The organism is Paenibacillus sp. MAHUQ-63 (assembly GCF_028765165.1).
GTDB lineage: Bacteria > Bacillota > Bacilli > Paenibacillales > NBRC-103111 > Paenibacillus_E.
In genome coordinates this window covers 922,747-980,417 of sequence record NZ_JARADB010000001.1, presented here as the reverse complement: position 1 = coordinate 980,417, position 57,671 = coordinate 922,747, and the positions used below count along the sequence as shown (strand labels likewise).

The window sequence follows — 57,671 nt, the reverse complement described above, 5'->3', positions numbered from 1 at the left end:
CACCTGAACCGAAGGATAGTGGAGATAGAGTGGCTGAGCCCGTAACCCGTCACCTGAACCGACGGGATATTGGAGATAGCATGGCTGGGCACGAAACCCGTCACCTGAACCGAAGGGATAGTGGAGATAGAGTGGCTGAGCCCGTAACCTCGTTGCCTGAACCGACGGGATAGTGGACGTAGAGGAGCTGAGCCCGTAACCCGTCACCTGAACCGAAGGGATAGTGGAGATAGAGTGGCTGAGCCCGTAACCTCGTCACCTGAACCAACGGGATAGTGGTCATAGAGTAGTTGAGCCCGTGAGCCGTCACCTGAACCAACGGGATAGTGGTCATAGAGTAGTTGAGCCCGTGAGCCGTCACCTGAACCTACGGGATCGTGGAGATAGAGCGGCTGCCCAACCGATTGAGCAGATGGAATGGGTATGAACTAGCTGTTGCCCGTCCATGCTAGGACGTGCTTTCCCTAACGGACACAGCGGTCCTTATTTCACACAATAGGGCCGCTTTGAATATGTAACGGACACCCGTGCCGTTAATGACTCCTCTATGGCCGATTTGAGCCCCGAAATCGGTAAATAAGGTATCTGGTTTCCGTTAGCGCCGAAACGCCAAGCTTTTTGCAAGATTAACGGTCGCTGTGTCCGTTAGATTCGCGTGGCGAGCGGTATTCATGGTAACCTTAAAGAAAAGTCATTCACGATGTCAGGAGGGTTGACCGAGTGGGGATAGAGCCGATTTCGGATCATCTGCAGCATCATTTAAAGATATTGTTCGTGGGCTACAATCCCAGCCTCCGATCCGGCGAAACCGGCCATCACTATGCGAACCCGAACAACCGGTTTTACCGCATTCTGCACCAGGCCGGCATTACGCCCCGGCTCTACAAGCCGGAGGAGGACGGCGATCTGCTTCAGCTCGGCTACGGGTTCACGAATATCGTGGCGCGACCTTCCTTAACGGCAGCAGAAATTACGCCGGAAGAGTACCGGGAGGGCCGTGTCCTGCTGAAGGAGAAAATCGAACGCTATCGCCCGAAGGTCGTATGCTTCGTCGGCAAAGGCGTCTACGAGCAGTACAGCGGGCGCAAAGGGATGCCATGGGGGAAGCAGTCCGACCCCGTCGTTCCGGGTGTCATTGAATATGTATGCCCGTCTTCGAGCGGCCTTGTTCGCATGAAGCTGGACGAAATGGTCGCAATCTTCCGTGGTATCACAACATTAATCGGGATGGAGATGGATGAGGAATGAACATACCATGGCTGCATTGGGCGCAAGAAATTCAAGCGATCAGTCAAGCGGGGCTCACCTATGGAGAGAATGGCTACGATTTGGAGCGCTATGAGGCGCTGCGCAAAATCAGCGTTGAAATGATGAGCTATTTCACCGATACGCCGATCGACAAGGTGACGGAGCTGTTCGCTGGAGAGACGGGGTACCAGACGCCGAAGGTCGATATCCGGGCCGTCGTGCTGCAGGAGAACAAGATCTTGCTCGTTCAGGAAAGAACCGACGGCGCCTGGGCTTTGCCCGGGGGCTGGGCGGATATCGGCTACACCCCATCCGAGATCGCTGTCAAGGAGACCCGCGAGGAAGCCGGCTACGACGTAAAGCCGGTGCGCTTGCTGGCGGTTCTGGATAAGAAACGCCACGCCCATCCGCCATCGCCCAACTACACGTACAAGATCTTCATCTTGTGCGAGCTGGTCGGCGGAGAGGCGCTTGAGGTCAGCCTGGAAACGACCAAAGTTGGCTTTTTTGGCGAAAATGAGCTGCCGCCTCTGTCTATAGAGCGGAACACGGTAGAGCAGGTCAAACGGATGTTTGAGCTTGCTAGTGGCCCAGCGTCGCAGGTGCTGCTGGATTGAAACAAACAAGAATGCTCCCAGTCGTATAACCACGGCGGGGAGCAATTTGATTTATCGCATCAATATAGGCTTAAGTTGGTCGAGAATATCCTCCATTTGCTTGGAGCATTCCTCGTACATCGCTTTGGCTTGTTTATTGTTGGTTGTCAGCCCGTACAGCATAAGGTCGGCTTCGCACTGTTTCAAGGTCGCGAAGAGGGTGGCTTTCTCCTGCGGCACGGGAACATTGATTTTATCGTCAAATAAATCAAGATACAACTGGCCGTACGAATCGACTTGCCCTAGAAAAACATTTTCAACCGTTACTCCTACTTTATCCAACTCCGTTTTCAGCCATCCCCGATTAAATGAGAGGGTTGCTAACGCTTCATCCAATATCTCACCGTCCATGATGACCGCTTGAGGCTCTTTCTCCGGTGCAACCTTGATGCCGAGGTGCTTCGCAGTGAGCGGGAGATTTTCACGATGCAGCAATACATTAATCTCACCGCTAGGCTCCATGATCGCAAACTCAACATCCGCTACTTTGAAAACTGAACGCTTACGCAGTTGCTCCATAAGTTCATCCGTGGTGAGTCGTTCTTTTTTTAAATTATCTTCTAAAATCTTCCCGTCTCTAACAAGTACGGTTGCTTTGCTGTCAATAAAATCTCGCATTTTTTTGCTTTTTAGCTGTAAAAGTTCAATACCTAAAGAACACGCGATCCAAACGGCTAACGAGATCAGACCGAGGAACCATTTCGAGTCAATATCCAAGGATATCGCTCCAGCCAGATTTCCAATGGTAATGCCCGTGATGTACTCGAACAGAGATAACTGGGATACTTGTCTTTTTCCAAGAATTTTGGTCATGATGAACAATACGATTACGGCTAAAAGGGTGCGTACGATGACTTCATAAGCATCGGGCATGTGATCTCCTCCTTTCGTTTCAAAAAGCAATGAGAGCCAGCATAAAAAAACGGCGGCTCAAAGGTGCTTGGCGGCAGGCTGTAGTGCCGAGTTTGCTGGAACTACAGGGCGCTATTTGCCTCGATAAGCCTGGTTTTAGGCTGAAATTGGTTGAATAGAGGATCGTAGTTCCTATTGAGGGCCAAATCGTTAATTCCACGGTGAATAGAGGACCATAGATCCTCTATTTTAGGACGGCCCGTGTTCAATCAAGACGATGTCAGAAACAGTAGGCAAGTTTATACATTATTTGTGAAAATAATGGAAGTTATACGCCGGGATCCAAAGGAAAAACGCCCAGCGACTCGTACGAAGGCTGCCGGCCCAAGTGGCTGCGGTAGAGGACGATGTCCTCTACCCGCCACGCGGGCAGCGCCGGCGCGCCGGCGAGCGCGGCGCGCGAGAACGGACCCGCCGCCTGGCGGTAGCGGCGGGCCAGCGTGAGGTGCGGCCGGTAGGCGCGAGCCTCGGCCGGGAACCCGTGGCGGGCGCAGGCGCCCGCGACCTCGCGCTGCAGCGCAGCGAGCGCGTCCAGGTCGCCGGCGACGCCCGCCCACAGCACCGACGGCGCCGCCGGAGGTCCGAACACGCCGAGCCCCTCGGCGTGCAGCGTGAGCGGCGGCGCCGCCGCTGCGAGCCGGCGGAGCTCGTCCGCCAGCGCTTCAACCTTCTCGGCGGCGGTGTCGCCGAGGAAAGAGAGCGTCACGTGGACGTCCTGCGGGTGCGTCCACTTCTGAAAGGGCAGCCTCTCCCGCAGGGAGGCCGCCAGAAGAGCGAGCTCCCGCTGCGTGTCCGGCGGGAGCCCGATGCCGACAAACAGCCGGTAGTTGTCGGATGGTGTCCTATTCGTGCGTGTCGAATGCTCGGTGTGAATCATGTGAGATGTGGCTCCTTTGCCGAAGTATGGAGGGGAAGAGATGGTTTTGTTTCCTAACTTCTTCTAGCATTGCCAACGAAGGTTTTACTTGATGCATGAGGAGAATATTGCTATCATAGCCATAATACAAAAGCAAAGGTGTGGTCATTCATGGGAAATCGGGCCTATAACTTTAACGCAGGGCCTGCGGCATTACCGCTCGAAGTTTTGCAGAAAGCGCAAGAGGAACTTGTCGAATTCAAAGGCATCGGCATGTCGATCATGGAAATTTCGCATCGCAGCGCTGAATACGAGCAAGTACATAATGAAACACAGCAATTATTGAAGCAAATTTTTAACATCCCGGATGGGTACCAAATCATGTTCCTGCAAGGCGGAGCCAGCTCGCAATTCGCGATGATTCCGATGAATTTCTTGAAGCCGGGCAAAGTGGGCAGCTATGTGCTGACAGGCGCTTGGGCGGAGAAAGCGGTGCAGGAAGCTTCCTTGTTCGGCGAAGTGAATATCGCAGCCTCCTCCAAAGAAAATAAATTCATGAAAATTCCGGATCTTAGTGAAATCAACCTTCATCCGGACTCGGCTTATTTGCATATCACATCCAATGAAACGATCGAAGGCGCGCAGTTCCAAAGCTATCCGGACACGGGCAGCGTACCGCTCATCGGCGACATGTCCAGTGACATCTTAAGCCGTCCGGTCGACGTGTCGAAATTCGGCATGATCTATGCCGGCGCGCAAAAAAATCTCGGTCCTTCCGGTGTGACGGTCGTCATCGTCAAGGAAGACATGCTGCAGGATTTGCCGAAAAACATTGCCACGATGTTCCGTTACGAAATCCACAGCAAAAACAATTCCTTGTACAATACGCCGCCGGTGTATTCCATCTACATGGTCAACCTGGTGCTCAAATGGATTCAGGAGCAGGGCGGACTAGCCGTTATCGAGAAGAACAACCTGGAGAAATCCGGTCTGATCTACAATGCCATCGATCAAAGCGGCGGCTTCTACCGCGGTCCTGTCGACAAGGGCAGCCGTTCGGCCATGAACATTACGTTCCGTCTGCAGGATGAAGAATTGGAGAAGAAATTCATCAAGGAAACCGAGCAGAACGGCTTCATCGGCCTGAAAGGACATCGCAGCGTAGGCGGTCTGCGCGCATCGACGTACAATGCGGTTCCGTACGCTTCCTGCCAAGCGCTCGCGGAGTTCATGAAGGATTTCCACAAGCGCAATAGTTAAGATACGGTTCAAGAGCTACTCACAGCACCCTCGTGTGCGCGTGAGTAGCTTTTTTTGGTTGGGAGGCCAATATGCCCGATCTTCGCCGGCATGGCCCTTAGACGGCCGCTCAGGCGTCTCTGGCGAGCTGTGTGCCGGTATAACCCGAATCTATATCTAGTAGGACAGGGTCGGCGGATTCCTTTCGACAAATGTGAAAATTTCAAGGCAAAACTCCAAAAAAAATTTCAAATCCCCGCGAGCCACGTCCTGTCTGGGATTCGGTATTTTGAGACCGAAAATGTGAGATTTCACACGTTGACAAACACTATATATTGATATAAATTTGAATCTATCAACTAGATGTCGTGGAAAAATGGGAAATTAAGAGAAGCCGGACGGATCGCGGAATTCCGCGGAATAACCGGGGAAATCCCTTGATATCGCGCTTTTTCAGCCGCTTAGCCAATTGCGAAATTCCGCTTCTTTTGTCGAGCCGAAGGCCGCATGACTAGATATAGTTGATAGGTAAGCTACATACGACTTACTAGATATAGAGTTTCATACATAAGACTCACTAGATACGGTTTTGCTTGAGATTGAAGATACATGACAGGAGACGGAGCCCATGCTGATTGCTTACGATTCGAAAACAGGAAATGTTCGCCGGTTTATTAACAAGCTGAAAATGCCGGCCATCCAAATCGAGGAAGCGATGAAAGTGGACGAGCCCTTCGTGCTCGTTACCTATACGACCGGATTTGGTCAAGTTCCTGAGAAGGTGGCTTCGTTTCTGGAAACGAACGCTTCTCATTTGATCGGAGTCGCAGCAAGCGGGAACCGCAACTGGGGCGACGGGTTTGCGAAGAGCGCAGACACCATCTCCCAGCAATACGATGTGCCGGTGTTAACCAAGTTTGAGCTATCCGGCACCAAAAATGATGTAGAACGATTTGTTCAGGGGGTACATGCAATTGCGGCACATTGAGCTGAATAATTTATTGATGCAACGCGCAGCAGACGGATTTTTTCAACTGGAGAAGGACAAAGAAGCCGTTGAAGTTTTCATGAAGGACGTCCACAGCAAAAGCCTCACTTTCCCCGATACCTCTTCGAAAGTTCGTTACATGATCGACAATAATTACTACGAGAATGTGTATGAGCGTTATACGGAAGATGAAGTCAACGAAGTTTATCAAGTGGCCCACGACAATCAATTCGAGTTCGCTTCCTATATGGCTGCCTCGAAATTTTATACAGATTATGCTTTGCGCAGTGATGATAAAGAGTTGTACCTCGAGCATTTCCCGGATCGCGTAGCGATCGTAGCCTTGTACTTGGGCAGAGGAGACGTAGAAACCGCCCGTACGCTGGCCGTCTCGATGATGGAGCAGCGCCTGCAGCCGGCTACGCCGACCTTCCTCAACGCAGGCAAAAGCCGCCGGGGCGAGATGGTGTCCTGCTTCCTGCTGGAGATGGACGATTCCCTCAATTCCATTAACTATGTGCTGGCCACCTGCATGCAGCTGTCCAAAATCGGTGGCGGTGTCGCCGTCAATCTGTCCAAGCTGCGCGGGCGCGGGGAATCGATCAAAGGCGTGGAACGAGCCGCCAAAGGGATTATGCCTGTTCTGAAGCTGATGGAGGATGCGTTCTCCTATGCCGACCAAATGGGGCAGCGCAAGGGCTCCGGAGCGGCGTATTACAACATTTTCGGTTGGGATCTGATGGAGTTCCTCGATTCCAAAAAAATTAACGCAGACGAGAAGTCCCGTCTGAAAACATTATCGATCGGCCTGATCGTTCCGAACAAATTCTACAAGCTGGCGGAACAAAATCAGCCGCTTCATGTTTTTGCGCCATATACCGTATGGCAGGCTTACGGCAAGCACTTGGACGATCTCGATCTCGACGAGATGTACGATGAGCTGCTGGCGAATCCGAAAGTGAAGAAGAAGGTCGTCATGAGTGCGCGCGACATGCTCGTCAAAATTGCGACAACCCAGCTGGAATCCGGGTATCCGTATATCATGAACCGGACGAATGCGAACAAGGATCATGCGCTTAAAGGGATCGGGACAATTAAGATGTCCAACCTGTGCACGGAGATTTTCCAGCTGCAAGAGACTTCGGAAATTAACGATTACGGCGAAGACGACGTGATTCTGCGCGATATTTCCTGCAATTTGGCTTCGATGAACATCACCAACGTCATGGAGCGCAAGAAGCTGCGCGAGACGGTTCATGAGGGCATGACCGCCCTGACGGCAGTCAGTGACATGACGACGGTCAGCAACGCGCCAGGGGTAGCCAAAGCGAACCGCGAGCTGCACTCCGTTGGGCTTGGCGTCATGAATTTGCACGGGTATTTGTCCAAAAACAAAATCAGCTACGAAAGCGATGAAGCGAAGGATTTCGTTCGCACGTTCTTCATGGCGATGAACTATTACTCCATTGAGCGAAGCGTAGAGATTGCCAAAGCGAAGGGGCAGGTTTTCGAGGGCTTCGAGCAGTCGGAATATGCGAATGGCGCTTACTTCAACCGCTATCTGGAGACGGATTACCGTCCGCGCACGGATAAGGTGAAGGGGCTGTTCGAGGGGATGGCGATTCCGTCGCCTGACGACTGGAGCAAGCTGAAAGCGGACGTGCAGAAGCACGGCTTGTATCATGCCTACCGTATGGCGGTCGCGCCGACACAGAGCATTTCGTATATCCAAAATTCAACGTCAAGCGTGATGCCGATCGTCGAGCAGATCGAAACCCGGACGTATGCGAATTCGACGACTTATTATCCGATGCCGTATTTGGCACGCGACAATTATTTCTACTATAAATCCGCGTATCAGATGGACCAATTCAAAATTCTCGATCTGATCGCCGAAATTCAGGTGCACGTGGATCAAGGTATTTCCACCATTTTGCATGTGAATAGCGACGTGTCAACAAGACAATTGGCCCGCTTGTACCTGTATGCGGCACATAAAGGCCTAAAATCGCTCTACTACACGCGAACGAATCAGCTGTCCGTTGAGGAATGCGTAAGCTGTTCGGTGTAATACGGAAGGGGACCTAACATAGATGAGTACTGCGACTACGGTGAGTACGCCGATTGTCAGAAAGGCCGTGAACTGGAACAGGCCGGATGATGATTTCACGATAACGTTCTGGAATCAAAATATTATGCAGTTCTGGACGGATGAAGAAATTCCGTTGTCCGACGATAAAATGTCCTGGATTACGCTGAGTCCGGCGGAGCGGGAGCTATATATGAAAGTGCTGGGCGGTCTGACGCTGCTGGATACGATGCAAGGCGGCGTCGGCATGCCGAAGATTCTTGAGCACGTGGACGGGCTGCAACGCAAAGCGGTGCTCAGCTTCATGGGCATGATGGAGCAAATTCATGCGAAGTCGTACAGCTCGATCTTCACGACGCTTTCGACAACGGAAGAGATTAACGAGCTGTTCGCATGGGTGGAGCGCAATCCTTATCTGCAATTCAAGGCTAACAAGATTTCCACATTTTATGAAAATATTACAACGGCCAAAGAGCTGTACCTGGCGATGGCGGCTTCCGTTCTGCTGGAGAGCTACTTGTTCTACAGCGGCTTCTACTATCCGCTCTATCTAGCCGGACAAGGGAAAATGACGAGCAGCGGCGAGATCATCGATCTGATTTTGCGTGACGAGAGTATTCATGGTCTGTATGTCGGGGTGCTGGCTCAAGAGGTGTACGCGGAGCTAAGCCCGGCGGAGCAGGATGAAGCTTATGAGACTTTGACAGCGCTGCTGACCGAGCTTCATGCCAATGAGGAAGGCTACACGGAGAGCTTGTACGGTCCTCTAGGCTTGGCGGAAGATGTCAAGGCATTCCTCCGCTATAACGCGAATAAAGCGTTCATGAATCTGGGTGTTGATCCGATGTTCCCGGAAGAGGACATTAATCCGATCGTATTGAACGGCCTTAGCACGAAGACGAAACAGCATGACTTTTTCTCCAAAAAAGGGAACGGATACGTACGCACGATTCATGTTGAAGGCTTGACGGATGACGATTTCGTATTCTAAATGACAAAAGCAAGGGCTGCCTTGAAGTCAATGATGACTTGAGGGCAGCCCTTATTGTGTGCGTGGCGGCGGTCTGTTATGCCAGGGATTCCTTGACGACAGGCTCCGTCAACTTGTAGCCGACGTTACGGATCGTCATGATGTATTCCGGATTGCGTGCATTTTGCTCAATTTTGTCGCGCAAGTGGGAAATATGAACGTCGACAATTCGGGTATCACCAAGGAAGTGATAGTCCCACACGCCGTGAAGGAGCTGCTGGCGGCTCAGTACTTTGCCGCGGTGCTTACACAAGAACAGCAGCAGCTCGAATTCTTTGGGCGTGAGCTCGACCGGTGCGCCGTTCATGGTCACTTCGCGCTGATCGGCTTTGATAGAAATCTGACCGATCGTAATCGGTGTGTTCTCCGTCGTTGACGGCAGTGTCTGAATGCGCCGATGAATCGCGTGAATGCGGGAGATGAGCTCCTGCGGCGAGAACGGCTTCGTCATGTAATCATCGGCACCGTTATCCAGGCCGGCGATTTTGTCGGTAAGATCCTGCATAGCGGTGAGCATAATAATAGGGACAAGGTTGTTCTGGTTTCTAAGCTTGCGGCATACTTGAAAGCCGTCCATCTTCGGCAGCATCAGGTCAAGCACGATCAGGTCCGGGCGGAACGTTTGGATCGCATCGAATACGGCCTCGCCATCGAAAACGCAATGGACTTCGAAGCCGACTAACTTCAAATTGAATTCTATTAGCATGGAGATGGAAGGTTCGTCATCGACAACTAGGATCTTCTTTTTCATCATAGGTTGACTCCTTTTATCGAGAAGGATGACTCTATTATGACAAAGCTCTATCATCGACATATTAAGATAAAGTTAACCCAGTGTAAAAACTGTAAATGGTCATACTTAATTGCATTATGCAACCGCTTATAATAGGATAGAGGATGAGGTGAATTCGACAGACATGGCATTTCATATTGTATTAGTAGAACCCGAAATTCCGGCCAACACCGGCAACATTTCGCGAACTTGCGCGGCGACGGGTACTTATCTTCATCTGGTAAGACCGCTCGGCTTCCAAACGGATGACAAAACGCTGAAACGGGCCGGATTGGATTATTGGCATTCCGTGAAGCTCGAATATCACGATTCGTTTGATGAGGTACTTGAGATGTATAAAGGACACCGTTTCTTTTTTGCGACGACCAAAACGAAGAAGCGTTACACGGATTTTACATTTCAAGACGGTGATTTCCTCGTATTCGGTAAAGAGACCAAAGGTCTCCCGGAAGAGCTCCTGCGCCAGCACCCGGATACGCTGCTCAGACTCCCGATGTCCGATGCGGTAAGATCGCTCAATTTATCCAACTCCGTAGCGATCATGCTGTATGAAGGTTTGCGGCAGACAGGGTTTGCAGGTTTGGACTAAGCGCTATCGCATACGATTTAGGCCTAGGTCGGCAAAATTGACAATAAAAGAAATTTCCGCTTGGAATTAGAAGGAGTTTCTTCCTACACGGCGAATAGTATTCCGTATCAGTCCGTATAGATATGCTAAGCCACCGCTTAGCGTAGAAATTGAGAGCGGAAGAGAGGTGAAGTCCTATGATGAAGCCAGCCGGAGTCGTTCGTAAAGTCGATCAATTGGGACGTATTGTTCTGCCTAAATCGTTACGCAAACGATACCAGATGAATGAAGGGGATCCTGTCGAAATTTTGGTGCAGGGTGATCATATCATTTTGGAAAGATACCGCCCGAAATGTGTATTCTGCGGCAGCATGGATAACGTCAGCGAGTTCAAAGAACGTTACATATGCGGAAGTTGTGTAACAGAGATGAATGTCTTGAAAGTAAGAGCCTAATTAAGGACAATGAAAAGCATTGCCTTCTCGGAAGAGAATGCGGTGCTTTTTTAGTTGGTGTATAGGAACGGAAATCCCGGACATACTATTTGACGACGGTGATAGCAGAGAGGTGCTGTGTCAAAGACAAGTACATCAGGAAGGTTGTTATTGAATCCGTATAGAAGCGAGGAGATGTGCCGCAGAAATCATGAATTGTAGTTACGTACTGCAAGCGTGTGATGAGGTAGGGACCGAGCTGAAGTAAGGTTCAGGCATAACCAACTAATCTTCACCGTCAGAGGACTCCGCGAGGGGTCCTTTTTCTTGTAGGGTTATTAGTCATAGCTCAAATGAAAAAGCCCGCCAGAATGTATTCATTCTGACGAGCTTTTGGCAACTTACAGGCCTCTTGTTTTGTCCTCGTTATAGGAAGCCGTCATCATAGCGACGAGAAATAGCACAAAAACGGAATTAACGAGCCAAAATGTTGCGGATAAGCCAAACATTGCTGCACCCCCTATAGGTTGAAGAACATCAAAGCATATAGTTAAGCTTTATTATACCCCAATCAACGGCAAAAAAATTTGAATAAACTGTGAATAATTACGATTATTTAAAAAATAAGAAGTTCGTCGCCAGCGGCCGCAATTTGCCGTCGGACGGGCGATTCATGACGGTGCCTCCCATGACCAAGGTCGTGGAGCCGCCTCCGTCCAGGTTATAGGCATCGACGATGCCCAACTGCTGCATCTTGTCCTGCAGCTCGGCGAGCGTCGCCCCGGAGTTTCCGCTTTCGTCGTAGCCGTCCGTGACGATGAACAAGAGCTGGTCGTTCTTATAATTGGCCATCACGGTTCTGGCGGCTCGCGCCGGCGAACTCTGCCATTGATAAGGGATGGTCGTCTTGGCACCGTTCTTGAGCAGGACAGGAACGAAGGTCGATCCCATCAGCGGGTCGAGCTTGTCCAGATCCGCTTGCGAGATGAACTTGCCGCCGATGAGCTTGCGGTCTTTGTTCAACCCGATGAACGTCGTGTCGTTCGTCGTCGGGAAGAAGCCGTTCAAATATTTGCCGTTGATGACGGTGGTGTCAAGCGGATAGCGCCGGCCCTTGCTGTCATCGGCGAAGCCTCCGGCATTCACGCCGGCAATAGCGCCATACCGGTTAACGGCTTCCAGGGTCGTTTCGCTCGACCCCATCTTGTCCTTGCCGAGGACAAGCTTGATGGCTTTGTCGCTCTTCAGATTAACTTTGAGCGCATATCCTTTGTAGTTGCTCTCATTCAAGGCAAATAGCTTCAGGTCGATATTGCCGGAAGAGGCTTGCCTGACCGGGCTGCCAAGCTTCGCCGTGATGCGGGCATCGTAGATGATGCCGGGCTTCGCGGCTTGAGCGGCGGCAGTTTGCAGCGCGGCGGCCACTTCTGCCGTACTTTTCTCATATAAGGCGTAATATTGCTGAATGATCGTCTTCGTCTGTGCCGCATCGTTCGTTGCCTTAGTTAACAAGGTGTCGAGGGTCAGGGCTTCCTGATGGAAGGAGACCGGCGTTGAGGCGGCTGCAGTCCAAGTGCCGAGCGGTATATGCACGCTTGCGATAAGCAGCCATATGAGCATCCCGATAAACGGTGCACAAGCCAGCAGGAAGACACGGTTGATTCCTTGGATCGTCGTCATCACTTCAACACATCCAAATTTTTCTGCAGCTCATCCAGTTTCTTCTTCACTTCGGCGAGCTGTGTGTAGAGTTGGTTGCTGTTGTCGGTTTTGCTGTTGGCGCTGTCTTTGGTGAAGGCCAGCAGTTCATTGAGCGAGTCAACTTTGGTTTGCAAAGCTTTCATGTCGGTTGAAACGCTATCCTTCAGTTCGGTTACCTGCTTCTGGTAATCTTGCTGAACCAGCTGTAGTTGTTGCTGGGTCTGCTGTGCGATATCGGTTGCTATTTTCTGTCTCAAATGCTCTGTATACAGCATCGCTGCCGCCACTCCGATTGCGATCAGCATGACCCAACCAAGAAACAACAGGACGTACGTTTTCCTCTTCACCTTCGTAGCTTTGGCAGCCCGGGGAAAAGAATTCGCAGACGTTGCCTCGATTTGCATACTCATGATAATCACCTCTGTCTACTAGTATAACATATTTCATATTTTTAACAGAAATTCAGATAGAATTCGCTGTTTTTCGATACTCGTTAGGCGTGATGCCCTCCAGTTTTTTGAAAACTTTGCTGAAATATTTCTCATCCTGATAGCCGACCATCTCCGCGACCTGGGAAATCCGCAAATGCGGATTGCGCAGCAGCACCTTCGCTTTGCTCATGCGAATTTGGCCCAAATAATCCGAGAGGTTCACCGCGAATTCCTGCTTGAACTTGCGGGAGATATATTCCCGGCTCAGGAAGAACCGGGAGGCGATGTCCTGCAGCGTGACATCTTCGTGGTAATGCTTCTGAAGATATTCGGCGATTTCGAAAATCACATTCTTATCTTTCTGCTGATTCTCCAAGAGCAGCTTGGACATATGCACGATGCTGCGGGTAAGCTCCTGCTGCCATTGAGACAGGGATAGGAGGCCGTTCTCGTCCAGCGGAACAATGACCCCGGCAGACTCGGAGGCCAGCATCGTCTTCACTTCATCCTCGCTGATGCCGGAGAAGAATTGCTGTACCCAGCGGCGCTTCATCACGCTGTACTCCCGCCACCAATGGTCGAGCTGTTCCAATGTAATGATGTCCCGCTGCTTGACCGCGTCCATCCATTGCTGCACGGCCTCCTCGATCTGCTCGCTGCTGCCGCTGCGGATGGCCAGATTGATCTTCTCCTCGAACTGGGTGAAGGTGAGCGCCGTCTGCGGCGGTTTGGGCGAATTCTGCAGGCTGTGGATCCACGTTGTCTTAACTTTCAGGTTCCGTTTGCGCAGTGCGTCGCGCGCCTCTTGGTACGATAAGCCGATTTCGCCAGGAAACCGATGAGACCGGCCGATACCGAAATCAACGCGGGTGTGCAGCGCCGTTCGCATGCCTTCGTTAATTTTCTCCAGAAATGCTTCGGCGCCGTCCAGCTCTCTCCACAGCAGCAAGACGATTTCGTTATCGCTTTGCCAATGGCGGAATGCATACCCGCGTCTCTCGTGCGTCAGAAACTCATTGCAAATATTAATGAGAGAGAAAAAAAGCAAATCCATGTTTTGACTGAATTTATTTTTCACGCTGCGTTCCATGGTATCCATGGAAAGAATGGCAACGCGGCAAACGTTCACGCCCCGCGTCAAGCTCAGCTCCCGCTCGAGCTGCTCGGCGGCGCTCTCATAAGCGGACGGCTCGGCGATGAGCCCGGACAGCAGCTTATCCCAATACATCGGTTTAATTTGATTCATTTCGATATTCAGCTCACGGTTCGTCTGCCGCGTCTCTTCTTCCTTCCGCCACGCCTCAATCGCTTTCTCCAGCGCTTCGTTCAGCTGATCCGGGTCGATCGGCTTCAGGATGTAGTCGGTCCCCCCGTACTTCAGCGTGTGGCGCAGCAGCGAGAAATCGTCATGCCCGCTGATGACGATCGTCTTCGCGTCCGGCTCGTTGGCATGCAGCCATTCCAGCAGCTTCACACCGTTCATGACCGGCATCATCATGTCGGTCATAATAATTTCCGGGTGATGCTGGCGGACCATTGCGGCGGCGGATTCGCCGTCAGGCGCTTCCAGAATCGTATCGATGCCGTGCTGCTCCCAATTGACGAGCAGCCGGATGGCGTCGCGAACATGTTTCTCATCATCGACAAGTAATACTTTCATTAGATAGCTCCCTTTTACATCGGTATGTGGATGATGATCCTTAGACCTTGGGGCTTGGCGTGTTCAATATCAAGAGTCGCATCATCGGTGAAATATAGTTTGATTCTGGTTAATACGTTGCTTAGCCCGATACAGTTTTCTTCGCCGGTTGAAGGCGAGCTCAGCCTGTTGCGGATTTCACGCAGCCGCTCCTCCGTAACGCCCGAGCCGTTGTCTTCAACGACAAGCCGCAGATAGTCATAGCGCCCATCCGTTTGCTTGGAGGCTTCAATGTGCAGCAGCCCGATTTCGTCGGCGCCCGGTTTGAAGCCGTGTTTGAAATAGTTTTCGACGAGCGGCTGCAGGATCATTTTGGGTACGGCGATCGTTTTGGTGCCTTCTTCGACATCATAAGCGATCTGGAATTGGTGCTCGAAGCGCTGCTTCTGGAGCTCCAGGTACGCTTTAATATGGTCAAGCTCCTTGCCAAGCGGAACGACGGATTCGTTCGTATTCATGCTGTAATGCATCATTTTGGCGAGGGAAGCGATAAGTGCATACACCTTGGGGGCATCATGCTGCAAAGCGAGTGTGCCGATCGATTGCAGCGCATTATTCAGAAAATGCGGATTGATCTGAGCTTGCAGCGCCATCAATTGATTGGACTTGTTGGCGAGCTCCAGCCGGTATTCGCGCATGACCATTTGATTCAGATCCTGCATCAAGCCGTGGAAGCGATTGGCCAGTATGCCCATCTCGTCGGTACGGGTCAGCTCGATATCCTTATCCATAGCTCCCAGCTGCACCTGACCGGCTTGAATGCGGGAGATGTAGCGGATAAGCTGCTTGATCGGTTCCGTAAATTTAATGGAAATATAGACGGTTCCGCCGATGACGATCAGCATGAAGAACGTCAGTACCAGCGAGTTGATCAGCGCCAGCTGTTTGGCGTTTTGGGTCAGCTGCTCGTAAGGCAGACGTTTGACGATCGTCCAGTTCACATAGTCAGTTTTCATTTTTTCATAAACATTTATGCCGGCGTAAGGCCCTTTGTTCCATTCGTAGGAGCCTCTGTCCGACGTGCTGCGGATGGCTTCGTCGCCCCAGCTGCCATCCAGCAGCTGCCCCCATTTGGCCGGATCCGGACCGAACACGATGCATCCTTTTTCATCCAAAATGTAAAGCTCTTCCTCATCGTGCGTGTACAGGCTCTGCGAGATTTCGGATATCAAATCGAGATGAAGATCGATAATAAGCTCTCCGATGGAGGTGTTATTCGGCGAGTACATCAGCTTGCGATGCATAGACAGGACCGGTGTTGGTGCAGAATACACGTTAATTGGAATATTGTAATTGTGGCTGAGATGGGTCGTTTCGAAATAAACGGTTTTATCTTCCGGGAAAGGGGGCAGGGATTCATATTTGCCGATCTTGCTTCCTTGGAAATCATTGCTGGATACGAAAGACCGGTCGCTCACGGAAGCATATAAGTAAACCTGCTTGAACTCTTTCACGGCGTGGGACATGACTTGCAAACCGCTTTTGATCACTTTGTCGCTCATATAGTCAATTTCCCGGTCGCGTTCCAAAATATCGTATAATTGTCCGAGCTCAGACAAATGCTGTCCTGTATAGATGGTCGTAGAAGCTTGGACGACTCCGTTTAAATAGTTTAATATATTGAGTTTCGCTTGGGAGATGAGGGCTGAATTGTTCGTTATGGTGTCTTCGGTGACTTTTTCCTTCGTGAATATATAGGAGACGACGATTGAGGTAATGAATGGGACGAGAGTGGCGATCAGCAAAAAAAGGATAAGCTTGTTGCGCATACTATGACGGAACATGTCGAATCAACTCGGTTTCTTCGTGGACTTTTCACCCTATATTGTAGCAGTAGAGGTCAACAAATTCCACCTAATGCATCACGATAATCTGTGTTTCACGAGGTTAAAGGTATTTATACTAAAGGTTATAGTTACCTAATCGTAAGGGGGAAATTCCCATGAAACAGCGCAAGGGGTTATCAGGACTATTACAGCAATGGGTGTTCGTCGGACCTGCGGTCATCTTTTTCGCACTCATTGTGGTAGTACCTTTTCTCATGAGCATTTACTATTCATTCACGGAATGGAACGGTGTGACGACCAACGTTAAGTTCAACGGTTTGGACAATTTCAAGCACCTTCTGTTCGAGGACAAAGATTATCGCAACGCCTTCTGGTTCACGACACGGATTACCGTTACGGATGTGGTTCTGACGAACCTGATCGGATTCTTGCTGGCTCTGCTGCTGACGCAAGCGCTCAAAACGAGAAACGTGCTCCGTACCATCTTCTTCATGCCGAACGTTATCGGCGGCTTGCTGCTAGGTTTTATTTGGCAGTTTATCTTCGTCAAAGGCTTTGCGACGCTCGGCGAAATTACGAACATCGGCTTCTTCCAACTGCCTTGGCTGGGAGATGCTCCTACCGCCTTCTGGGCGATCGCGATCGTGAGCATTTGGCAAGGTGCCGGCTACTTGATGATCATCTATATTGCAGCGCTGTCCAACGTGCCGAAGGATATGGTGGAAGCGGCTTACATCGACGGTGCGACCCGGTTCCAAGTACTTAAGAACATCATTGTGCCGCTGATCATGCCGGCCGTTACCGTTTGTTTATTCCTGACGATCTCCTGGAACTTCAAAATGTTCGATTTGAACTTCTCCTTGACCAAAGGGGGACCCTTCAACTCGACGGAATCGGTATCCATCAATATTTATCAAGAAGCGTTCCGGAACAATAACTATGGCTTAGGAACAGCGAAAGCATTAGTCTTCTTCATCGTCGTGGCCATTATTTCGACCATCCAAGTCATGTATACGAAACGCAAGGAGGTTGAAGTGTAATGGATGCAGTTAAAAAATATTCAGGACGCCTATTCACCTTGGAGGTGCTCGGCATCCTGGTGGGACTTCTGTTCCTGGTGCCGTTCTATTTCGTCATTGTCAACTCGCTGAAGTCATTCCCGGAGCTTGCCGCCAGCACAGCGAAGCTTCCTGAGAGCCTCTATTTGGATAATTACAAAAAAGTATGGACGATCATGAAGTTCCCAAGTGCCTTCATGAACTCTTTGATCATTACGGTACTTAGTAATGTAGGTTTGGTCGTCATCTCCTCCATGGCGTCATACCGCATGCTGCGCAGACCGAGCAAATTCAACAATCTGGTGTTCCTGGCTTTCGTAGCCGCCATGGTCATTCCGTTTCAATCCATCATGATTCCGCTCGTGCGTGTTGCCGGTCAGGTGGGGCTCATGGACAGCAGATGGGGTCTTATCGTTTGTTATTTCGGCTTCGGCGTTTCGCTGAATGTGTTCTTGTACCACGGATTTATCAAATCCATTCCGCTGGAGATCGAGGAATCCGCAACCGTGGACGGCTGTTCGCCTTATGGCGTGTTCTGGCGCATCGTCTTTCCGCTGCTCAAGCCGATGTCCACGACGATCGTTATTCTGAACAGTTTATGGATCTGGAACGATTATTTGCTGCCGTCACTCGTGTTAAACAACCCGGAATTGCGAACAATACCCTTAGCGACATTTTCTTTCTTCGGTCAATATACGAAGCAGTGGGATTTGGCTCTGGCCGGTCTGACGCTGGGTGTGCTGCCGATCGTCATTTTCTTCTTGGCCATGCAGAAGCATATTGTGGAAGGAATCACAGCCGGTTCCGTAAAAGGGTGACAATTTTGCTAAGATGTTCAAAATCTTCCACCTTTGTGTTCAATATTCTCTGTGTTGTGGGTTTAAGAAAGTGTTTACAATAAACCATGTAAGCTGATGACGAGGGGATGAAATCCCGGACATCAGGGTAAGCTGAGTAAACAAAAAAAGGGAGGCTTTACCTCAATGAAAAAATTAACGATGATCAGTATGGCTGCCGTACTCTCACTATCCGTAGTGGCAGCTGGCTGCGCGAAAAAACAAGAGACACCTGCGCCAGCCGCTTCACCGGGAGCAGCTGCATCTGCAGCTCCGGCAGCAGGCAAACCGGTTACGATTAAAATGTTCCAATTTAAAGTAGAAATTGCTGACCAATTGGGTAAATTGATCGCTGAATATCAGAAGCTGAACCCTAACGTGAAAATTCAGGTTGACACGGTAGGCGGCGGCGCAGACTATGGCGCGGCATTGCTGGCGAAGTTCAACTCCGGCGACAAACCGGACATTTTCAACAACGGCGGTTTCTCCGACCTTGACAAGTGGATTGAGAACCTGGAGGATCTCTCCGATCAACCATGGGTGAATGACCTTGTGGATGTCGCGAAAGAGCCTATGACCAAAAATGGCAAGCTGTACGGCCAACCGCTGAACTTGGAAGGCTACGGTTTCATTTACAACAAAGATCTGTTCGCACAAGCCGGCATCACTGAGCTGCCAAAAACGATAACACAGCTCGAAGACGCGGCGAAAAAGCTGCAAGCTAAAGGCATTACGCCTTTCGAGAACGGCTATGGCGAGTGGTGGGTACTGGGTAACCACTTCGTAAACCTTCCGTTCGCTTATCAGAAAGATCCGAACGCGTTCATCGACGGCCTGAACAAAGGTACGGCCAAAATTCCTGGCAACGAGCAGTTCAACCAATGGTCCAAACTGTTTGATCTGACTTTGCAGTACGGCAACAAAAACCCGCTGCAAACGGACTACAATACGCAAGTAACGGACTTCTCGACAGGCAAAGCGGCCATGACACAGCAAGGGAACTGGACGCAAGTTCAAATCTCCAAAACGAACCCGAACATCAAAATCGGCTTCCTGCCGATGCCGATCAGCGATGACGCGGCAGCGAACGACAAATTGTTCGTAGGCGTTCCGAACAACTGGGTTATTAACAAAAACTCCGCTGTGAAAGACGAAGCGAAGAAATTCCTGAACTGGATGGTTACATCCGATGTAGGTAAAAAGTACATTACGGAAGAATTCAAATTCATTCCGGCTTTCAAATCGATTCCTGCTGATGAGAAAGTACTCGGACCTTTGGCGGCAGACATTATCTCCTACTCCAAAGCCGGTAAAACACTGAGCTGGAACTGGTTCAAATTCCCTGGCGGCGAAGCTTCCTCCAAGAAATTCGGCGATATTATGCAAGGTTATGTCGCGAAGAAGTACACGAAGGACCAAATGCTTGAGGAATTCCAGAAAACATGGGAGAGCCTGAAGAAGTAATACCCTATTCGGTTGTAATAAAGCCTCAGCGCCTAAGCTGAGGCTTTTTGCCGTTTAACAGAAGGTTGGCGGGCTGTTACAATAGGAAGAACTGGGGAGCGGGGGGCTACGATGATCGTTAGAATTAGAACTTGGCTGCAGAGCAGAGGAACTACGCTGCCAATAGAGAAAAAGCTGTCTCGCGAGGCTGTCATTTCGCTTATTATTCATTCGACTTTTCAATTCGGGGCATCGATGTCCGGCGTATTCTTGAACTTATACTTGTGGCGGTTAACGCACAGTGTAGCTGTCAACGGTACATACAACTTGATCGTCTATTTGCTGACACCGATCGGCTTCGCGCTCGGGGGATGGATGATCAAGAAGAAAGACCGAATGGTGTCTTATCGACTGGGCATTATGCTGATCGGTTTATTTTATTTGAGTGTGATCATTGCGCAAGATGCGTTGGTTGAATATTATGTCGCCTTCGCTATCTTCAACGGACTGGCGGCCGCCTTCTATTGGGTGGGGTACTTAACGCTCATGTACGACGTATCCACCGAGCAGAACCGGATCCGCTATCTGGCCTTCAACATGATCTTCTTCACGGCCGCTACTCTTGCCGGGCCTGCGCTTGCCGGTTTCATCATTCGTCTGCAGGAAGGGCTTAGCGGTTATACGATCGTCTTCTCGATTGCGTTCTGCATGTTCTTGCTTGCCGCGTTCATTTCTATGAAAATTAAAGCATCCGGCGGACATCACCGAGTTTATTATCTAAAGCTGACTGGGCTTATCATGAAGAAAGAGCGCGACTGGTTCAAGGCGCTGCTCGGCTTCCTCGGAATGGGTCTGCTCCAAGGGACAATGCTGTTCCTGCCGAACATTCTTTTATTCAAAGTCATGCCGCGGGAAGATATCGTCGGTTACTTGGGGGTGCTCTACTCCTCACTCAGCATCGTAATGGGAATATTCATCTCCAAATATGCCGATAGCAGCAAATCCCGTCTCTATTTGACGATATCCACGGTTGGTTATCTGGTCGGCGTTTCCTTCTTGCTGGGAAGCATTACGGTTTGGACGGTTGTTGGCTTCATGATTCTATACTCGATCTTCTCGCCGCTGCAAGGGAATACGATGACGGGGTATTATTATGGACTTATCGCCAAACTGCCGCTCAAAGGGGAACTGAAGGTGGAAAGCATGGTCGTCCGCGAAACGTTTCTTAATTTGGGCCGGGTTGTTTCAATCTTCTGCCTGATTACTTTCGCGAACGATTTGGACGGCGGTATGATTCCGTGGATTCTCATGATCGGTTCTCTGACGCAGCTTGCGTGCGTATGGTCAATCAAGAATCGGTAGTAATTGGAGCATGAAAGCGCCCTAACCCGGTTATCCTAAAGGGATACACGATAGGAGAAGAGGGACCTGAGCGCTATGAAACAGTATGACAGTGTGATCGTAGGCGGAGGAATCGCCGGGCTGCAAGCAGCCATTCAGCTTGGCCGGTACGAACATCGCGTACTCGTGATCGACGCCGGCTACGGCCGTTCAACCTTATGCAAGAGCTATCATAATCTGCTGGGCTGGCCGGATGGCGTTTCCGGAGAGGAGCTGCGCCGGTTAGGCAGGATGCAAGCGGAGAAGCTGGGTGTCACCTTCGTTAAAGACGAAGTCGTACAAGCTGTGAACAAAGGAAAGCCGGGAGACGGCTTCGAGCTGTGGGGGAAATCGGGACAAGGCTATGAAGCCCCGACCTTGCTGCTGGCGACAGGGTTAATGGACCGCATGCCGGAAATACCGGGGCTTAAGCCGTGTCTGGGATTAACGATCTATGTATGTCCGGATTGCGACGGTTATGAGGTGCGCGGCCGTAAGACGATCGTTCTGGGTTCCGGCGATGCCGGAGCGGCGATGGCGCTCAAGCTTCGTATCCGGACCGATGATCTGACCTATCTGAATCATGGGCAATGTGCGGTAAGAATGCATATGATGGACGAGCTCAAGAGCCAAGGTATTGCTTATATGGCGGACGATATTCAAGAGGTTCTGCAGGAGAATGGCCAATTCGGCGGCGTCATGACGGCAAGCGGCAAACGGATCGAGGCGGAGCGCGGTTTCATCGCTTTCGGCGGCAATGAAGTGAAATCCGATCTGGCCCGTCAATTAGGCGCGGAGCGGATGGAGAACAGGCACATTGTGACGGATCCCCGTTCCAAAATGACGAGCGTGCCCTTCGTCTGGGCAGCCGGCGATGTCGGCGTCCACGCGGAGCAGGTGACCATCGCCATGGGTGAAGGCGCGCAGGCGGCCATTTGGATGAACAAGGTGCTGCTGATGCTCAAGGAAGAAGCGAACGCCGGCCGGGTGTACGTTCGCTCTTAAAGGTCCGCTATCGGCGTCTCTGTGGAAGCGAAGGCGACCGTTACATGCGCGTACTCGGCCAGAGCTTTCTCGCCGAGCGGCGTAATATAGTAAATGCCGCGGCTCTGGCGGACGAACCAGCGGTAATAGTTCTTCTGAAGCAGACCGCTGACGGCCGGGTTGTTCGTCAGCTCGCGCAGCTTGCGCGGACTGAGCGGCCCCTGCTCGCGCATCAGATATGCGCAGTGCAGCGATTTCTCGCGGTAAGCGGTCATCAGCTTCATCTGGCTGCTGCCCCCGACGTTGTAGTCGCCGCTGCGTTCGTGAAATTCGTTAACGACTTTCAGGGCGGCTCTTTTGTTATGACGCAGCATATAAGGCGTAGGCTCGCAGACGAGATCGACTGCGGGCTTTTTGCGTTTGTAGAATTGAACGGTCAGGACGCCCAGGCCGAGCATGCGGCACAGCCTGCGGATGTCCTCCCATTGCAGCCGGTGGGGGGCTTTGCCTTTATTGGGCAGCTCGAAAGCGACGTATACCTGGTCCGTCAGACGCAGGCGGTCGATCGCTTGAACAAGCAGGGGGATATTGAAGCTTCTCTTCAGTTCTACGACGATAGGCGGCTCATCCCCGCGAATGGCTACGAGATCGCAATGCTTGACCTCTCCCCGAACGGCATAGCCTTGGCTTTCGAAATATTGTTTGATCGGAGCGTACAGCTCCGTTTCGCTGTTAATCGGCACGTGAATATTCTCCTCCTACTTGCTTATGAAGGCAGTCAGAATGTGTATCATTATAGCACAGGTTTTGCTAGAATAGGGGAAGAAGTAGTTGTACGTACATGTTAGCGCAGATGAGCCATTCGTCTGAACAAGTGCGAAGTCCTATGGCCGCATGGGAGACGAACAGCACGGTGAGACAAAGATGAAGAGCAGCTTGACTGAGCGGGGTTCCAAGATGGCGGAGTAAGCGGCTTATGTCTTGAATCGATAGGAGCGGGGGATGTTGGAATGAGTGACATTTTGAAAAAGTGGCTGGGCCGCAAGATCGATTGCGAATGCGGACAGCGGCATGAGATCGGCATTAAACACATCAGCGTCGAGCGGGGGGCGATGGGACTTGTTGCCGGTTATGTGAGAGAGGCCGGCTACGGCGAGGTGACGCTGGTTGCGGATGAGAAAACGTACCGGGCAGCGGGGGCCGACCTGCGCGAGAAGCTGGAAGCGGCGCAGGTCCGAGTCAGCATCTGCGTGATCCGGGAGAACGCGATGGGCGAAGTGGCGGCCGACGAGGAGGCGATCGTCCAGCTGATGCTGGACACGCCGCTGACATCGGAGGCTTTGATTGCCGTGGGGGCCGGCACCCTCCACGATATCGTGCGCTTCGTGAGCCACCGGACGAAGCGGCCGTTCCTCTCCGTGCCGACGGCACCGTCGGTCGACGGCTTCGCCTCGGTCGGCGCGCCGCTCATCGTGCGCGGCTTCAAGATGACGATTCCGGCAATCGCCCCGGAAGCGATCTTCGCCGATCTTGCGCTGCTGGCGGATGCGCCGCAGGCGATGATTGCCGCCGGCTTCGGCGACATGGTCGGCAAGCACACTTCGCTAGCCGACTGGTCGCTGGGCCAGGTGCTGCTTAACGAGCACTACTGCGGGCTGAGCGCGCAGTTGACGCTGGAAGCCGTGGAGCTGTGCACGGCTCACTTGGACGAGATCGCGGCGCGCACCGAGCTCGGCATGTTGAAACTGATGGAAGGCCTGCTGCTGTCCGGCCTTTCCATGCTCTTGGTCGGCCATTCCCGGCCGGCCTCCGGGGCGGAGCACCATCTCTCCCATTATTGGGAGATGGTGCTTCTGCAGCAGCGCCGCCGGGCGCTGCTGCACGGCGCGAAGGTCGGCGTTGCGACCGTGATGATGGCCCAGCGCTACGCAGCGCTGGGCGGTATCACGGCCGACGAGGCCGCCGCGCGCCTAGCGCACAGCCAGGCCCCGAGCCGGCAGACGGATGAGCAGCGCATCCGCAGCGCCTATGGGGCCATGGCGGAGCAGGTCATCGCCGAGAATTTCCCGGCGGATGGGGGAGCCGGCGATGCGGCGGCGCTGAAGGCGCGCATCGCGGAGAAGTGGGGCGATGTGCAGCGCATCGCCCGTGCGGTCCCGGCGCCCGAGCAGCTGAGCGCGTGGCTCGGGGCTGTGCGGGGACCGCTGACGCCGGAGCAGCTCGGCGTGGAGCCGGAGCTGGTGGAGGCGTCGCTGCAGGATGCGCTGTTCGTCCGCAACCGGTTCACGGTTTTGCGTCTGTGGCGGCTGCTGACGGTGTGATCGGTGGCTGAGCTCAGCACCGGGGGTTGACTTTGGTTGTTGCTGCCTGAACCGGATTTTATCGGACACCACGGCCCTTATTTAGACAGATAGGGCTCAATTTCGAACCTAACGGACACCAGTGCCGTTATTGCCCTATTTTGCAGCGGTTATATAGGTGTGAAGGTGGAATAGAGTCACTGGAGTCCGTTAGAATGGATAAACTCGGCCAGATGACCGAATAACGGCTGCTGTGTCCGTTAGCTGCCGGAGAAGACAGCAGTTGAAGCACGCTCGCATGGGGAAGATTCGGTTTCAGGTCCTGAGGCATAGCCTTGGGATTTTTTTTTGTGAAAAAATGCAATCGTATCATAAAAAAACTGCATGCGTATTCTAAGGCGTTCGGTCTATGATTAAACCATTGCATATACTTGCCCCGCAAGGGAAGTCCTTGATGCAGCTCACGCTTTATCGGGAGGAAGGCTACTGAAAGCTATATTTTATCAGGCAATGATGCTGCGAGGAGGGTTTGTACGTGAAAGCAATTTTGGTTGGGTTAGGCTCTGCAGGGTACGGCTGGTACAAGCGACTGCGGAATCAAGGTTTATTGGCGGCTGTCGTGGAGGTAGACCCGGCGATGAAGGAGAAGATGCAAGATGATCCGTACCCCTTCTACACGTCGCTGGAAGAGGCTCTGGGGCAGGTGCAGGCGGATTTCCTTGTCAATGTTACTTCGCCGTTGATGCATACGACGGTGAATCATGCGGCATTCGACCATGGGTTGGCCGTCTTGTGCGAGAAGCCGATTTCCTTCGATTATCAGGAGTCTCAAGAGGTTGTTGCGAGGGCGGCAAGGGAGCGGCTCCCTTTTATGATCGCCGAGAATTACAGGAGAATGCCGTATATCCGCAAAGTAAAGCGGCTTCTGGACGAAGGGGTTATCGGCACCTTGTCTTCCATGGATGTACAGTTCTACAGATACCACCATGTACAGCGGAAATATACCGTCAGCATCCTTGATGATATCGGTGTTCACCATTTTGATATGCTTCGTTATTTTAGCGGTTGTGAAGGGCGCACTGTACAAGCCAAGCTGTACAATCCGGTTAATGCTTGGCAGGAGGAAGGGGCGATCATTAATGCCTACGCATTTCTTGAAATGGAAAACGGCGTCACAGCTTCCTATCAGGCTTCCATTTCGGCAAGAGGGACGGAAACGCCTTGGAGCGGGAACTGGAGAATTGAAGGCACCGAGGGAGCGATAGAAGTTGTGGATATGGAGATCCGCGTCATTCGAAGCGGAGAGGTACAATTGATTGAAGATTACAGCGGTGTGGAGGTAACGGACACTTTGGCCGAATTTCTGGCCTCCCTGCGAGAGGGACGCGAAGCGGAAACAAGCGGCAGAGATTATTTGAAAACGCAGGCACTCGTGCATTATGCCAAGCTGGCCAGTGAGTCCGGTCAAACTCAAAGGATTCAAGTGCCAACTACTTAGACGAATGGAGACTGAAGCATGACCATCGCCAATTGGGAACAGTGTGCGCCGGGGATCTGGCGCTTGATGATCAAACAGCCTCAGGGGATCACTCCCCTCTCGTGGATGGGCGTCTCGCCTAACACGGAAGTCCTGCAGCAAATGCCGGAAGTGCAGCCGTCCTTTGCCTGGGACAGCATTCAGCTGGAAGAAGCAGTCGGAAGTCTTATTCTGTCGTTACCGCTGAACCGAACAGAAAAGCTCTATGGTACAGGCCTTCAGCTCATGCGGATGAATCAGCGGGGAAGAACCCGTTATCTGCGCGTGAACAGCGATCCGAAGCAGGATACCGGCGAAACGCATGCGCCCGTACCCTTCTATGTGAGCGATCGGGGGTACGGTGTATGGGTGGACACTTCCCGCATCGTGACGATGTATTGCGGCTCCAGCTTGAAGCGGGAGGATACGCGGAGCGAGGACGTGCGCGATCGCAATACGGATCGGGCGTGGAAAGCGACGCCGATCGCCTCCCGGGTGGAAATCCGCTTGCCCGCTGAGGGCGCAGCGGTCTATGTTTTTGGAGGCCCCACCCTTGCCGATACGGTGGCTAGGTATAATTTGTTTTGCGGCGGCGGCGTACTGCCTCCCAAGTGGGGTCTCGGCTTCTGGCACCGCGTCCCGACGCTGTATAGCGATCAGCAAGTGCTGGAAGAAGCCGGACAGTTCCGCCATCGCGGCATCCCATGCGACGTTATCGGACTGGAACCGGGCTGGCACAGCCGCAGCTACCCAGTCACCTATGAATGGGAGAAGAGCAGGTTTCCCGATCCCGAAGGCTTCGTGAAGCAGCTGGGGGATCAAGGCTTCCGCGTCAACCTCTGGGAGCACCCGTACGTCTCGCCCGAGAGTGGATTGTTCGCCGCGCTGCAGCCGCTTTCGGGGAGTCATACGGTATGGGGCGGGCTTGCCCCGGATTATTCCTTGCCGGAGGCGGCGGAACGCTATAAGAGGCAGCACGACGATCAACACGTCGGTATCGGGGTGTCGGGATACAAGCTGGACGAATGCGACGGCAGCGAGTTGACCCATCATTCCTGGATGTTCCCGGCACATGCCCGATTCCCATCCGGCTTGGACGGCGAACAGATGAGACAAATGTATGGACTGATGTTTCAGAAAATGACGGCAGATCTGTTCCGCAGCCGAAACCGCAGAACATATGGGCTGGTTCGTGCTTCGAATGCGGCTGCCTCTACGATGCCGTATGTGCTTTACTCCGATTTGTACGATCACAAGCAATTCATCCGGGCGCTGTGCAGCTCTTCCTTCAGCGGCCTGCTGTGGACGCCGGAGGTTCGCCGGGCGAGGAATGCCGAGGATTGGGTTCGCCGCATGCAGACCGTATGCCTCTCTCCGCTGGCGATGCTGAATGCTTGGGGAGACGGCACCAAGCCGTGGTCGTTCCCGGAAGTGGAAGCGATTGTCCGGCATTACATCAAGCTGCGCATGAGGCTGCTGCCTTATCTATACACGGCATTTGCCGTGTACCGGGAGCGGGGGGTTCCGCCGTTCCGGGCGATGCCTTTCGTCATGTCGCCGGCGGAAATTGCTGCGGCTGAGGCAAGCGGCGCCAATGACGAGACCCAGCAGCTGAACACCACCGACGCAGCTTACGGCAAGAAGGCTGTGAAAGAATGGGACGATCAGTACATGATCGGCGACTCGCTGCTGGCCGCTCCGCTGGTCGAGGGCGAGACGGAACGCGAGGTGCTGCTGCCGGCCGGCATCTGGTATGGGCTGGAGACCGGAGAACGGTATACGGGCGGCAGCGTTATCCGCGTTCAGGCCGGCTTGGATACCATGCCTATTTTTGTGAAAAGCGGATCCGTTATTCCGATGATGGCTGCTCTGCCGCACGTTCCGGCATCGGGGACCTTCGGCGAGATCGAGCTCGTGCATTTCGGCGATGAGCCCGGTACAGGACTGCTCTATGAGGACGATGGAACGTCCTTCGAGTATGAGAAGGGAGTATGCAGCTGGTGGAAGGCGGTGGTTACGCAAGACGGAGACGGCCGATATGCCGGTACGATCGAGGGGAATCCGAATTCAGCAGTATCGCTGCCGCCCATCGTGTGGAGATACGGGCAAAGCAAACTCGTATAGAGCGACCCGCATACTCTGAAAGCCGCTCTGGAGCTTATTCGGGTATCGGAGCCGGATGCCGGCAATGCTTGAAGACAAGCGGCGGACAATCTGCCGTTGAGTACCCGGCGGAAGCGGGCAAGATGGATTTGCTGACTTATGAAAACTCATTCTCATAAAAATTTCGGGCAAGTTCTCTTCTGTGGGTGCATAGGATTGTAGTACACAATTCACCATCACGAGCTGACCAATATTTGAAGGGGACAGCAGTGAAAGGAGGTACCCATGGACATATTCAAAAGAATTTCGGAGCATCGTACGGAGAAGGAGTCACTTAGCTGGACCGGTACGTTCGCGGAGTACATAGAATTGCTTCGCAAAAATCCTGGACTCGCAAGAACCGCACATTCCAGAGTCTATGATATGATTGCTTCGCAAGGAATCAATGACCAATCCGGCCACAAGTCCTACAAGTTTTTCAACCAAGAAATCTTCGGCCTGGATCGTGCCATTGAGAAATTGGTGGAAGAGTATTTCCACTCCGCTGCCCGTCGATTGGATGTTCGTAAACGGATTTTGCTGCTGATGGGTCCTGTAAGCGGTGGTAAATCCACGATTGTGACGATGTTGAAACGTGGGTTGGAACAGTTTTCCAAAACAGATTTAGGGGCCGTCTACGCGATCAAAGGGTGCCCAATGCACGAGGAGCCGCTTCACCTTATACCGATGGAGCTGCGTCACGAGATTGAGCGGGAGTTGAATGTAAAGATTGAAGGCAGTTTATGTCCTTCCTGCCAAATGCGGCTGAAGACCGACTACAACGGCTGCATTGAGGACGTCTTGGTGGAGCGTGTGTTCGTTTCGGAAGAAGGACGCGTCGGTATCGGGACGTTCTCGCCTTCGGATCCGAAATCTCAGGATATTGCCGACTTGACGGGCAGCATCGATTTCTCGACCATTACCGAGTTCGGTTCGGAGTCCGACCCGCGCGCCTACCGGTTCGACGGGGAGCTGAACAAGGCCAACAGGGGCATCATGGAGTTCCAGGAAATGCTGAAGTGCGACGAGAAGTTCTTATGGAACCTGCTTTCTCTTACCCAAGAGGGGAATTTCAAAGCGGGACGCTTCGCGCTTATTAGCGCCGACGAATTGATCGTCGCCCATACGAACGAAACGGAGTACAAATCCTTCATCGCCAATAAAAAGAATGAAGCGTTACAATCCAGGATGATTGTTATGCCGATTCCGTATAACCTCCGGGTGTCCGATGAAGAGAAGATTTACTATAAGCTCATTGGCCAGAGCGATATGTCCCACATTCATACGGCTCCGCATTCGCTCCGGGTGGCGGCGATCTTCTCCATCCTGACCCGTCTGAAGGAAACGAAGAAACAGGGCATGGATTTGGTCAAAAAAATGCGCATGTACGACGGCGAAGTCGTCGAGGGCTACAAGGAAGCGGATCTGAAGGAGATGCAGAACGAATTCCAGGAAGAAGGAATGAGCGGTATCGATCCGCGGTATGTCATCAACCGGATTTCGAGTGCATTGATCCGGCAGGATCTTCAGTGCATTAACGCGTTGGATGTGCTGCGCGCGCTGAAGGACGGCCTCGATCAGCATCCGTCGATTACGAAGGATGAGCGCGAACGGTTCCTGAACTTCATCTCCGTCGCCCGCAAGGAATACGATGATATCGCGAAGAAAGAAGTGCAGAAAGCGTTCGTTTACTCCTTCGAAGAGTCCGCCAAGACGATTTTCGACAACTATCTCGACAATATTGAAGCGTACTGCAACTGGGGTAAAATCAAGGATCCGCTCACCGGCGAGGAGATGGATCCGGATGAGCGCCTGATGCGTTCCATCGAGGAGCAAATCGGCATTTCCGAGAATGCGAAGAAAGCGTTCCGGGAAGAAATTTTGATCCGCATTTCTTCCTATTCGCGCAAGGGCAAGAAATTCGAATACTCCTCTCACGAGCGTCTGCGTGAAGCGATTGAGAAGAAGCTGTTCGCCGATCTGAAGGATATCGTGAAAATTACGACATCGTCGAAAACGCCGGATGAGAAGCAACTCAAGAAAATTAACGACGTGACGAAGCAATTGATCGATGAGCACGGGTATTGCCCGGTGTGCGCGAATGAATTGCTGCGGTATGTGGGAAGCTTGCTGAACAGATAAATATCATGCAGACCCGGGGCGGAGGCCTCGGGTCTTTATGCTGTGATACACCGAATCTAGCAAACACTGTTCTATCTTCTTGCAAGGGAGGTGTGAGAAACCATGAAGGGGAACTCCATGAAGAAAATCGGCATTGCTTTCTTGTTTGTTCTTCGGCAGAATGATGGACAAACTTCCTCTTCACAAGCTTTCTGCGCGGATGGCGTACTGTATGTTTTTCAATCTGCTTCTGCTCATGTTTGTACTCATTCTTCGGTTATCCGGAACGCAAGTGAATGAATTCCCGAATGCGTGGGATGTACGGTTTATTGTTGTGACGACGATTATCGTCTTCTTGATCGGGCTATCGGATTTGGTGAAGATTCGTAAGAGATAGATGACATCCTGAGTTAGATTGAAAATGCAAGCTTCAATTTTGTGAACAATAATTGAAGCTTTTTTGTGGTTTCTTGTTGTTGATAAAGGAAATAAATCTGAAAATTCAAAAAATAAATTTATAGGTAAATATGTCGAATTATTGCGGATATTATGTCGGATTTAGTCGAATTAAGTTGTAACTTGTATGATGATGTGTGAAATGGCTCCTTTAAAAATTGTTGTAATCAACTTCTTGTAAAATTCATAATAATTTAATCTAAATTTTATTTTATAAAGATTAGATAAAATTGTGCTAAAAATGCCCCTTTCCTTTTTATGGGTGTAGGCAGGTGGGGGGATATGTGCTAAACTTCGAATTGTGACTTTAAACATAGAAAAATGTAATATGGAGTCACAATTATATATCTTAGTACCTATATTCATGGGATTGAGGGCATTAAATGATTGAAATACATAGTCATATTCTACCGGGTCTGGATGACGGATCTGACGACTTGGAAAACTCCATTTTAATGGCCAAGCAAGCTGTCGTACAGGGCATACACTCTGTTATTGCTACTCCGCATCATGAGAACGGCAGATATACAAATGAGTTTGAAATGGTTGAATTGCGCGTCAAATCTTTTCAGGAAGAGCTTCAGAAAAGAGATATACCGCTGCGTATACATGCCGGGCAGGAAATCAGGGTGTACCGGGGATTAATCGAGGATGTTGAAGCCGGGAGAACAGCCACATTAAATGGTTCCCGTTATATGTTGTTGGAATTTCCATCCGGCGGGATATCAGCAGGGACTCATGAGCTTTTGCATGAACTCAGATTAATGAATATTGTTCCTATTATTGCTCATCCGGAGCGTAATCAGGAAATTGCTGAGAATCCAATGAAGCTTCTAGAGCTAATTCAATTAGGGGCCTTGTCGCAAATCACAGCTCATTCCATACTAGGCCATTTTGGTAAATCTATTCAGACTTTATCGCTGGATTTGTGCAGAAACCAGCTTGCTCACTTTGTTTCTTCGGATGCCCATAATACAACGAATCGCGGGTTTGCTCTTGCCGAAGCTTATGAAGTCATGCGTGAAAAGCTGGGGGACACCATTGTGAACACCTTCCAAATTCACGCCAACAGGATCATTCATGACCTACCTATTGAGACACAACCGCCTGTTTGGACGAAACCCAAGTGGTTTCAGTTTTGGAAATCAAAATAAAGAAATTAATTTAATGAGGTGAAAGTTAGCATGACGATGAAGAAGAAATTAACCGTTACTACATTAGCCGCAAGTATGATGTTTGCATCTATTGCAGGACTTCCGTTAAGCGAGAAAGGGTTAGCTGGCAAAATAGGTTTAACTGCCGGTGTTGCTTCTGCAACTACATATCTAGATCAACTTAACGAAGTACATACAGAATTAGCGAGAGATACACAAGGTTTATCTAACGTGAATTCAGTTAAACAGTATCTTGCGAATCATCCGATCACAGATAAGAACTTGCAGAAAGAATTAACGCAAGAAGTTTGGAGCAAAGTGAAGGATAAAGCTCCAGCTCTTCCGTATAGCGCTGTTATTAAGCTAATTAATGGATTAGACTTGTTTTTCGATGACTCCGGTGCTTCCTTTGATGAAATAATCAAAGATCAGGCTAATCGGGATGCGATCAGCTTACTGTTCACATCGGTCAATCTCCCAGGTATCGATGAGCCTAACGGGTTGAAGAAAAGTGATATCGTTGACTTTCAACAAGCTGCGATGGGCGCTTTGACGAGCAAAAAAGATGAACTTCTGGAAAAAGTGGCGCAAGTCATTCTAACAGGTCAAGTGGATTCTGAAGCAATTAAAGAAGAGATTAACGAGATCGTTAACAAAGGTGTGTTAGAGGGACACAGCGAGCTGCTGATTTCCCAATTATTGAATAGCTATGGCATTACATTAGGCGATCTGAATGCTGTACAGAATAGAATTGCCAATTATATTGATGCACAGTCGAGCTCAACGATTGCTAAGGATGCTAGAACTGCTGTCGAGTCTGCAGGTTTGAGATATGTGCTGAAAGACAGAATCAAATATGCGAAAAGCAGCGGAAGCACATCAGCAGTAGAATTACCTGTTTTGAGTGTGACTTATAACAACCAAGAGTACCCACTTCCATCAAGTTTATTGAAATGGAGTGCTGCTGGAACAGGTATCAAATACGACGGGACGGCTAAGGCCTTCGTATTAACGGGCACTACTTCTGCTTCTGCACATGTTGAAGCTCGTGATTCCAAATTCGGCTTATTGCTCTATATTTCCCCTAATGCGATTACTTTGACGCCTGTAAGCACTGGTGGCGGCAACGGTGGCGGAAGCACAGGTGGCGCTGGTGGTGGCGGTGGTGCCGGAGCTGGTGGTGGAACTACAACAGGAAACACCAGTACAGCAGAACAAGCAGCCAAAGAAGCTCTTGCTAAACTTGGAGATGAACTGAAAAACGCGACCGAAGCGAGAAAGCAAGAAATCTTCAAAGAAGCTCAAGCAAAAGTTGAAAATGCCATTAAGGAACTGGCAACACTGGATCTTAAATCACTGATTACGATCCAAGGTGATACAGCTAAGCCGCAATTGAATGTTGCTGATCTGGTAGCCAAGCTGAAGGCCATCGCTGAAAAAGCCAAAGCGCTAAATGATCAATTGAAGGCGTTGAACCCAGACGCTAAAGATGTGAAAGTTCAGCTTACCTTGAACTTCGGAACTATTAATGCCAAAACAACTGAGATTCCGTTAGCTAAAGACTTATTAGCAGCAGCAGTTAGCAATGGCATTGATACCATCGCAATTGCTATGAACGGCCTCTCACTTGCGGTTAGCCCAGCGGAATTCGGTGCGGACACGACTCTGAAGGTAACCAACCAAGATACGACTGTGGCGACGAGCGTAACTCAGCTTCCTGTAGCAACCGGCGTATACGAGTTCGAATTTACTTCAGGTGGAAATAAAGTAGAAAGCTTCAATAAACCTGTTGAAGTCACGATTCCGGTACCAAACGGCAGTAATTTTGATACTGAACTGTTGTCCCTGGCCAAAATTGTAGACGGTAAATTAGAGTTTTACGGCGGAAGCTATGGTAATGGTTCGTTAAAAGGTCTTCGTAACTCTTTCTCCACGTATACAGTAGTCGAAAATAAAGTGTCTTTCGAGGATACAGCATCGGTTAAAGCTTGGGCGGGCAGACAAATTCAAGTCGCTGCTGCCAAAGGGATCCTGGAAGGGCGTGCTGAGCAATCCTTTGATCCGAATGGATTTGTGACGCGTGCTGAGTTTGCAAAAATGATCGTCAAAACATTCTCCTTAGAAAGCGCTAATGCAACAGAAAGCTTTGACGATGTGAATGATTCCGACTGGTACAAAGTTTATGTAGCTTCCGCTGTTAAGAACGGTGTCGTCAATGGCAAAGAAGCAGGCAAGTTCGATCCGAATGGACAGATTACTCGCGCTGAAATGGCGGTTATGTCTTCCAGAGCACTATCGCTCAAGGGTGTATCGATCGCTCCTAAGAAAGTAGAAGAAGCGCTTAAAGGCTTCAAGGATGCTCAAGACATCAATAGCTCTTTGCAAAATGGCGTAGCTCTTGCAGCGAGCGAGGGTATCATCGTTGGTGAAGAAGGCAATGTCTTTAATCCAAATGCGAACTCCACTCGCGCACAAGCGGCAGTCGTTATTTATCGTTTGTTGAATAAATAAGAATCATTCATGTTCAGGAGGAATCCTCCTCTCTCTATAATAGAGGGGGATTCCTTATAATTTGTAAGTTGATAAATTAGACATCATAAGATGATAATCGATTGCTTGTATGCGGAGGGAATGTAATGGAGTTAGATTTAAGAGATTATTTTAAAATTTTACGCAAGAGGGCGTGGATGATAGCAGTAATTGTGCTACTTGCAACAGTAACAACAACTGTTGTTAACTATCTTTTCTTAAGGCCAATCTATGAAGCCTCGACAAAGCTCATCGTAAATAAATCAAGTGATCAAGTAGGCGTATCCCAAGTTGATATTAATACAGTTAACCTCAATATTAGACTAATTGAAACCTATAAAGAAATTATTAGAACTCCTCGAGTTATGGATAAGGTAGTTGCTGATTACCCTGATCTGAAAATAAGTACCGAGCAATTAGTCAATAAGGTAAAAGTTAGCTCGGTTAATAATACACAGGTGATGACCCTTGTCGTTCAAGATCCCTCGTACGAGCGTGCAGCAAAAATTGTGAATGCCGTTTCCATAGTATTTCAAAGTGAGATTCCAAAGATTATGAAGGTTGACAATATTTCGTTGTTAAATGAAGCCAAAGATATGGAACAACCGATACAAGTAAAGCCGAATAAAAATTTAAATATTGCCATTAGCTTTGTTGTATCCCTAATGATTGCACTAGGAATCACTTTTTTGTTGGAATACTTGGACGATAAATTAAAGACAGAAGAAGAGGTAATGCAATATTTAGGTCTGCCGACCTTGTCAATGATTACAAAAATGCGCCCGGAAGATCTGCAAAATCAAAGTAAGCAAACGAAAGAACAAAGGGTAGGGGAACCATCACATGTCAAACTTAACTAATAAAAGGCCAATTATTACACACCAAAATCCCAAATCTCCAATTTCGGAAGCTTATAGGACGCTGAGAACTAACATTCAGTTTTCATCTGTTGACGGGGAAGTAAAGGTGCTAATGGTTACCTCAGCCGGACCTGGGGAAGGGAAATCAACGACTCTCACAAATCTTGCTGTAGCCTATGCACAAGCAGATAAAAAAGTTTTGGTTATTGATGCAGATCTTAGGAAACCGACTATGCACCATACGTTTCAAGTTTCGAATCGTTCGGGTTTGACCAATCTATTAACCAATCAACTAACAATCTTAGAAGTAGTGCAAGAATCCCTAATTCCAAATCTGTATATCATTACATCAGGGCCGATTCCGCCTAATCCGTCTGAAATACTTGCATCTAAGAAAATGATAAGTACCCTAGAAGAACTTAGAATGCAATACGATATCATTCTAATTGATGCTCCTCCAGCAATTGCCGTAACAGATGCTCAAATCATCTCGACACGTTCAGATGGTGTTATTTTGGTTGTAGACTCAGAAAAAGTAAAAAGAGATGTAGCTTTAAAAGCAAAACAGAATCTTGATAATGTTAGAGCTAGAATATTGGGGGTTGTATTAAATAATGTAGATAGAAAAAATAAGGATGCATACTATTACTATTATTACGGTGAGAGTAAATAGAATGTACTTTTTGACATTATTAGCAATCATAGCGGGAGAAGCAGAAAAAAATTTGTCAGAGTAGGATTTTGTTTAGGGAAGCATCCTTCCTTTTGTTAGTTTCCCAATGGATAAAAAATTAATAAGGAGTGACTGTTGTAATGTTAGCGAAGAAAGTTAATATAGATATCCGCCGGGAGTATGCTATTAGTATAGAACAATCTTCTCTACATAAACGGATTAAAGAAGTGAAATTGTATATTTACTTTAAGAGTATTTTGGATATTATAGTGGCTATAGTGGGGCTATTTCTTTGTTTACCTGCGCTACTCTTCTTTATCATTGCTATTAAATTAGAGACTCCTGGTCCTGCTTTCTTTTACCAACAGAGAGTTGGAATGAATGGAAAAACTTTTAACGTTATAAAATTAAGATCTATGTGCGTAGAGGCTGAAAAAAATGGTGCTCAGTGGGCTAAGAAGAATGATCCAAGGGTGACAAAAGTAGGGACATTTATCCGTAAAACTAGAATCGATGAAATACCACAACTGATTAATGTTTTAAGAGGTGAAATGAGCATAATAGGACCTAGACCAGAAAGGCCAATGTTTACAGCCCAATTTAATGAAGAGTTTCCTGGCTTTACTAATAGATTACTGGTAAAGCCAGGATTGACGGGGTGGGCTCAAGTGAATGGTGGGTATGATATCACTCCTAGAGAAAAGTTGAATTTGGACTTATATTACATAAGAGAATTGTCATTAATGCTAGAGTTGAAGATTATCTTTATGACAATGAAAGTTGTACTTACTGGTGAAGGAGCTAGGTAAAATACTATCTGATTAGTGAAAAGATTTGTTCATATATCATAATTTATAGATGATTTTATCTTATTTAAAGATAAAATATCATTTCAGTATATTTTAAGGATGTGTAAGTATCATAATCAATCAACTTCTTAAGAGAAATAATAGTTTATTAGTGCAAAAGCCTCGAACTTTGCGCAGTAATTTTTCCTGGACGTTGCTTGGAAATGTAGTTTATGCTGCCTGCCAATGGGGATTGTTAATGTCTATGGCGAAAATTGGGACAGCACATATGGTCGGAGAGTTTTCACTCGGTTTAGCAGTAACAGCACCTATCTTTATGCTTTCCAATTTGCAACTCTCAGGAATACTGGCGACAGATGCGAAATCTTCGCAGTCTTTTGAAAACTACTTAGGATTGAGAATGTGTACCACTCTTATTGCGCTAGTTATTATTATTTTCTTGGTACTATTAGGTCGTTATCAATTTGAAACATCACTGATTATTATATTAATTGGGATTGCTAAAGGATCTGAGTCTATTAGTGATGTGATTTTTGGCTTGCTTCAGAAAAATGAAAAAATGGAGCGAGTTGCAATTTCACTAATGTTAAAGGGGATTTTATCACTTGTTGTACTTTGTATATTACTATGGACAACAAACAATTTAGTTCTGGGAATTGTTGGGTATGTAATTTCATCGATAACTGTATTACTGCTTTATGATATCTCGGTATTTCGGCAATACAAGATTAAGCTGGTTTTTGATTTGTCTAAGCTTTGGTCATTAGTTCGTGTATGTTTACCACTGGGCTTTGTAATGATGTTAGTCTCACTTAATGCAAATATTCCAAGATACTTTATCGAACATTACATAGGGATAGAGTCGGTTGGATATTTTGCCGCACTCTCATATATTATGATTGCTGGAAATACTGTGATTAGTGCCCTTGGTCAATCTGTAAGTCCAAGACTCGCAAGATATTATTCTATACTTAATATGAAAGGGTTTAAAAAGTTACTATTTTTATTAGTAGTGATAGGATTTATCGTTGGAGCAATTGGATGGGTGATATCACTATTATTTTCAAAAGAAATACTTACATTATTGTATAAACCGAATTATGCAGAGTACACTAGTGTTTTTATATTAATCATGTTCGGGGCATGGGCTAGTTATATTGCGTCATTTCTTGGGTATGGAATGACTGCAACAAGAAAATTTAAAATTCAACCTCTCTTATTTATTATTGTTACAATAGTTTGCACTATATCTAACGCTGTTTTGATTCCATTTAAGGGGTTAGAAGGTGCTTCATATGCCATGATTATCACCAATCTTACTCAGCTTGTAGGAAGTGGGCTTATTATTATAAATATAATCCAAAAGCAAAAGATAGAAAGCGTTAGTTAAGGAGGAAAAGATGCAAAAGGATAATCCAATTCGTATCTTGCATGTTTTTGGTGCTATGAATCGGGGCGGAGCGGAAACGCTTATTATGAACATTTACCGAAAAATTGATCGAAGTAAGGTTCAATTCGATTTTGCAGTTGAGACCGATCAAAAATGTCATTATGATGATGAAATTCGAGCTATGGGTGGACGGATATTTTCACATATCAGTCCTAGTAATGTGGGTTTATATTCATATGGTAAAGCGTTTGAAAAAACATTAGATGAATATGGTCCATTTGTTGGGATTCACAGCCATGTTCATTATTTGAGTGGATTTATCCTGAAGATTGCTAAAAGAACAGAGATACCTTTACGAATTGCTCATAGTCATACTTCACATGATGGTAGAGTAGATTCCTGGTTACGAAAAATCTACCGTTGGTATATGCAATGGTTAATTAATAAAAATGCTACTCATTTATTTGGTTGTTCAAGAAATGCATGTGAATCATTATTCGGTTTAAGTTGTTGGAAAGATAAACGTGTTCGAGTTCTCATGAATGCAATTGATTTAAATGTATATGAAGTACTACCATATGATCGGAACTATCTTAGAAAAAAATTAAAGCTGCCTCTGGGCATACCGTTAATTGGACATGTTGGAAGATTTAATGAAGTTAAAAATCACCGCTTTCTTATTGAAATCTTTAATGAACTACATCAAACATTAGAGAACGCACACTTAGTTCTCGTTGGGGATGGACCATTACGAAAGGATATTGAATCACAAATAGATCAAATGGGGTTAAGAGATTACGTCCATTTTTTAGGTATACGCGAAGATGTACCGGAAATTATGGGAGCGTTAGATTTATTTCTGTTTACTTCCTTATATGAGGGTCTTGGAAATGTTCTTATTGAAGCACAAGCAGCAGGCACACCTTGTGTTAGTGCCAATACAGTTCCTAAGGAAACAGATATAGGTGCCGGAATAATCGAGTTCGCTTCTTTAAGCGAAAATAGAGATAAATGGGTTAATAAAATTATGAGATATTTGGATTCTAATCGAATGAAATGGACTTACTTAGAGAAATGCCTAATACATGTTGGGTATGATATTAATATCACTGCTAAGAAGATAGAAAAATTGTATTTATCAAGGAACATTTGATCTTTATTGCAGACTATTTGTCATATGTGCTGCCTAAAATTCTGTTTGTATAAGTAATTGGATAGAAAATAATTGGATAAAAAAATCCAAGCAAAATTGTTAAATTTAATCGAGTTGGGAAGATATACTATCGAAGAATGGAAGGACTGTTAGACATTCTACTCCTAACGATATTGCGCAAGAAAAAATGGTAAGTAGGAGTTGAAGTTTTTGCAAAGTCAAACTATTTTCAGACCTATTTTAAAGAATACTTTTGTTAAAGCTCATTTTATTTTAACGGCAGTCCTGCTATATATTCTTACCTGTTATTACCTTTACGAGCCAAACATTTATGGTACGATTTTGATAAATTTATCATTATTACCTTTTATGTTGGCTCTTCCATTCGGTAATAAGAAATTATCAATTTTGTATTTCTTTCTAATGTATGTAGGAATATCTAGATATAGTTTATCTAACGATCCTCTGCAGTTCCCAGACTCACAAATGTATTTTGAAGAACTAATTACTCATGGTAATTATTATGATTTAATTACTTTCTTTTGGAATGAACTATGCACTGGGTTTCAAATAGACACACAGAACAACTTAGTTTTTGCACTTTTATATTATCCTATGTTTTACTTTCTACACAATAATGATCCCGCTTTTATTACAACATACAATGCATTGTTATATATAATAACGGGGTATTTAACATACCGATTATTAAAAAAGCACTCCGTTTTTACTGATAAGATAATTAATATAATTCTTCTTGGTTTGTTCGGAAGCGCGTCTCTTCAATATTGGTCATCATTTTTTCTTAAGGATATTACAAGTTTGTTCTTAATAGTTCTTGCACTCAATTTGTTTATGAATAAAAAATTTATTTGGTTTTTGTTTGTAATGTTTTTTGCATATTCGCTACGTGTATATTCACCTGTAATTATACTTTGTCATATTCTTTTGTTAAAGGGCTACATACGTTTTTCATTACTGGGTGCAATATTTGCATTAGTAGTTGAAGTATATAATGTCGGATTAAAGGGAGTAATTAATAGTCTTTTAAATGTGGGTAATATGTTTTCTTCTCCTTCTCCTTTTAATATTGAAAACTGGAAATTCCAGGGGTACCGAACATTCGAGTCACTAATTTTTTTAATTATCTTATTACTAGTAATAGTTGTTTTTCTTCTGAATAAGGAAAGTAGGTCCTTCTACCTAACTGCTTTTTCTGTAATATATATATATTCCGCAGTAGTCACAATAGCTGGCTTTCAAAATCTAGAATATTTAGGTTTAGATTACGTAATCGGCAACTTTGGGGATGATATGACAAGGAAAAAAATTTCAATTATCATCATCATTTATATAGTTTTCGCTTATACATTTATACAATTAAGTGATAAAAAGGTTATTAATTATAATAAAATGTAAATTATACCTTTTTTGGATAATCCGAGAGAAGTGATATTCGATGGTGATTACTTGTGAAATTATCTTTAAATGAAAATTAATTATAAAAGTGAGGTGTAAGACTTTATTAAATAAATAATTAATAAAGTTGTTGTTTATGAAAAAAATAAAACTATTAGTAATCGTTCTTAACTCTAGTTATGGTGGAACCGAAAAGCACGTGCTTGATATAGTTAGACATATTGATAATACTTTATTTGAAATCAGTACTGTAGTTCCTAGTGATTCAGAAATTGGTACAAAACTAAAATCAATTTCAGGTATTGAGGTAATTCAAATTAATAGAGATCTTAGTTCTATTTACAAAATAAATCAAATAATAAAAGTATTTGAACCCGATATAGTACATCTTCATAGTCCTAGAGCAACTTTCTTAGGAAGTATAGCTAGTTACTTTGTTATTAACAAAAAATACAAAATAATCTCTACTGCCCATGGTTGGATTCCAGATAGATTAAAATTAAGACATTTGTATCAATTCTTATATGTTAATATTATTAAATTTAATGACAAAATTTTTGCTGTGTCTAATAAAGTAAAAGAACAAATTATCTCTACAGGTGTAGATGATGAAAGCATAGTTGTAATTTATAATGGTATTTCAATTCCAAACGAAAAAGAAGTAACAATAAACACAAAATGCACCAGGAAATTTGTGTTTCTTGGAAGGTTTATTGAAGAAAAAGGATTAATTTACTTGATTGAGGCTATAAAGAAATTAAATGATAAGTATCAAGGGGAATTTTGTGTTGATATGTATGGGGATGGTCCCTTAGTTGACGAAATTACATATTTGGTGAATAAGAACAAATTAAACAATGTTACTATTAAAGGATTTGTTGATCCTAAGAATGTATTTGAAATTCTAAAAGAATATGATTCCTTCTTAATGCCATCAATACAAGAAGGTTTCCCATACACTTTAATAGAAGCCTTTTCTGCAGGACTAATTGTAATAGCTAGTGAAGTTGGAGGTATACCAGAAGCAATAAACGATGGTGTTAACGGGTACTTAGTTAAGACTAAAAATTCAATTGATTTAGCCTCAAAAATGGAGTATGTCATTAATCTAACTATAGATGAATTTGTCCAATTAAAACAAAACTCATTAGATAGTAGCAAAAAATATAGTATTAAAAATATGATTGAATCTATAGAAAAACATTATTTTGAAGTATTGAGCTTAGATAGTAAACATAGTAAAAGTAGAAGGAAATCAATGATGTAAAATTAAAAAGATATTTCGGGTATTGCAGATTGGTTTTACACAGCAATCTATCACTCAGAACAAAAGATTTATCTGAATATTAAGAAATAATTTCAGATAAATGTTATTGCAAACTAACCAGAATTTTAATGCTATGAATTTTTAAGAAAGTAAAAAGTGAATTTATAAACTACAATAAATCATAATGAATTATTAAATAGGGGATTGAGAAGATGTCAATTTTAGTAACCGGCGGAGCAGGATATATAGGAAGTCACACATGTGTAGAACTAGTAAATTCAGGATTTGACATCGTTGTGGTAGATAATTTTTCCAATAGCAAAATAGAATCATTAAAACGTGTGAGAGAAATTACGGGTAAGAATTTTGCAATTTATGACTTAGATCTTACTAATTGCAAAGAACTGGAAAGAGTATTTAATGAGCATACAATTGATGCAGTATTGCATTTTGCAGGATTAAAAGCAGTCGGTGAATCGGTAAATATTCCGCTTAGATATTTTCATAATAACATTACAAGTACACTTGTTTTATGTAAAGTTATGCAAAAATATGGGGTTAAGAAAATGGTATTTAGTTCCTCGGCTACAGTTTATGGAATACCTGAATCTGTACCTATATCTGAAGGTTTTAGATTAAGTACTACTAATCCCTATGGACGTACAAAACTAATGATTGAGGAAATTTTACGCGATTTATATATTTCTGACAATGAATGGAGTATTGCACTTTTACGCTATTTCAACCCGATTGGAGCACATTCAAGTGGACTTATCGGCGAGGATTCGAATGGAATACCAAACAACCTTATGCCATATATCACACAAGTAGCCATTGGAAAATTGAAGGAACTTAAAGTGTTTGGTGATGATTATCCATCAACGGACGGTACAGGGGTAAGAGACTATATTCATGTGGTAGATCTTTCAATAGGACACTTGAAAGCTCTAGAAAATATATTGAAATCATCAGGGGTGAATGCTTACAATCTGGGAACAGGCAGAGGTTATACTGTTCTTGAAGTGATAGCAGCATTTGAAAAGATTTCTGGTAAGAAGATTACATACACTGTCGAAGCTCGTAGGCCCGGTGACGTAGCAGTATGCTATGCGGATCCATCCAAAGCCAATCAAGAACTGGGATGGTTTGCTGAAAAAGGAATTGAAGAAATGTGCTTAGATTCTTGGAATTGGCAGATTAAAAATCCGAACGGCTATGAGTAAGGGAAAATCCACGTTACTCATTTCGATTGATATTATTGATTTTAATGTTTCAAATGTTAAGGGATTGAAAAGAGATAGTCTTGTTGAGGATAACTGGATTAAATGTATTGAGATTACGAGCTGAAATATTATGTTAATCTTAGTAGAAGAGATTTAAAAGACAATAATTTTGAATCTATCCATATGGATTGAAGTCTAGGGGAGAATGGCTTGAAGAAATTCAATAATTATCCAAAATCTTTTAAAAAAACCATTAGATATATTAATCAAGATGACATCACAATTGAACTTCTTGATAGTATGCAGGTGTTACTTAATTATTATATAGATGATCGTAAAAAGAAACTTCTTAACAATTCAGTTGGTAATGTAGTCCAACGCCAATAAAGTTAAACATCATATTTAGAACCGTTGTTCGTGTTATTTTATTATTTCAAAATAGGTCTGTATCAGCCTATACTGGTATACTAATAAATGTAATAAGGGAAATTAATTGGAATTTAATAAAGTGTTTAAATAAACCTAGTGTATAAGAATATTATTAATATCCAAAATGAGAGAATAATGGATATTCCCCATAAACATCCTTTAAACATAACATTTTGATTAGTGTCTTTGTTATTTCTACCATCAGACAAAATGCAACACTCCATTTTTTATCGAATATTTGATAAGAATATATTATTTCTGAAATTAATGAAATAAATTTGGAACAATACATCGAATAATTAGGTTTTACCAAAAAGGATGAAAAAGTTAGTTTCTGTCATACAGGAATGGTTTTGATGGTGACGAGAATACAGTCGGTAATTGTCTAGATTTTATATGTTTTTTAGAAATAATTCAAATTCAAAAGAAAAAATCGAGATGTAGCGAGAACCAACTTAGGATTGTGATAAGAAGAGTGAATATTAATATAACTTCTCAATTATGTGATAATCGAGAAGTTAATGGATTGTTAGAAGTTGATTTGGGGACGATTATCCAATTTCCAACAAGGAGTTTAAAAAGTGAGAATAAAATGGTTATTGCTATTGATTTGCATAGGAGTTCTAGGAGTTGGCGGGTACGCGGGCTACACCTATTCGGTGAATGTGATCGCAGATAAGCTTGCAGCTCAACTATTAGCTGAGACTGAGGCTAACCAGCAATTACTAGAGCAGGTGGAATTGCCGGCAATGCCACAATCCTCGGGGGATGTTTCTCTTCAAGGTAACACAGATGCACCTGCACCAAATGCACTAGATAAGTTAAGTTCTCAATCTTCGAGTGCAAGTCCGAAAGAAGACTCTTCGAAGAAACAAGCTTCAACAGCTGAAGAGGGAACTAATTCTGAGAGTGAAGGTAACGAGCAACCTGCCTTGTCTTTCAGCAGTAAGCAGGAAGCTGTGAAGTTTGCGATGAGTCGATTCTCAGCATCCGAGTTGAACAAATTCCGGCAAATGGCTGGCGGAGGATTGACTTCTGAAGAGAAGGCGGAGCTGAAGAAGATAGCTTTTTCCAAGTTTACAGCAGCGGAGATAGCAGCAGTTCAAAAAGCAGTTACAACCAAATAACTATAAGAGGTGTCGATCTAGTGAAAGCGAAAAATCGAATGACAGCCACAGCAGGATTATCTTTAGCGTTGTTCATGGGAATGAGCACGGGAGCATCTGCAGCACAATCTCCAATCGATTTGAATGTTTATCAAGTTCCTATGCATTTTACCGTTGATGGCAAGGAGTATGCACCACCGGAGGGACAGCAGGGGTTCATCTATGAAGGCAGCACCTATGTGCCGATCAGGTTCATTTCTTACTCTTTGGATAAAGCAGTGAAATGGGATGCAGATACATATACAGTTACAATTGCTGAGCCTAATGATACGGACAAAATTAACATCAAAGAGTACAAGCTCAACGCGCAGGTTTACTCAAAAAGCAATGATAAATTCGATAAATCTAAGCTGGTATCCAGTAAGTTGAATGTGTACAAAGAGAAGATTTCCTATGTTTTTGATGGGGCATCGAAAAGTCCTTCTGAGGATTTACCTGGATACATTGTCGATGGCAATTTATATGTGCCTATGCGTTTTTTCTCGGAGTCTGTAGGCAAAACGATTAATTGGGATCCGGTAACTTACACGGTTTCAGCTGTAACGACTCCGGTTAAGAAGGATCCTGAGGTGAAGGGGCCGGAAACGCCTAAAACGGAACCGCAGGTTCCGGCTGCAGGAGGCGGCGGGGCAGTTGGTGGTGGAGGTTCCGCTGGCGGCGGAAGCGGTACAGTTGGTGACGGCGACGTGGCCAAGCCATCTTATGATTCGATTAAGTCTGAAGCGGAGACTCAGCTAAGAGAGCTTGAAGCGAAAAGCAAGGCGGAGCTCACGGAGCTATATAATCAATATAAAAGCACGAAAGATGCAAGCTTAATTGATGAAGCCTTTTCCAAGGTCGCTGAAGCTGACGCTGCTTTTGATCAAATTATGAGCGATTTGAATTCGAAGCTTTCCGATAATGGATATGATACAAGCATTATTGATACATACAAGGATCAATATGAACAAATCAAAACGGATGCGCAGGCTGATATCATTTCTAAATAAACCATAATCGGGGTGCTCCTTAGAGGGGGCATCCCGATTTATTTGCGCCCATTTTCATGTGGAACAAACACCAAATAGGCGATCGCACACATACTCTGTATTAGGCTATTGACTATACAAGAATGCGAGTGATTTCAGTTATGACGAAACCTGAAGAGCAAGAATTTCGCCCGCCGGTTGGCGGTGGTGGTTTACATGGGGGCGGCATCGGTCACGGCGGCCAGGGTGGCCACGGATTTGGGCATGGACATGGTCCAATTGGGCATGTAGGCCCTGGATTCGTTGGACATGGGCATGGCTTTTATCCGCATTATCCGCATTACGGATATGGCGGCTTTAACAATGTATTTCCATGGATTGCGGCCCCCCTACTCTTGAGTGCGACTCAACCCTACTATCCATATCCTCCGTATCCAGAGTATCCATACCAACCATATCCATATTATCCATATCCGCCGGTATATCCTGGTATTTAACTCCTTCAAAGCTTTTAAACCGAGGTGCTCTCTCAATGAGGAAGCGCCTCGTTTTTTTTGTTAGAATCGTTACTTGTCTAAGAAGGAGAATCTGTAATACGTAATATACAAAATGAGACATGATTGGTAAAATAGTCGTTAGGTCCTATATTTATTGCTTTTTCAGGAAAGGAGAAATAGATACGAACATTATTCGACAATCAAAAGCTTTTTGCATTTGTCTTTCCCTCTTGCTAATGCTATCCAGCATCGGTTTAGGCAATCTAACCTTTTTTGTCCCGACGGCATCTGCTTCAACGGATGTAAAGGCGATGGTATCCGGTGGAATGAACCACGCTCTGGCGTTGAAATCTGACGGCTCGGTGTGGGCCTGGGGTGACAATTCGAGCGGTCAATTGGGCAGCGGCGCCTCGGAGGGGCAGATGCCCAGCCCGCAGCAAGTCAGGTATGCGAGCGGAGAAACATTAACCGGCTTCGTCAAAGTGGCGGCAGGTGGCAATCATTCCATGGGTCTGAGAAGCGACGGCACTTTGTGGGAATGGGGAGGCTGGATTACAGCTAATAACAATGCGGTAAACATCGTAACTCCGCGTCAGGTGACGCTCCCCAAGCCCGTGAAGGACATGGTCACTGGCGGCTACTTCTGTTTAGCACTTTTGGAAGATGGAACCGTATGGGGTTGGGGGAAGAACGATTGGGGGCAGATGGCTACTGGCATTGGCGGGCTGCTTACAAGCTTTTATGAGGAGCCTGTGCAAGTAGTTGGCCCTCTTGGAGTTGGTCATCTCACGGATGTTGTGAAGCTCGTTGCCTCCGATTCGTATGCAGCGGCCTTAACAAGTGACGGTAAGCTGTACGGATGGGGGAATAACTCTTCCAACCCTCTGGCTATCTTAGACTTTCTCGAAATTAATTGGAAGCTAAGTGTGCCGACGCTAATTACCGCCTTTCCGGAGCCAGTTGTTGATTTGGATGCTGGCGCTTATGGATTAGGAGCAGTTCTTGAGAGCGGTAAGGTGTGGGCAACTGCCGATCCGTGGGCTCATAACGGCCAAGTGTTTACCGGCGATGGCGACGATACCTCGACTCCCATGGTTACGGATGCCAAACAAGTCGCTATGGGAGCCAATTCGGCAGCGGCTTTAACAACCTCCGGTAAGGTTTGGACAAGAGGCGTCAACGGTACGGACGATAACCCTTCATCGTCTTTTATTCTAGGGAATCCGACTGTCTACTATCAGAGTCTGCAAGCACAAGTTATGGGCCCGAATGGAGAAGGTTATCTTACAGATGCTATTTACTTAGCTGAAGGAAATAATACGGCGTACGTGATCCGAGAGGACGGAACGCTATGGAGCTGGGGGAGCAACCAATACGGGCAATTGGGAATTGGAGTTGCAGGAGATGGCGTAAAAGCTAACGCTAGCAAGGTGCCTGCTGCAGTATCGGTCGATGGTGCGCAGTTTCGGTTAAGTCCATCCGCCGTTGCCAGCCTGAAGGCGATATCGCTGAATGGAGCAGCTATAAGCGGATTTTCCCCCGATGTGAAGCAGTACGCGTTGGGCATAGACTCCGGAACTGCTTCGGTGAGGATTGTTGCCGAGCCTTCGGATTCGGATTCCACAGTTAGGATTAATCATAGCCCGGTAGGCAACGAAGGCTATGCTGAGGTTGCTTTGCAAACGGGCACGAATGTTATTGGGATTGAGGTTACGGCATCTGATGGATTTTCCAAGGAAGCGTACAATGTGAAGCTATATGTAGGACCCGGCTCAGAAATTCCTGATAACGACTGGCAAATCCGGGTAGACGAAGATAATTCCGCAATGACGCAGTCTATCAATCTTCCTGATGGAGGAAGTATATTGATTCAGAGTCTGCCGACCGCCGATTCTCAAATTATCCGAAGTAAGCATAATGGCGAGATGCGGAAGGTGCTCATGTTCTCTAATCATAAGACAGTATCCGTGTTACCCATGGCAGATTCGGGTGATAATTTTGCCCTGGTGAGTAACGTTTCAAGTGGTATCGAGCTAGTCCAAATGGATCAGGATCTGAACCTGCAGACACCAAGTACGGTTATGGTTGGGAATGATAGCACATGGACCGGTAAAACCGCTTTGAAGGCTAAATCAACCTCCGACGGCGGTATAGTCATTATCGGTAAAGCAACGCAATCATCCGGATGGACAATGCCTTATTTCGTGAAACTGGACGCGACATGGAAAGTAGTAATGGAGACCGGTTTCGTCGTAAGTGAAGATTTGCCGGATGTTATCTATGATGTTGTCGAGGATGGGGCGGGCGGCTATGTCGTTACCGGCACGTTATCCGTTGGCGGAGATTCTCCATCACTGTGGGTAGCTCATTTGGCGAACGATGGTGAAATGGATAATGTGAAAACTTTCCAACGTAATATTTATCAAGAAGGTCAAAGCATTGTTCATACGGAAGACGAAGGCTACTTGGTCGCCGGTACATCCGCATCCAGCGGAAATATGACGGATTTATCCGGAATATGGTTATTGAAGCTAGATTCTTCTTTGAATTTGGTATGGGATACTTTCACGGAGAGTAATGGACCTGTCTCTGTCAAATCGTTGATCCCTTTATCAGAAGGAGGATACGCAGCGGCAGGAATGCGTGATGGCATGGCTGACTTGACGGCATTCAGCGAGGAAGGATACGAGCTATGGCATCATTCTGACGAGTCCGGCAAGGAGTGGCTTCACGTGATCCGGACGCTGGACGGCGGTTTTATGACCGCTGGGGCAGCCGCGGATGGCAAGGCCTTGTATAAGAAATGGTCGGGGCCGAATCTGCGCTTGTCTTACATCAGCCTCGATGAGCAGACGGTTTCAGTTCCAGCTACAGTGGCCAATCCCCAAGAGCCGGATAAGATTCGTCTTGAAGTCGAGGGCAGCAGTTCATCTGTGGCACTAGTCCCCTATTTGGCGAAGTCTGAAATGAAGTTGACGGTTGACGGCACATTATCTGGCAGCGGAGAAACCATTCATATTGATTTGCCAGCTGGTACTTCTTCCAAGACGGTTGAATTAACGGTACAGACACCGAACAGTAGATATGCCAGATCGTATCTAGTTGAATTGATTGTCATCCCCGTCAATAAGGAAGATCTTCATGCCGCGATTGTAGAAGCGGAGACTTTTTTGGAAAAGGCTGTAGCAGGGACAGAAGTCGGTCAGTATCCATCCGAGGCGATAGAAAGCCTAAGAGAAGTGCTGGAAGATGCAATCCTTGTATATGATGAAGCAGGGAGCAGTCAATCGGAAGTCGACCGTGCATGGTCATACTTAAATGAAATGCTCGATTCCTTGCCTTCCCAACAAATTCCGTATGCGGATAAGATTACGTTAGCCTCGACTTTGCAGCAAGCCTCGCAGCTGATGAAGCAAACGGTGAAGGGCTCCGTTCCCGGTGCAACACCACCTTCGGCGTTTGATATGCTGCAAGCTGCTTATGTGGCGGCGAAGGCCGTTATGTTGAATTTTAACGCAGGTCAAGAGCAAGTAGATTCAGCTTCTGAGAGTTTAATAGAAAGTATTGTGAGCTTTCAAAACGCAGTTATTCTCCCTTCTCCCGCATACTTTGAGGATTTTGAGGGCGGAGACGGCGGGTATCGCACGGAAGGTGAAAATTCTACTTGGGCTTACGGAACGCCGAACTACAGCTCGGGTCCTTCAAGTGCATACTCGGGGACAGCCGTTTGGGGAACGAATCTAACTGGGGATTATAAGGCTGAGGAGCGAAGCTTTCTCCTGTCTGGCCCTATTGACGCGTCCGGAAGCCGTGTTTCCAAAGTAGTCATTTCGGCTCAGGTGTGGGAACAAACGGAGAAGGATTATGATTATATTTATATTGATGTCAGCAAGGACGGCGGCCAAACATGGCAAACGGTACATAAGTATACTGGTGGCAGGGATTCGGATGGAGGTGAAGGCGAGGGCGAAGGTGAAGTTAGGGAACCTTCTTCTCGGGTTTCAACCGACTGGAAAAAGCTGAATTTCGATTTGGACAGCAGTTACGCGGTACCGAATTTACAAATGAGATTTCATTTATCTACGGATGGATCGATACAAGCCCCTGGTATCTACGTAGATGATGTAGCTGTGTACGTTGTTGAAAACTCACTGAGACTTGAGCTTCTTACAGCAGAACAACAGACTATCGCAAATCTTACAGAAGGACAGCTTCCAGGTGAGTACAGGTACGGTGCCGGCAGTATGCTGCAAAGTTCATACGTTCAGGCTCGGCAGGTCGACCAGGACCCGAATTCAGACGCAGCCGAACGTGAAGCTCAATTGAATAAGCTTCATCATACTTTGGATCAAGCCGCGCAATTAAAGGTGAATACGCCACTGGGGACTACCGTTCCTAACGGCAGCATCGTTTCTTACGGCGGACATAAGTGGATCATGCTGGATAATGATTCGGGCAAAATGGTTTCTTTGGAAAATACAGGTACTTCAGCATGGAGTGAAGATGGTTCTAACGCTTTTGATCCTGAAGCTGAAGGCACATTGGCTTATAAGTTGAATCATTCTTTTCTGGAAGCTTTTGAACATCAGGATTGGATGCAGGAGCATGCTTGGGACGTAAACGGCATAGATGGCCGGAGTTGGGATGGAACCACATCGGTATCTGCTAAAGTGGGCTTGCTTTCCGCTAATGACTATTTGCAATACGGGTCAGTCTACCCTGGCGGAAGCGGTATGCTGGGTGATCTTGCACATGTATGGACATTAACTCCTGCATACCTCGCTAACTCTGAATCCATGAGCCGGCAGGGATTATATCAAGTCGTTGTTACTGGCGATCTGAGCGGGGCTTCCCCTCAAGTTGAAGGGGGTGTTAAACCTGTCATTTATGTAAGGACAGATCTTGTTCAGGCTGCTGGCAGCGGAACGTATGATGCTCCTTTTACACTCATGCCCGACACGGAAGATCTCCAAGCAGCGCGCACGGCTTCCCTATTGACTGATTGGTTCCAAAGCATTAATCCGGGGATAGATTCCGTGACTAATGAGGTGTATGCTGAGCGCTTAATGCTGCCTCAAAATGATGCGAACGGCGTTGTGCTACGCTGGGATTCGGATCAATCGAATGTGGTCGATCCGTTGACAGGCGAAGTTAAGAAGCCGTTGCCTGGGCAGTCTGACGCCGAAGTCGAATTGACGGCAGTCGTGAGCAAAAATATGTCGGTTCGTAACGTGAATTTCACGCTGGTAGTAAAAGCGAACCCAATCTCGGAAACCGAGATTGTAGCAGCCGACAAAGCGTCGCTAACGCTGGCGTCGATCCTGGGCAGTAACGCGGATGCAAACCAAGTCACGACGAATCTCGTTCTGCCGAAGACAGGCGCGCTTGGCTCCACGATCACGTGGGAAAGTGATAGCGCGGCGATCACGGCGGATGGAACGGTAACGCGTGGTTCGCACGCAGAGGGAGACCGTACGGTGCAGCTGAACGCGACCTTGAACAAAGGCGGAGCAAGCGAAACAGTAACCTTCACGCTGGTAGTAAAAGCGAACCCAATCTCGGAAGCCGAGATCGTAACAGCCGACAAAGCGTCGCTAACGCTGGCATCGATCCTGGGAAGTAACGCGGATGCAAACCAAGTCACGACGAATCTCGTTCTGCCTAAGACAGGCGCGCTCGGATCCACGATTACGTGGGAAAGTGATAGCGTGGCGATCACGGCGGATGGAACGGTAACGCGTGGTTCGCACGCAGAGGGAGACCGTACGGTGCAGCTGCACGCGACCTTGAACAAAGGCGGAGCAAGCGAAACAGTAACCTTCACGCTGGTAGTAAAAGCGAACCCAATATCGGAAGCCGAGATCGTAACAGCCGACAAAGCGTCGCTAACGCTGGCATCGATCCTGGGAAGTAACGCGGATGCAAACCAAGTCACGACGAATCTCGTTCTGCCTAAGACAGGCGCGCTCGGATCCACGATTACGTGGGAAAGTGATAGCGCGGCGATCACGGCGGATGGAACGGTAACCCGGCCTGTAGCTGCAACCGGCGATGCGATCGTTCACTTGACGGCAACATTAATCAAAGGTGAGACGAAGCAGTACGCTGAATTCAAGTTTACGGTGCTTAGTAAAGAACCGATCCAGTATGGCGCCCCCTATGCAGTCACAGCTAATGAGCCGCTTATCTTCTCGGACGGTGTAGTGCTTGATTTGCAGGGCTTATCCATACCTGCTGGTACAACAGTAACCGCGGAATTAGTGAATCCGGATGTAACGGGGACAACGTTAAAGCAAGCGGGCCCTGTCATCAAATTCACTTTCCACGGGATGGATACGAATCAGCTTGAGATCCCAGTTAGACTGCAGTTCCCTGTCACACCCGGGACGGATCTTTCCAAGATCGGTATTTTCTATCTCAACGAGATGAACGGAAAATGGGAGTACCAGAGGACAAACCGTTCAAGTGGTGTTGTTACGACCTTGGTGTCTCATTTTTCCACTTACGGTGTCTTTACTGCCGATCAAGTATCGGCTCCTATCGCGAACCCGGCCAGTGGTTCGATTCTGCAAGCTGGTAAGTCGGTACAGCTTGCCACGGCTACCGATGGTGCGAATATTTACTATACGCTGGACGGATCTGATCCTACCTCAGAGAGCACTTTGTACGATTCTGGACACATGCCAACAGCTATGGATGCGAACGGTCTGACAGTTCGAGCTATCGCACAAAAGAATGGTATGCTGGACAGTGTGGTGCAGGCCTTTGCTTACACAACATCGACGGCAAGTGACAATGCCAAAATGAGGAGCATTCTGGCAAGCACAGAACGTTCATTCTCTAACTTGCTCGTGGTAACTCCAGATGTTGCTACAGAAAGCAGCATTTATGCAGCTACAGTATCCAACGACGTATATTCCGTATACGTCAACGCTTTGGCAGAGCACCTTGGAGCCAATGTAAGTATGGATAAGGACGGACATCCGGTTACCGTAAGTGATGCTGTGTACTTGAATGTGGGTGTGAATCCGATTCTTATATCGGTAACTGCGGAGAACGGCAATCAGCGCGCGTATACACTGAACGTCAACAGGCTGGGATCCCATAATGCGGATATTAGTGATATTCAATATGGAGGTGTCCCGCTAGGACAATCTGGCCATACCTTTACGTTGAATGTGGATTGGCACGTGACAAACGTATCTCTGCTTGTCCACTTGTCGGATCCGAATGCTCAAATGTCCGTAACGGATGTGACCTACGATATGAATGGCATTAATATCACGAATATTAGTTTTGATGCAAGCCAGAACCTATATCCCCTTGTAATAACGGCACAGGACGGAACGGTTAAAACGTATCAACTGCAAATTGTGCGAAGCCGCGAGCCCTCTAAGGAGCTATTAGACACGAACCATGACGGTTTTATATCTATTGAAGACGTGACTAGGCTGGTGTTCGAACAGTTTGATGTCGATGGAAATGGATTTGATGCTAACGACGTAACTTATTTATTAAGCCAAATCGGACCGCTGTTCGTGAATAAGGAATAGGCTTGCTATCATCGATTGAGTGAAACACAGCAGCTTTGTTTATAAGAAAAAGGAGTAGCCTGCAGCTTGAGGAAGCTGAAAGCTATTCCTTTTTTTTAAATGGCTGAATCTGTTTGCGCAGTCAAGTAAGCTTATACCCATACGATCAATAATCCACAGGAGTAGTACTTTCGTACAACGACAAGAATATCCCTACAAAGTGAGAAAATTTCCTGGAAAGAAATGGTATATAATTTTCCTAGATAAGTTGGTAATTAAGCTAAAATATGCCCGCCTTCCACATGGAGAACGGTTCCGGTCACGAAACCATTTTGGATCAGGTACAGTACGCTTTGCGCGACATCTTCCGCTTTCCCTACCCTGTTCACAGGGAGTTTGTCGGCGATCGCCGTATATAATTTAGCACGCGCGTCTTCTGGCATTTTGCTGCGTGATGGCGTATCGATGATACCGGGGGAAACGGTATTCACCCGGATTGGAGCAAGTTCCAAAGCTAGAGTCTGACTCAGGCTCGATACGGCTGCATTGACTGCGCCAAGTGCCGATGAACCCACCATCGCTTTGTAGGCGACAACTCCGGAGAACAGGGTGATTGAGCCGTTCGGCGAAAGTTTCGGAGCGCCGTATTTCGCTGCGTAGTATTGGCCCCAAAATTTGTTTTCAAAAAGCTGCCGCGCTTTGGCCGCATCCGTTTGTAGAAAAGATCCGCCGAATGTTTCGGCTGCACTGACAACCAGATGGTCGAACGGGCCCGTTTTTTCAAAAAAAGCTTTTACTTGCTCTTCATTTGTCGTATCCAGCGTATAAGCCGAAGCATTGGAGCCAAGAAACTCTTTTGCTTTTTGTAATTTATCTTCCGAGCGGCTCGCAATGATCACCTCCGCGCCAAGTGCGATGGCTTGCTTGGCTGTTTCCAAACCGATTCCGGAACTGCCGCCGATGATGATAATTTTTTGATTTTGTAACATGTGATTTCCTCCTTGTAGGTAGTTGAATTAAAATTTCAGTACATTTTTTAGATGTGCGTGGAGTTCGGTTACATACTTGTCGATGTTTGGGTTTTTGATGACATCGTAGCAGGCGAAGCTCTTTAAAGGGTGCATACCGAGAAACTCCTGAACGCGATGCAAGTGTCCCAGTGCCCCTTCCAAGCCGTCTCCTTTAAAAAACTGCGTAGGATCGTTAAATGCCTTTTCCGGCGCGTTCCAGGTAGTCGACAACATATAGGTTTTGTTCGTTAACAATCCGCCTCGTCCATATTGATCAGCACCCTTAAAAAATAAACCGTACGCAAACACTTCATCCATGTACGTTTTTAATAGCCCCGGCACGCTGAACCAATAGATGGGGGTTTGGTAGATAATCGTATCAGCCCAGATAAACTTCTGCTGCTCTTCCTCGACGGAATAGCCTTTTTGCAGCGTGGTTGTTTTTACGCTGTTGTTTTCTTGTAACAAACTAACCATACTGTCCACTAGAGTTTGGTTCAGCTTTCCCTCGGATGAGCCGTATTTTTGGTGACCGTTAATGATTAAGATATTTTTCATTGTCAAAAATCTCCTTTGTAGTTTAGTTTTCAGTTACGACGCCGAGAAATGTGCCATGAGTAAAAGGAAGCAAGGATGCCATTAATTTCCTCCTCATGGTAGGGGCGTTGTTGTTTGATAACAACGATATTATATATATATTAACTTTACTTAGGGAAGTAGTGATATTTATTTCATATAGTTTCCGAAAGTGAATTAATGTGATATGATTAGGGAAAATCAAATAAAAAAAGTACGGGGGGACAGGTTCCCATGCATGAAGTAGAACCAATCGAACTGAACAAAGGAACACCGGGACAGCCTTGTCCTATTGCCAAAACACTGGATGTCATTGGGACAAAATGGACATTTTTGATTATTCGGGATTTGCTTATCGAAGGCACGTTGCGGTTCAGCGATTTGCTGAAGGCCATGGAGGGGATCAGTCCCAAAACACTCTCGCTCCGATTGAAGGAACTTGAGGACCATGGCATATTGGTAAGGAAGGTATATCCGGAGGTTCCTCCGCGTGTCGAATATACGTTGACGGAAAAGGGAAAGCGGTTGGAAGGCATATTTATTGAGTTAAAGAGATTCGGCTTGCAGCTATGAAAGATTAAGATGCATCATCAAATAAAAACAGAGCGCTAACGGAAAAGTGTATTCCGCTATTGCTCTGTTTTTGTGCCGTCCGGGTCATAAAGAAACCGGGTGGAGGTTAGGTTGCGACTTAATACGTTGACAGGCGAAACAGCTCACGCCCGGGATTCGCGCGCGTAACTCATCAACAACAACGCAATTCAGCGAATAAGAGCTGCTATTTCCGTTAGCAGTTCGAGGAACAGCGGAGGCCGCCCTCGAAGGATAATCGATCTACCTTCGATAGGTGGCCTCTCTTTTGCTATGGAAGCTTTAGAGCCTTATGCCTGTTTTTTCAATTGTTTCAAGAATAATTCGGCATAATAGCTCAAAGTGAACTCAGCTTCGCTCGAAATATGCTCCTGCTGTTGCGTCTTATTTTTGCCAAGCAATTCGAGATATTTTTCTAAAAACTTGATCGCTTGCTGATCCATATTCTTATCCAGATGATGCTTTACTTGCTTCAGAGTGTTCGATAACTGGGAAGCAAGAGGACCCGTCAGGCCGCCGGTTCTTAAGAACTGATCCGTATAGGTTTCCAATACGGTCATCAGCCCCGGTGTAACCGTAATGCGATTGGACGCTTCGGATTCTCCGGCTGCGTTCGCGGCTTTGATGTAATATACGTATTGAACGCCAGGCACGGCCGTACGGTCGTAATACGTATGGACCTTGGTGTATCCTAGATTTTCGACTACACCATTGGCTTCCCGGTAGACGTTGACTTGGGTTTCCCCGCCATGGGAAGTCCAGATGAGCCCGACGAATGTATCGCCCACCAGTCCGACCGTCAGATCGGAAGGAGTGGCAGGCACCGGCATAGCGATCCGCAACTCGGACGTTTGCGCCGATTCGCCTCTTTCGTTAACCGCGGAAACCTTATACAGGTACCCTGTGCTGCTAATATTGACGCTGTCATCGACATAGGCAGATGAGGCGCTGTTGCCAATTAGAGCGTATGTCTCCTTACCATCTGCTTTTCTGTAAATGTTGTAGCTTTCCGCGCCCGCTGATGCTTGCCATTGGATAGCAAACGAGGAAGCCGAAACCTGTCCGGACGCCAGTCCCGCAGGCGTTTCGGGCATAATCAGAGGCGCTTTGGTGGTTGCCGTGACGATGCCGGAGGCTGCGGATTCGCCGCCAATCCCGGTTGCCGTCACTTTATACGTATAGGAGGTGGAGGGACTCACCGTTCTATCCGCATATACGGCGCCTGCGACCGTGCCGATTTTACTGTAATTTCCGTCGGGTTCACTCGCCCGATAGAGACTATAGCTGAGCGCGCCTGCTACAGGCGCCCATTCCAGCTCGACGGAAAGGCTTCTTGCCGCCGTTACGCTAAGATTCGAAGGCGCTGCAGGTGCAGGCTGCGATGCGTCAAAGGTAAAAATCTCCACAGCGCGTGATAGCGGAGATTCCCCTCCGGCGTTCAAGGCGGATACTTGATAACGGTAGGTGACACCTTGCTCCACAGCCGTATCTGTATACGCCGCCGATTCGGTGCTGGCCATTGCTTTCCATACAGGTTCCTTGGAGGAGGAACGATAGATGAGGTAAGCGTCGGCTCCATTCACAGGCAGCCAATTCAGCTGCACGGCTGAGGTGCTTGTCAGCACGCCGGCCAGGTCGGATGGAGCGGCTGCCGGGGGCTCAGCGCCCGGATTGACCGGCTTCAGGATAATAAAATACGGACATTTCGACGTGTTGTTATTCGAGCCCATCACCACATGCTCGCCTGCAGTGAACCGC

At 47.2% G+C, this 57,671-nt stretch carries 44 protein-coding genes (1 of these 44 running past the window's edge); 33 read left to right on the top strand and 11 right to left on the bottom strand.

All coding sequences use genetic code 11. The features are described 5' to 3' along the window. Positions 1-726 precede the first annotated feature (726 nt). Positions 727-1,248 carry a mismatch-specific DNA-glycosylase gene (locus PUT07_RS04315; RefSeq protein WP_274467455.1) on the top strand — a complete coding sequence of 174 codons (522 nt, stop codon included), beginning with the start codon at positions 727-729 and terminating at the stop codon, positions 1,246-1,248. Continuing rightward, positions 1,245-1,865: an NUDIX hydrolase gene (locus PUT07_RS04310; RefSeq protein ID WP_274466556.1), complete on the top strand. Its 621-nt coding sequence runs from the start codon at positions 1,245-1,247 to the stop codon at positions 1,863-1,865. The genes PUT07_RS04315 and PUT07_RS04310 overlap by 4 nt, the downstream gene beginning before the upstream one ends. Positions 1,866-1,916: 51 nt before the next feature. On the opposite strand, the gene PUT07_RS04305 is transcribed toward PUT07_RS04310, so the two are convergent. Further along, the gene (locus PUT07_RS04305; RefSeq protein ID WP_274466555.1) at positions 1,917-2,777 is read right to left on the bottom strand and encodes a DUF421 domain-containing protein; all 861 of its coding nucleotides are present in this window, start codon (positions 2,775-2,777) and stop codon (positions 1,917-1,919) included. 307 nt (positions 2,778-3,084) lie between these two features. Then, positions 3,085-3,693 (bottom strand): RNA 2',3'-cyclic phosphodiesterase, encoded by a 609-nt coding sequence (gene thpR / locus PUT07_RS04300; RefSeq protein WP_274466554.1) that lies wholly within the window; start codon positions 3,691-3,693, stop codon positions 3,085-3,087. 150 nt (positions 3,694-3,843) lie between these two features. Between thpR and serC the strand changes: the two genes are divergently transcribed. The 4 genes from serC to nrdF all read left to right on the top strand — a co-directional run bounded on the left by serC (position 3,844) and on the right by nrdF (position 8,979). Next, a complete protein-coding gene (serC, locus tag PUT07_RS04295) occupies positions 3,844-4,932 on the top strand; it encodes a 3-phosphoserine/phosphohydroxythreonine transaminase (protein ID WP_274466553.1) in 1,089 nt (362 codons plus the stop codon). Between the two features lie 607 nt (positions 4,933-5,539). Further along, positions 5,540-5,899 (top strand): class Ib ribonucleoside-diphosphate reductase assembly flavoprotein NrdI, encoded by a 360-nt coding sequence (gene nrdI, locus PUT07_RS04290; RefSeq protein WP_274466552.1) that lies wholly within the window; start codon positions 5,540-5,542, stop codon positions 5,897-5,899. Beyond that, positions 5,886-7,970, top strand: a complete 2,085-nt coding sequence (gene nrdE / locus PUT07_RS04285; protein WP_274466551.1) for a class 1b ribonucleoside-diphosphate reductase subunit alpha — start codon at positions 5,886-5,888, stop codon at positions 7,968-7,970. Before nrdI ends, nrdE begins: the two co-directional genes overlap by 14 nt. Positions 7,971-7,992: 22 nt before the next feature. After that, positions 7,993-8,979, top strand: a complete 987-nt coding sequence (gene nrdF, locus PUT07_RS04280) for a class 1b ribonucleoside-diphosphate reductase subunit beta (protein WP_274466550.1) — start codon at positions 7,993-7,995, stop codon at positions 8,977-8,979. Positions 8,980-9,055: 76 nt separating this feature from the next. Here nrdF and PUT07_RS04275 read toward each other — a convergent pair whose 3' ends face one another. Then, entirely contained in the window at positions 9,056-9,772 is a 717-nt protein-coding gene (locus tag PUT07_RS04275; protein ID WP_274466549.1) for a response regulator transcription factor, read from the bottom strand. Positions 9,773-9,935: 163 nt separating this feature from the next. On the opposite strand from PUT07_RS04275, the gene trmL reads away from it, so the two are divergent. Both trmL and PUT07_RS04265 read left to right on the top strand, forming a co-directional pair. Next, complete coding sequence (gene trmL / locus PUT07_RS04270; RefSeq protein ID WP_274466547.1) at positions 9,936-10,400, top strand: tRNA (uridine(34)/cytosine(34)/5-carboxymethylaminomethyluridine(34)-2'-O)-methyltransferase TrmL; 465 nt, start codon at positions 9,936-9,938, stop codon at positions 10,398-10,400. A 179-nt stretch (positions 10,401-10,579) separates the two neighbouring features. Continuing rightward, positions 10,580-10,834, top strand: a complete 255-nt coding sequence (locus tag PUT07_RS04265) for an AbrB/MazE/SpoVT family DNA-binding domain-containing protein (RefSeq protein ID WP_274467454.1) — start codon at positions 10,580-10,582, stop codon at positions 10,832-10,834. Positions 10,835-11,425: 591 nt separating this feature from the next. Here PUT07_RS04265 and PUT07_RS04260 read toward each other — a convergent pair. From PUT07_RS04260 to PUT07_RS04245, 4 genes are read right to left on the bottom strand one after another with little or no spacing between them, the layout of a single operon-like run. Next, on the bottom strand, positions 11,426-12,493 hold the full coding sequence (locus PUT07_RS04260) for a phosphodiester glycosidase family protein (RefSeq protein WP_274467453.1): 1,068 nt from the start codon (positions 12,491-12,493) through the stop codon (positions 11,426-11,428). After that, complete coding sequence (locus tag PUT07_RS04255) at positions 12,493-12,924, bottom strand: hypothetical protein (protein WP_274466546.1); 432 nt, start codon at positions 12,922-12,924, stop codon at positions 12,493-12,495. The genes PUT07_RS04260 and PUT07_RS04255 overlap by 1 nt, the downstream gene beginning before the upstream one ends. A gap of 52 nt (positions 12,925-12,976) precedes the next feature. Beyond that, positions 12,977-14,605, bottom strand: a complete 1,629-nt coding sequence (locus PUT07_RS04250) for a response regulator (protein WP_274466545.1) — start codon at positions 14,603-14,605, stop codon at positions 12,977-12,979. A 14-nt stretch (positions 14,606-14,619) separates the two neighbouring features. Then, positions 14,620-16,428: a cache domain-containing sensor histidine kinase gene (locus PUT07_RS04245; protein ID WP_274466544.1), complete on the bottom strand. Its 1,809-nt coding sequence runs from the start codon at positions 16,426-16,428 to the stop codon at positions 14,620-14,622. Positions 16,429-16,586: 158 nt separating this feature from the next. On the opposite strand from PUT07_RS04245, the gene PUT07_RS04240 reads away from it, so the two are divergent. The 5 genes from PUT07_RS04240 to PUT07_RS04220 all read left to right on the top strand — a co-directional run bounded on the left by PUT07_RS04240 (position 16,587) and on the right by PUT07_RS04220 (position 22,153). Then, positions 16,587-17,471, top strand: a complete 885-nt coding sequence (locus tag PUT07_RS04240; RefSeq protein WP_274466543.1) for a carbohydrate ABC transporter permease — start codon at positions 16,587-16,589, stop codon at positions 17,469-17,471. Continuing rightward, positions 17,471-18,307, top strand: coding sequence for a carbohydrate ABC transporter permease (locus PUT07_RS04235; RefSeq protein ID WP_274466542.1), 837 nt, complete (start codon positions 17,471-17,473; stop codon positions 18,305-18,307). The genes PUT07_RS04240 and PUT07_RS04235 overlap by 1 nt, the downstream gene beginning before the upstream one ends. A gap of 165 nt (positions 18,308-18,472) precedes the next feature. Further along, positions 18,473-19,789 carry an ABC transporter substrate-binding protein gene (locus tag PUT07_RS04230; RefSeq protein ID WP_274466541.1) on the top strand — a complete coding sequence of 439 codons (1,317 nt, stop codon included), beginning with the start codon at positions 18,473-18,475 and terminating at the stop codon, positions 19,787-19,789. A gap of 111 nt (positions 19,790-19,900) precedes the next feature. Next, positions 19,901-21,130 carry an MFS transporter gene (locus tag PUT07_RS04225; protein WP_274466540.1) on the top strand — a complete coding sequence of 410 codons (1,230 nt, stop codon included), beginning with the start codon at positions 19,901-19,903 and terminating at the stop codon, positions 21,128-21,130. A 75-nt stretch (positions 21,131-21,205) separates the two neighbouring features. After that, positions 21,206-22,153: an NAD(P)/FAD-dependent oxidoreductase gene (locus PUT07_RS04220; RefSeq protein ID WP_274466539.1), complete on the top strand. Its 948-nt coding sequence runs from the start codon at positions 21,206-21,208 to the stop codon at positions 22,151-22,153. Here PUT07_RS04220 and PUT07_RS04215 read toward each other — a convergent pair. Continuing rightward, complete coding sequence (locus tag PUT07_RS04215) at positions 22,150-22,875, bottom strand: DUF2161 domain-containing phosphodiesterase (protein ID WP_274466538.1); 726 nt, start codon at positions 22,873-22,875, stop codon at positions 22,150-22,152. The two genes, PUT07_RS04220 and PUT07_RS04215, sit on opposite strands and share 4 nt — an antisense overlap. A 267-nt stretch (positions 22,876-23,142) precedes the next feature. Here PUT07_RS04215 and PUT07_RS04210 point away from each other — a divergent pair, with 267 nt between their 5' ends. The 19 genes from PUT07_RS04210 (at position 23,143) to PUT07_RS04120 (ending at position 53,757) form a co-directional block, all read left to right on the top strand. Then, a complete protein-coding gene (locus tag PUT07_RS04210; RefSeq protein WP_274466537.1) occupies positions 23,143-24,453 on the top strand; it encodes a sn-glycerol-1-phosphate dehydrogenase in 1,311 nt (436 codons plus the stop codon). A gap of 514 nt (positions 24,454-24,967) precedes the next feature. Next, on the top strand, positions 24,968-25,930 hold the full coding sequence (locus PUT07_RS04205; protein WP_274466535.1) for a Gfo/Idh/MocA family protein: 963 nt from the start codon (positions 24,968-24,970) through the stop codon (positions 25,928-25,930). An 18-nt stretch (positions 25,931-25,948) separates the two neighbouring features. Continuing rightward, a complete protein-coding gene (locus PUT07_RS04200) occupies positions 25,949-28,072 on the top strand; it encodes a TIM-barrel domain-containing protein (protein ID WP_274466534.1) in 2,124 nt (707 codons plus the stop codon). A 264-nt stretch (positions 28,073-28,336) separates the two neighbouring features. Further along, complete coding sequence (locus tag PUT07_RS04195) at positions 28,337-30,232, top strand: PrkA family serine protein kinase (RefSeq protein ID WP_274466533.1); 1,896 nt, start codon at positions 28,337-28,339, stop codon at positions 30,230-30,232. A gap of 211 nt (positions 30,233-30,443) precedes the next feature. Beyond that, the gene (locus PUT07_RS04190; RefSeq protein ID WP_274466532.1) at positions 30,444-30,608 is read left to right on the top strand and encodes a hypothetical protein; all 165 of its coding nucleotides are present in this window, start codon (positions 30,444-30,446) and stop codon (positions 30,606-30,608) included. 442 nt (positions 30,609-31,050) lie between these two features. Then, positions 31,051-31,821: a tyrosine-protein phosphatase gene (locus tag PUT07_RS04185; protein WP_274466531.1), complete on the top strand. Its 771-nt coding sequence runs from the start codon at positions 31,051-31,053 to the stop codon at positions 31,819-31,821. Positions 31,822-31,851: 30 nt separating this feature from the next. Continuing rightward, positions 31,852-34,332 carry an S-layer homology domain-containing protein gene (locus tag PUT07_RS04180; RefSeq protein ID WP_274466529.1) on the top strand — a complete coding sequence of 827 codons (2,481 nt, stop codon included), beginning with the start codon at positions 31,852-31,854 and terminating at the stop codon, positions 34,330-34,332. A 125-nt stretch (positions 34,333-34,457) separates the two neighbouring features. Beyond that, positions 34,458-35,210 carry a YveK family protein gene (locus tag PUT07_RS04175; RefSeq protein WP_274466527.1) on the top strand — a complete coding sequence of 251 codons (753 nt, stop codon included), beginning with the start codon at positions 34,458-34,460 and terminating at the stop codon, positions 35,208-35,210. Further along, complete coding sequence (locus PUT07_RS04170; RefSeq protein WP_274466526.1) at positions 35,194-35,883, top strand: CpsD/CapB family tyrosine-protein kinase; 690 nt, start codon at positions 35,194-35,196, stop codon at positions 35,881-35,883. The genes PUT07_RS04175 and PUT07_RS04170 overlap by 17 nt, the downstream gene beginning before the upstream one ends. A 140-nt stretch (positions 35,884-36,023) precedes the next feature. Further along, complete coding sequence (locus PUT07_RS04165; RefSeq protein WP_274466524.1) at positions 36,024-36,692, top strand: exopolysaccharide biosynthesis polyprenyl glycosylphosphotransferase; 669 nt, start codon at positions 36,024-36,026, stop codon at positions 36,690-36,692. Between the two features lie 151 nt (positions 36,693-36,843). Next, positions 36,844-38,082: an oligosaccharide flippase family protein gene (locus tag PUT07_RS04160; protein WP_274466522.1), complete on the top strand. Its 1,239-nt coding sequence runs from the start codon at positions 36,844-36,846 to the stop codon at positions 38,080-38,082. Positions 38,083-38,092: 10 nt separating this feature from the next. Further along, the gene (locus tag PUT07_RS04155; RefSeq protein ID WP_274466521.1) at positions 38,093-39,235 is read left to right on the top strand and encodes a glycosyltransferase family 1 protein; all 1,143 of its coding nucleotides are present in this window, start codon (positions 38,093-38,095) and stop codon (positions 39,233-39,235) included. Between the two features lie 210 nt (positions 39,236-39,445). Then, complete coding sequence (locus PUT07_RS04150) at positions 39,446-40,654, top strand: hypothetical protein (RefSeq protein WP_274466520.1); 1,209 nt, start codon at positions 39,446-39,448, stop codon at positions 40,652-40,654. Between the two features lie 136 nt (positions 40,655-40,790). Beyond that, positions 40,791-41,921, top strand: coding sequence for a glycosyltransferase (locus PUT07_RS04145; protein WP_274466519.1), 1,131 nt, complete (start codon positions 40,791-40,793; stop codon positions 41,919-41,921). A 212-nt stretch (positions 41,922-42,133) separates the two neighbouring features. Then, positions 42,134-43,144: a UDP-glucose 4-epimerase GalE gene (gene galE, locus PUT07_RS04140; protein ID WP_274466518.1), complete on the top strand. Its 1,011-nt coding sequence runs from the start codon at positions 42,134-42,136 to the stop codon at positions 43,142-43,144. 210 nt (positions 43,145-43,354) lie between these two features. Next, entirely contained in the window at positions 43,355-43,531 is a 177-nt protein-coding gene (locus tag PUT07_RS04135) for a LytR family transcriptional regulator (RefSeq protein WP_274466516.1), read from the top strand. A gap of 623 nt (positions 43,532-44,154) precedes the next feature. Next, on the top strand, positions 44,155-44,700 hold the full coding sequence (locus tag PUT07_RS04130; protein WP_274466514.1) for a hypothetical protein: 546 nt from the start codon (positions 44,155-44,157) through the stop codon (positions 44,698-44,700). Between the two features lie 20 nt (positions 44,701-44,720). Continuing rightward, the gene (locus PUT07_RS04125; RefSeq protein ID WP_274466513.1) at positions 44,721-45,728 is read left to right on the top strand and encodes a copper amine oxidase N-terminal domain-containing protein; all 1,008 of its coding nucleotides are present in this window, start codon (positions 44,721-44,723) and stop codon (positions 45,726-45,728) included. Positions 45,729-46,515: 787 nt separating this feature from the next. Next, entirely contained in the window at positions 46,516-53,757 is a 7,242-nt protein-coding gene (locus tag PUT07_RS04120) for an immunoglobulin-like domain-containing protein (protein WP_274466511.1), read from the top strand. 254 nt (positions 53,758-54,011) lie between these two features. Here the strand turns inward: PUT07_RS04120 and PUT07_RS04115 are convergent, their stop codons facing one another. Further along, positions 54,012-54,725 (bottom strand): SDR family oxidoreductase, encoded by a 714-nt coding sequence (locus tag PUT07_RS04115; protein WP_274466509.1) that lies wholly within the window; start codon positions 54,723-54,725, stop codon positions 54,012-54,014. A 27-nt stretch (positions 54,726-54,752) separates the two neighbouring features. Then, entirely contained in the window at positions 54,753-55,304 is a 552-nt protein-coding gene (locus PUT07_RS04110; RefSeq protein WP_274466508.1) for an NAD(P)H-dependent oxidoreductase, read from the bottom strand. A 252-nt stretch (positions 55,305-55,556) separates the two neighbouring features. On the opposite strand from PUT07_RS04110, the gene PUT07_RS04105 reads away from it, so the two are divergent. Next, on the top strand, positions 55,557-55,895 hold the full coding sequence (locus PUT07_RS04105) for a winged helix-turn-helix transcriptional regulator (protein ID WP_274466507.1): 339 nt from the start codon (positions 55,557-55,559) through the stop codon (positions 55,893-55,895). Positions 55,896-56,203: 308 nt separating this feature from the next. Here the strand turns inward: PUT07_RS04105 and PUT07_RS04100 are convergent, their stop codons facing one another. Then, a protein-coding gene (locus PUT07_RS04100; protein WP_274466506.1) for an FIMAH domain-containing protein crosses the window boundary here: on the bottom strand, positions 56,204-57,671 show its 3' portion. It continues 1,802 nt past the right edge of the window; only the last 1,468 of its 3,270 coding nucleotides appear in the window; the start codon falls outside the window, past its right edge — the gene reads right to left on this strand; the stop codon is at positions 56,204-56,206.

Excerpts from the sequence above, each read along its gene's own strand:
- PUT07_RS04310 (WP_274466556.1), top strand. The coding sequence starts at position 1,245 with ATGAACATACCATGGCTGCATTGGGCGCAAGAAATTCAAGCGATCAGT.
- PUT07_RS04305 (WP_274466555.1), bottom strand. The coding sequence starts at position 2,777 with ATGCCCGATGCTTATGAAGTCATCGTACGCACCCTTTTAGCCGTAATC.
- thpR (WP_274466554.1), bottom strand. The coding sequence starts at position 3,693 with ATGATTCACACCGAGCATTCGACACGCACGAATAGGACACCATCCGAC.
- serC (WP_274466553.1), top strand. The coding sequence starts at position 3,844 with ATGGGAAATCGGGCCTATAACTTTAACGCAGGGCCTGCGGCATTACCG.
- nrdI (WP_274466552.1), top strand. The coding sequence starts at position 5,540 with ATGCTGATTGCTTACGATTCGAAAACAGGAAATGTTCGCCGGTTTATT.
- nrdF (WP_274466550.1), top strand. The coding sequence starts at position 7,993 with ATGAGTACTGCGACTACGGTGAGTACGCCGATTGTCAGAAAGGCCGTG.
- PUT07_RS04275 (WP_274466549.1), bottom strand. The coding sequence starts at position 9,772 with ATGATGAAAAAGAAGATCCTAGTTGTCGATGACGAACCTTCCATCTCC.
- trmL (WP_274466547.1), top strand. The coding sequence starts at position 9,936 with ATGGCATTTCATATTGTATTAGTAGAACCCGAAATTCCGGCCAACACC.
- PUT07_RS04265 (WP_274467454.1), top strand. The coding sequence starts at position 10,580 with ATGAAGCCAGCCGGAGTCGTTCGTAAAGTCGATCAATTGGGACGTATT.
- PUT07_RS04260 (WP_274467453.1), bottom strand. The coding sequence starts at position 12,493 with ATGACGACGATCCAAGGAATCAACCGTGTCTTCCTGCTGGCTTGTGCA.
- PUT07_RS04255 (WP_274466546.1), bottom strand. The coding sequence starts at position 12,924 with ATGAGTATGCAAATCGAGGCAACGTCTGCGAATTCTTTTCCCCGGGCT.
- PUT07_RS04250 (WP_274466545.1), bottom strand. The coding sequence starts at position 14,605 with ATGAAAGTATTACTTGTCGATGATGAGAAACATGTTCGCGACGCCATC.
- PUT07_RS04245 (WP_274466544.1), bottom strand. The coding sequence starts at position 16,428 with ATGTTCCGTCATAGTATGCGCAACAAGCTTATCCTTTTTTTGCTGATC.
- PUT07_RS04240 (WP_274466543.1), top strand. The coding sequence starts at position 16,587 with ATGAAACAGCGCAAGGGGTTATCAGGACTATTACAGCAATGGGTGTTC.
- PUT07_RS04235 (WP_274466542.1), top strand. The coding sequence starts at position 17,471 with ATGGATGCAGTTAAAAAATATTCAGGACGCCTATTCACCTTGGAGGTG.
- PUT07_RS04230 (WP_274466541.1), top strand. The coding sequence starts at position 18,473 with ATGAAAAAATTAACGATGATCAGTATGGCTGCCGTACTCTCACTATCC.
- PUT07_RS04225 (WP_274466540.1), top strand. The coding sequence starts at position 19,901 with ATGATCGTTAGAATTAGAACTTGGCTGCAGAGCAGAGGAACTACGCTG.
- PUT07_RS04220 (WP_274466539.1), top strand. The coding sequence starts at position 21,206 with ATGAAACAGTATGACAGTGTGATCGTAGGCGGAGGAATCGCCGGGCTG.
- PUT07_RS04210 (WP_274466537.1), top strand. The coding sequence starts at position 23,143 with ATGAGTGACATTTTGAAAAAGTGGCTGGGCCGCAAGATCGATTGCGAA.
- PUT07_RS04200 (WP_274466534.1), top strand. The coding sequence starts at position 25,949 with ATGACCATCGCCAATTGGGAACAGTGTGCGCCGGGGATCTGGCGCTTG.
- PUT07_RS04195 (WP_274466533.1), top strand. The coding sequence starts at position 28,337 with ATGGACATATTCAAAAGAATTTCGGAGCATCGTACGGAGAAGGAGTCA.
- PUT07_RS04190 (WP_274466532.1), top strand. The coding sequence starts at position 30,444 with ATGTTTTTCAATCTGCTTCTGCTCATGTTTGTACTCATTCTTCGGTTA.
- PUT07_RS04185 (WP_274466531.1), top strand. The coding sequence starts at position 31,051 with ATGATTGAAATACATAGTCATATTCTACCGGGTCTGGATGACGGATCT.
- PUT07_RS04180 (WP_274466529.1), top strand. The coding sequence starts at position 31,852 with ATGACGATGAAGAAGAAATTAACCGTTACTACATTAGCCGCAAGTATG.
- PUT07_RS04175 (WP_274466527.1), top strand. The coding sequence starts at position 34,458 with ATGGAGTTAGATTTAAGAGATTATTTTAAAATTTTACGCAAGAGGGCG.
- PUT07_RS04170 (WP_274466526.1), top strand. The coding sequence starts at position 35,194 with ATGTCAAACTTAACTAATAAAAGGCCAATTATTACACACCAAAATCCC.
- PUT07_RS04165 (WP_274466524.1), top strand. The coding sequence starts at position 36,024 with ATGTTAGCGAAGAAAGTTAATATAGATATCCGCCGGGAGTATGCTATT.
- PUT07_RS04155 (WP_274466521.1), top strand. The coding sequence starts at position 38,093 with ATGCAAAAGGATAATCCAATTCGTATCTTGCATGTTTTTGGTGCTATG.
- PUT07_RS04145 (WP_274466519.1), top strand. The coding sequence starts at position 40,791 with ATGAAAAAAATAAAACTATTAGTAATCGTTCTTAACTCTAGTTATGGT.
- galE (WP_274466518.1), top strand. The coding sequence starts at position 42,134 with ATGTCAATTTTAGTAACCGGCGGAGCAGGATATATAGGAAGTCACACA.
- PUT07_RS04120 (WP_274466511.1), top strand. The coding sequence starts at position 46,516 with ATGGTATCCGGTGGAATGAACCACGCTCTGGCGTTGAAATCTGACGGC.
- PUT07_RS04115 (WP_274466509.1), bottom strand. The coding sequence starts at position 54,725 with ATGTTACAAAATCAAAAAATTATCATCATCGGCGGCAGTTCCGGAATC.
- PUT07_RS04110 (WP_274466508.1), bottom strand. The coding sequence starts at position 55,304 with ATGAAAAATATCTTAATCATTAACGGTCACCAAAAATACGGCTCATCC.
- PUT07_RS04105 (WP_274466507.1), top strand. The coding sequence starts at position 55,557 with ATGCATGAAGTAGAACCAATCGAACTGAACAAAGGAACACCGGGACAG.